51 protein-coding genes (1 of these 51 running past the window's edge) are annotated in these 57548 nt (G+C 62.5%); 21 read left to right on the top strand and 30 right to left on the bottom strand.

Annotated features, from left to right (window positions below):
• Positions 1 to 234: 234 nt before the first annotated feature.
• From P3T17_RS26835 to P3T17_RS26820, 4 genes are all read right to left on the bottom strand, one after another.
• A complete protein-coding gene (locus tag P3T17_RS26835; protein WP_429409487.1) occupies positions 235 to 1584 on the bottom strand; it encodes a c-type cytochrome in 1350 nt (449 codons plus the stop codon).
• Entirely contained in the window at positions 1581 to 2234 is a 654-nt protein-coding gene (locus P3T17_RS26830) for a (2Fe-2S)-binding protein (RefSeq protein WP_083611699.1), read from the bottom strand. Before P3T17_RS26830 ends, P3T17_RS26835 begins: the two co-directional genes overlap by 4 nt.
• A complete protein-coding gene (locus P3T17_RS26825) occupies positions 2231 to 5059 on the bottom strand; it encodes a xanthine dehydrogenase family protein molybdopterin-binding subunit (protein WP_429409486.1) in 2829 nt (942 codons plus the stop codon). The genes P3T17_RS26830 and P3T17_RS26825 overlap by 4 nt, the downstream gene beginning before the upstream one ends.
• A gap of 415 nt (positions 5060 to 5474) precedes the next feature.
• Entirely contained in the window at positions 5475 to 6230 is a 756-nt protein-coding gene (locus tag P3T17_RS26820) for a DeoR/GlpR family DNA-binding transcription regulator (RefSeq protein WP_429409485.1), read from the bottom strand.
• Between the two features lie 188 nt (positions 6231 to 6418).
• Here P3T17_RS26820 and P3T17_RS26815 point away from each other — a divergent pair, with 188 nt between their 5' ends.
• Complete coding sequence (locus tag P3T17_RS26815) at positions 6419 to 7006, top strand: NUDIX domain-containing protein (protein ID WP_429409484.1); 588 nt, start codon at positions 6419 to 6421, stop codon at positions 7004 to 7006.
• 70 nt (positions 7007 to 7076) lie between these two features.
• Here the strand turns inward: P3T17_RS26815 and P3T17_RS26810 are convergent, their stop codons facing one another.
• Positions 7077 to 8231, bottom strand: a complete 1155-nt coding sequence (locus P3T17_RS26810) for a porin (protein WP_429409483.1) — start codon at positions 8229 to 8231, stop codon at positions 7077 to 7079.
• Between the two features lie 444 nt (positions 8232 to 8675).
• Between P3T17_RS26810 and P3T17_RS26805 the strand changes: the two genes are divergently transcribed.
• A complete protein-coding gene (locus P3T17_RS26805) occupies positions 8676 to 9785 on the top strand; it encodes an OpgC domain-containing protein (protein WP_429409481.1) in 1110 nt (369 codons plus the stop codon).
• Between the two features lie 76 nt (positions 9786 to 9861).
• Here P3T17_RS26805 and P3T17_RS26800 read toward each other — a convergent pair whose 3' ends face one another.
• Entirely contained in the window at positions 9862 to 10950 is a 1089-nt protein-coding gene (locus P3T17_RS26800) for an AI-2E family transporter (protein WP_074268340.1), read from the bottom strand.
• A gap of 343 nt (positions 10951 to 11293) precedes the next feature.
• On the opposite strand from P3T17_RS26800, the gene P3T17_RS26795 reads away from it, so the two are divergent.
• A complete protein-coding gene (locus P3T17_RS26795) occupies positions 11294 to 11593 on the top strand; it encodes a DUF3331 domain-containing protein (protein ID WP_074268339.1) in 300 nt (99 codons plus the stop codon).
• An 84-nt stretch (positions 11594 to 11677) separates the two neighbouring features.
• Here the strand turns inward: P3T17_RS26795 and P3T17_RS26790 are convergent, their stop codons facing one another.
• Positions 11678 to 12103, bottom strand: coding sequence for a nuclear transport factor 2 family protein (locus P3T17_RS26790; RefSeq protein ID WP_429288765.1), 426 nt, complete (start codon positions 12101 to 12103; stop codon positions 11678 to 11680).
• A 38-nt stretch (positions 12104 to 12141) separates the two neighbouring features.
• Here P3T17_RS26790 and P3T17_RS26785 point away from each other — a divergent pair, with 38 nt between their 5' ends.
• Positions 12142 to 12327, top strand: a complete 186-nt coding sequence (locus P3T17_RS26785; RefSeq protein ID WP_429409480.1) for a hypothetical protein — start codon at positions 12142 to 12144, stop codon at positions 12325 to 12327.
• Positions 12328 to 12363: 36 nt separating this feature from the next.
• Here P3T17_RS26785 and P3T17_RS26780 read toward each other — a convergent pair whose 3' ends face one another.
• A complete protein-coding gene (locus P3T17_RS26780) occupies positions 12364 to 12636 on the bottom strand; it encodes a hypothetical protein (RefSeq protein ID WP_429409479.1) in 273 nt (90 codons plus the stop codon).
• 314 nt (positions 12637 to 12950) lie between these two features.
• Here P3T17_RS26780 and P3T17_RS26775 point away from each other — a divergent pair, with 314 nt between their 5' ends.
• From P3T17_RS26775 to P3T17_RS26765, 3 genes are read left to right on the top strand one after another with little or no spacing between them, the layout of a single operon-like run.
• Positions 12951 to 13535, top strand: coding sequence for a DUF2760 domain-containing protein (locus tag P3T17_RS26775; RefSeq protein ID WP_429409478.1), 585 nt, complete (start codon positions 12951 to 12953; stop codon positions 13533 to 13535).
• A complete protein-coding gene (locus P3T17_RS26770; RefSeq protein ID WP_074268336.1) occupies positions 13532 to 15379 on the top strand; it encodes an Hsp70 family protein in 1848 nt (615 codons plus the stop codon). Before P3T17_RS26775 ends, P3T17_RS26770 begins: the two co-directional genes overlap by 4 nt.
• A gap of 5 nt (positions 15380 to 15384) precedes the next feature.
• Positions 15385 to 18222, top strand: a complete 2838-nt coding sequence (locus P3T17_RS26765; protein ID WP_429409477.1) for an Hsp70 family protein — start codon at positions 15385 to 15387, stop codon at positions 18220 to 18222.
• A gap of 46 nt (positions 18223 to 18268) precedes the next feature.
• On the opposite strand, the gene P3T17_RS26760 is transcribed toward P3T17_RS26765, so the two are convergent.
• A complete protein-coding gene (locus tag P3T17_RS26760) occupies positions 18269 to 19204 on the bottom strand; it encodes a 2-hydroxyacid dehydrogenase (RefSeq protein WP_429409476.1) in 936 nt (311 codons plus the stop codon).
• A gap of 142 nt (positions 19205 to 19346) precedes the next feature.
• Here P3T17_RS26760 and P3T17_RS26755 point away from each other — a divergent pair, with 142 nt between their 5' ends.
• Positions 19347 to 20840: a diguanylate cyclase domain-containing protein gene (locus P3T17_RS26755; RefSeq protein ID WP_429409475.1), complete on the top strand. Its 1494-nt coding sequence runs from the start codon at positions 19347 to 19349 to the stop codon at positions 20838 to 20840.
• A 26-nt stretch (positions 20841 to 20866) separates the two neighbouring features.
• On the opposite strand, the gene P3T17_RS26750 is transcribed toward P3T17_RS26755, so the two are convergent.
• Positions 20867 to 21538 (bottom strand): response regulator transcription factor, encoded by a 672-nt coding sequence (locus P3T17_RS26750; RefSeq protein WP_429288759.1) that lies wholly within the window; start codon positions 21536 to 21538, stop codon positions 20867 to 20869.
• A complete protein-coding gene (locus P3T17_RS26745) occupies positions 21535 to 22944 on the bottom strand; it encodes a sensor histidine kinase (protein WP_429409474.1) in 1410 nt (469 codons plus the stop codon). Before P3T17_RS26745 ends, P3T17_RS26750 begins: the two co-directional genes overlap by 4 nt.
• Before the next feature lie 186 nt (positions 22945 to 23130).
• Here P3T17_RS26745 and P3T17_RS26740 point away from each other — a divergent pair, with 186 nt between their 5' ends.
• Together P3T17_RS26740 and P3T17_RS26735 are read left to right on the top strand one after the other, a co-directional pair.
• On the top strand, positions 23131 to 23304 hold the full coding sequence (locus tag P3T17_RS26740) for a hypothetical protein (RefSeq protein ID WP_429409473.1): 174 nt from the start codon (positions 23131 to 23133) through the stop codon (positions 23302 to 23304).
• Position 23305: 1 nt separating this feature from the next.
• Complete coding sequence (locus P3T17_RS26735; protein ID WP_429409472.1) at positions 23306 to 23542, top strand: hypothetical protein; 237 nt, start codon at positions 23306 to 23308, stop codon at positions 23540 to 23542.
• Here P3T17_RS26735 and P3T17_RS26730 read toward each other — a convergent pair.
• Positions 23510 to 24172 (bottom strand): MarC family protein, encoded by a 663-nt coding sequence (locus P3T17_RS26730; RefSeq protein WP_429409471.1) that lies wholly within the window; start codon positions 24170 to 24172, stop codon positions 23510 to 23512. The genes P3T17_RS26735 and P3T17_RS26730 overlap by 33 nt on opposite strands.
• 21 nt (positions 24173 to 24193) lie before the next feature.
• Positions 24194 to 25204, bottom strand: a complete 1011-nt coding sequence (locus tag P3T17_RS26725) for an alpha/beta hydrolase (RefSeq protein ID WP_429409470.1) — start codon at positions 25202 to 25204, stop codon at positions 24194 to 24196.
• Positions 25205 to 25478: 274 nt separating this feature from the next.
• On the opposite strand from P3T17_RS26725, the gene P3T17_RS26720 reads away from it, so the two are divergent.
• Both P3T17_RS26720 and P3T17_RS26715 read left to right on the top strand, forming a co-directional pair.
• Positions 25479 to 25664 carry a DUF3563 family protein gene (locus P3T17_RS26720; RefSeq protein WP_074268328.1) on the top strand — a complete coding sequence of 62 codons (186 nt, stop codon included), beginning with the start codon at positions 25479 to 25481 and terminating at the stop codon, positions 25662 to 25664.
• Between the two features lie 69 nt (positions 25665 to 25733).
• Complete coding sequence (locus P3T17_RS26715; protein ID WP_429409469.1) at positions 25734 to 26126, top strand: VOC family protein; 393 nt, start codon at positions 25734 to 25736, stop codon at positions 26124 to 26126.
• A 20-nt stretch (positions 26127 to 26146) separates the two neighbouring features.
• Here the strand turns inward: P3T17_RS26715 and P3T17_RS26710 are convergent, their stop codons facing one another.
• Complete coding sequence (locus P3T17_RS26710; protein WP_429409468.1) at positions 26147 to 27115, bottom strand: AraC family transcriptional regulator; 969 nt, start codon at positions 27113 to 27115, stop codon at positions 26147 to 26149.
• A 330-nt stretch (positions 27116 to 27445) separates the two neighbouring features.
• Between P3T17_RS26710 and P3T17_RS26705 the strand changes: the two genes are divergently transcribed.
• Together P3T17_RS26705 and P3T17_RS26700 are read left to right on the top strand one after the other, a co-directional pair.
• Positions 27446 to 28498, top strand: coding sequence for an NAD(P)-dependent alcohol dehydrogenase (locus tag P3T17_RS26705; RefSeq protein WP_429288753.1), 1053 nt, complete (start codon positions 27446 to 27448; stop codon positions 28496 to 28498).
• Between the two features lie 240 nt (positions 28499 to 28738).
• Positions 28739 to 29692 (top strand): LysR family transcriptional regulator, encoded by a 954-nt coding sequence (locus tag P3T17_RS26700; protein WP_074268323.1) that lies wholly within the window; start codon positions 28739 to 28741, stop codon positions 29690 to 29692.
• A 107-nt stretch (positions 29693 to 29799) separates the two neighbouring features.
• Here the strand turns inward: P3T17_RS26700 and P3T17_RS26695 are convergent, their stop codons facing one another.
• Entirely contained in the window at positions 29800 to 30771 is a 972-nt protein-coding gene (locus P3T17_RS26695; protein ID WP_429409467.1) for a hypothetical protein, read from the bottom strand.
• A 126-nt stretch (positions 30772 to 30897) separates the two neighbouring features.
• Here P3T17_RS26695 and P3T17_RS26690 point away from each other — a divergent pair, with 126 nt between their 5' ends.
• The 4 genes from P3T17_RS26690 (at position 30898) to P3T17_RS26675 (ending at position 37910) form a co-directional block, all read left to right on the top strand.
• Positions 30898 to 31740 (top strand): M15 family metallopeptidase, encoded by an 843-nt coding sequence (locus tag P3T17_RS26690; RefSeq protein WP_074268321.1) that lies wholly within the window; start codon positions 30898 to 30900, stop codon positions 31738 to 31740.
• A 230-nt stretch (positions 31741 to 31970) separates the two neighbouring features.
• The gene (gene tssM / locus P3T17_RS26685; protein WP_074268320.1) at positions 31971 to 35906 is read left to right on the top strand and encodes a type VI secretion system membrane subunit TssM; all 3936 of its coding nucleotides are present in this window, start codon (positions 31971 to 31973) and stop codon (positions 35904 to 35906) included.
• Complete coding sequence (tagF, locus tag P3T17_RS26680; RefSeq protein WP_074268319.1) at positions 35903 to 36895, top strand: type VI secretion system-associated protein TagF; 993 nt, start codon at positions 35903 to 35905, stop codon at positions 36893 to 36895. The genes tssM and tagF overlap by 4 nt, the downstream gene beginning before the upstream one ends.
• Before the next feature lie 31 nt (positions 36896 to 36926).
• A complete protein-coding gene (locus P3T17_RS26675) occupies positions 36927 to 37910 on the top strand; it encodes an OmpA family protein (protein WP_429409668.1) in 984 nt (327 codons plus the stop codon).
• A 120-nt stretch (positions 37911 to 38030) separates the two neighbouring features.
• Here the strand turns inward: P3T17_RS26675 and P3T17_RS26670 are convergent, their stop codons facing one another.
• The 15 genes from P3T17_RS26670 to P3T17_RS26600 form a co-directional block, all read right to left on the bottom strand.
• Positions 38031 to 38396, bottom strand: coding sequence for a response regulator (locus tag P3T17_RS26670; protein ID WP_074268318.1), 366 nt, complete (start codon positions 38394 to 38396; stop codon positions 38031 to 38033).
• 35 nt (positions 38397 to 38431) lie between these two features.
• Positions 38432 to 39388, bottom strand: coding sequence for a chemotaxis protein CheX (locus tag P3T17_RS26665; RefSeq protein ID WP_429409466.1), 957 nt, complete (start codon positions 39386 to 39388; stop codon positions 38432 to 38434).
• A 17-nt stretch (positions 39389 to 39405) separates the two neighbouring features.
• Positions 39406 to 39945, bottom strand: a complete 540-nt coding sequence (locus tag P3T17_RS26660) for a hypothetical protein (RefSeq protein WP_429288749.1) — start codon at positions 39943 to 39945, stop codon at positions 39406 to 39408.
• The gene (locus P3T17_RS26655) at positions 39942 to 40682 is read right to left on the bottom strand and encodes a methyl-accepting chemotaxis protein (RefSeq protein WP_429409465.1); all 741 of its coding nucleotides are present in this window, start codon (positions 40680 to 40682) and stop codon (positions 39942 to 39944) included. Before P3T17_RS26655 ends, P3T17_RS26660 begins: the two co-directional genes overlap by 4 nt.
• Positions 40683 to 40700: 18 nt before the next feature.
• Complete coding sequence (locus P3T17_RS26650; protein ID WP_429409464.1) at positions 40701 to 43097, bottom strand: Tar ligand binding domain-containing protein; 2397 nt, start codon at positions 43095 to 43097, stop codon at positions 40701 to 40703.
• A gap of 240 nt (positions 43098 to 43337) precedes the next feature.
• Positions 43338 to 43844: a hypothetical protein gene (locus P3T17_RS26645; RefSeq protein ID WP_429409463.1), complete on the bottom strand. Its 507-nt coding sequence runs from the start codon at positions 43842 to 43844 to the stop codon at positions 43338 to 43340.
• A 165-nt stretch (positions 43845 to 44009) separates the two neighbouring features.
• Positions 44010 to 45119 (bottom strand): type VI secretion system protein TssA, encoded by a 1110-nt coding sequence (gene tssA / locus P3T17_RS26640; RefSeq protein ID WP_074269414.1) that lies wholly within the window; start codon positions 45117 to 45119, stop codon positions 44010 to 44012.
• Between the two features lie 91 nt (positions 45120 to 45210).
• On the bottom strand, positions 45211 to 47889 hold the full coding sequence (gene tssH, locus P3T17_RS26635) for a type VI secretion system ATPase TssH (protein WP_429409462.1): 2679 nt from the start codon (positions 47887 to 47889) through the stop codon (positions 45211 to 45213).
• Between the two features lie 45 nt (positions 47890 to 47934).
• Entirely contained in the window at positions 47935 to 49020 is a 1086-nt protein-coding gene (gene tssG, locus P3T17_RS26630) for a type VI secretion system baseplate subunit TssG (RefSeq protein ID WP_429409461.1), read from the bottom strand.
• Positions 48984 to 50822, bottom strand: coding sequence for a type VI secretion system baseplate subunit TssF (tssF, locus tag P3T17_RS26625; protein ID WP_429409460.1), 1839 nt, complete (start codon positions 50820 to 50822; stop codon positions 48984 to 48986). The genes tssG and tssF overlap by 37 nt, the downstream gene beginning before the upstream one ends.
• 65 nt (positions 50823 to 50887) lie before the next feature.
• The gene (gene tssE, locus P3T17_RS26620) at positions 50888 to 51367 is read right to left on the bottom strand and encodes a type VI secretion system baseplate subunit TssE (protein WP_074268309.1); all 480 of its coding nucleotides are present in this window, start codon (positions 51365 to 51367) and stop codon (positions 50888 to 50890) included.
• A gap of 70 nt (positions 51368 to 51437) precedes the next feature.
• On the bottom strand, positions 51438 to 51977 hold the full coding sequence (locus P3T17_RS26615; RefSeq protein ID WP_074268308.1) for an Hcp family type VI secretion system effector: 540 nt from the start codon (positions 51975 to 51977) through the stop codon (positions 51438 to 51440).
• A gap of 72 nt (positions 51978 to 52049) precedes the next feature.
• Positions 52050 to 53540 carry a type VI secretion system contractile sheath large subunit gene (gene tssC, locus P3T17_RS26610; protein WP_429409458.1) on the bottom strand — a complete coding sequence of 497 codons (1491 nt, stop codon included), beginning with the start codon at positions 53538 to 53540 and terminating at the stop codon, positions 52050 to 52052.
• Positions 53541 to 53554: 14 nt separating this feature from the next.
• Positions 53555 to 54100, bottom strand: a complete 546-nt coding sequence (tssB, locus tag P3T17_RS26605) for a type VI secretion system contractile sheath small subunit (protein ID WP_074268306.1) — start codon at positions 54098 to 54100, stop codon at positions 53555 to 53557.
• A gap of 36 nt (positions 54101 to 54136) precedes the next feature.
• Positions 54137 to 54823: a tetratricopeptide repeat protein gene (locus tag P3T17_RS26600; protein WP_429288742.1), complete on the bottom strand. Its 687-nt coding sequence runs from the start codon at positions 54821 to 54823 to the stop codon at positions 54137 to 54139.
• A gap of 352 nt (positions 54824 to 55175) precedes the next feature.
• On the opposite strand from P3T17_RS26600, the gene tssJ reads away from it, so the two are divergent.
• The 3 genes from tssJ to icmH all read left to right on the top strand — a co-directional run.
• Entirely contained in the window at positions 55176 to 55793 is a 618-nt protein-coding gene (tssJ, locus tag P3T17_RS26595; RefSeq protein WP_074268304.1) for a type VI secretion system lipoprotein TssJ, read from the top strand.
• Between the two features lie 109 nt (positions 55794 to 55902).
• Positions 55903 to 57249 (top strand): type VI secretion system baseplate subunit TssK, encoded by a 1347-nt coding sequence (tssK, locus tag P3T17_RS26590; protein WP_074268303.1) that lies wholly within the window; start codon positions 55903 to 55905, stop codon positions 57247 to 57249.
• A protein-coding gene (icmH, locus tag P3T17_RS26585) for a type IVB secretion system protein IcmH/DotU (RefSeq protein WP_074268302.1) crosses the window boundary here: on the top strand, positions 57246 to 57548 show its beginning. It continues 477 nt past the right edge of the window; the window shows 303 of its 780 coding nt (coding positions 1-303); the start codon lies at positions 57246 to 57248; the stop codon falls past the right edge of the window. Before tssK ends, icmH begins: the two co-directional genes overlap by 4 nt.

Below are 57548 nucleotides of genomic sequence, written 5' to 3'. Positions count from 1 at the left end.
TACAAATCCTTACGACCCGTATTGCGGGATTTGGCCCCTGATATCGTTTTCTTTAACGGCAAATCGTCGGAAAACCTTGAATTTCGGCGCTGGGGCCGGAGGCGAAGCGGCTCGCCGGACAGCAAATTCGTGTAAGGAGTTGCGCAGAAAAACAGCGCATAAAGAAAACGGCCAGCCCTCTTCGAGGTGCTGGCCGTTTGCCTTCCAATCATCGGCGCCCGAGAGCGCTTTCGTTTAACGCAGCGCCTTCACGGCCGCCGCGGTAACGTCGCCGGGCTGTCCGCCCCACGTCGCGCGAAGATAACTCGTCAGTTGTGCGAGTTCCGCGTCGCTTAACTGCCCTGCGAACCCTGGCATCTCCTGCATGCGCTCAAGGCCGGGGAAGTCCTGCGCATCGATGCCGTCGAGCATCGCCACGATCAGGTTGTGCGGATCGCTTTGCCGTACCGTCGAATTGCCGTGCATCGGGACGGCGACGTGCGGTTTGCCCTGGCCATCGCGCCCATGGCAACCGGCACATACGGCGAGGTAGACATTGCGCCCGGCGGCCAGTTGCGCTGTGTCCGCAGATGCCGGTGATGGCGACGCTGGCGACTGCAGCGGTTGCGCCGCCGCTGGCGGGTCACCGAGCAGATACGTCGACATCGCGCGCAGATCGTCGGGTCTCAGATACTGGCTGCTCAGATGCACGACCGGATACATCTCGCTGAACGCGGAGCCTTGTGGGGCGATCCCGGTGGCGAAGAACGTCTGCAGATCAGTCGCGGTCCAGCCACGCGCAGCGAGTCCTTGCGGGGTGATGTCCGGCGCGGCCACGCGCCCCAGCGCCCCGCCGGCGAGCGGCAACGCGTTGTCGAGCTGACCGAACTTGCCGCGCGGCGTGTGGCATTCGGCGCAGTGGCCGAGCGCGCTCACCAGGTAACGTCCACGACTCCAGTCCACCAACGCCCCGGAAGAGACGGCCTTCGATGCATCCGGCAGCGCATCCTTCAGGAACAGCATGTCCCAGAAGCGCACAGCAAAACGCATGTTGAACGGAAACGACAGATCCGGTTGACGGTTCGGTACCGCTGCGGGTTTTTGCGCCATCAGCCACGCATACATCGCGTCGCTGTCGGCACGTGAGATCTGCCGGTACGACGTGTACGGCATCGCCGGGTACAACGGGCCATCCGGCGACATGCCGTCGTGCAACGCCCGGTAGAAATCGCCAGCGCTCCAGTTGCCGATGCCGTGCTCTCTGTCCGGTGTGATGTTCGTGCCGTAGAACGTGCCGAACGGCGAGGCGAGTTTCGGGCCGCCGGCAAACGGCGCGCCGTCAGCGCTCGTGTGACAGGCGGCGCAATCGGCCGCTTTCATCAGATAGCGGCCGCGCGCAAGCTGCTCTGTCGCGGCGCTTTCCAGGTCTGCTGGCGTGCTGGTCGCCGAAGCGGTCATCCGGGTAGCCGGGGTGTCGTCGTGGTGTTGGCCGCACGCTGTCAGCGCCGCTGCGCTCAACACCAGCACGACGCGGCGCAGCTGCAGCAGACGTAGCGGAGTCCGCGAGGTCTGCGCACTCTGCGGGGTCAAGGAAAGCATCGTCATGCGGCGTCCTTTACGAGTCCAGGCATCGTCAACACGACATCCTTCACCGCTTCGTAGTACCGCACGTAGCCCGTACAGCGGCAGATGTGATCGTTCAGCGCCTCGGTGATGGTTTGCTCCACCTGATCTCTCGCCACCGGCTGGCGCTTGAGACGCTCGATCAGCACTGTCGCCGCGTTCACGAAGCCCGGAGTACAGTAGCCGCACTGAAAACTGAAGTGCTCGAGAAACTTCTGCTGGATCGGCGACAAGGCCACCACCTCGCCCTGTTCGTTGCGCTGTGCGTGGCCTTCGATCGTGCGGATCGACTTGCCGTCGAAGAAATTCGCGCCTGTGATGCACGTGCGGATTTCTTCGCTCGTGCCATCCGGTTTGTCCAGAATCACCACGCAGGCGTGACAGACGCCTTGCCCACAGCCGAGCCGCGAACCGGTCAGGTGGAGATATTCGTGCAGCAGGTCGATCATCATCAGACCGGCCGGCACTTGCAGCGGGCCGACCTGTTGCCCGTTCACCGTCAGCGATACCGGTTGGGCGCGGAATTGAGTCAAAGGCCGCTCTACCACGTCGGCATTTGCGGCGGTCGAAGCAGCAGCAGAGCCCGCCGTTGCATCAGCTGCATGGCCGGAATTTTGATTAGGGGCCGTCATGCGAGCACCTCCTGAATTTTTTGCGGAGTGACCGGGAGGTCAGTAAAACGATGTCCGATAGCGTGCGCAATGCCGTTCACGATCGCGCCAACCACCGGGATCATCACCACTTCGGCGATACCCTTGGGCGGATCGCTTTCGGTCAACGGCGGCAGCACTTCACCGGTCTGGGTCCAGACAGCGACGTCCCTGGCACGCGGCAACCGATAGCGGTTGAAGTTCCACGTGCCGTTGCCGGGACCGTCTTCGTAGAGCGGCAGATATTCATGCAGCGCGTGACCGATGCCCATCGCGAGACCGCCCTGCAATTGACCCGATACGAGTTGCGGCGCAATCTGGTTGCCGCACTCCATGATCGAGTGATGGCTCAACAGTTCGACCTTGCCAGTCGCCTCATGCACCGCGAGCTCGACCAGCGTGCCGACCGCGCTGTAGTAAGTGACCGCGGCGTTGTTCCGCTGCACGGGCGGAATGAACACGCGCTTTCGATCAAGCACGCGATATTGATTCGGTGTGCTTTGCAGTCGTTTCTTATCGGTTCCGGCGTTGTCGCCGTAGCGCAGCGAAAGACCATCGATGGGGAGGCGCTCGACGCTGCCGTCGATGTCGAACTCCGCTTCGGCCCATTGCCAGCGATTGAATACGTGTACCGCCGCGCCCGTCACGAGCCCGAGTTCGTGTGCCTTCTTCGCGAGCTGTTCGAAAGTGAGCGCCTCGAGACCGGCCGCCGATAGCTTGCCGTCGACCCAGCGCGCGTCCTCGATGCGCACCACTAGCGGCGCGGCCTGACCGCCGCCGGGGCCTTGACGCCAGATCGCCATCGCCGCCGGCCACAGGCCGTGAGTGAATACGACGCGAGCGGCCTCGCGCGTGCTGTGCGTGAAATAGAACGCAGAGTTGGTCGCGCTCGACGGCGACGCATAACCCGGCGACCAGCGCGGATTGGCCGACAGCTTGTCCTGCTCCGCTTGCGACATGATGTACGGATCGCCGCTCGTGACGACCGGCAGATCGGGCCAGTCGGTGACGGCAACGCGCACCTCGGTGGCCGGCTTGCCGAGCCATTTGACGACAGCAATCGCCTGCGACGTGGACATGCCGGTGCCGATTTCGGCGGCGGTGTGATGCAGGCTGATCTTGCCGTCGGCAGTGAACTCGACTTTCGCCAGCGAGGTCTCCGCCCCCGTGCCGAAGTCCTTTTGCACGCAGGCAAAACCGACGCCGTAGCGCTGGCCCGGATGCGCCAGCTCGAATGAAAGCTTCTGCTCTGCCCGGTTCACCCATAGCGGATGCACCTGCGCCTTCTGCAGGACTTCGTCGACGCGGATCGCGCCGGCCGGCACCGCGCCCTGGCTGTTTTTCATGCCCGAACGCAACGCGTTCTTCAGGCGGAAGTCGATCGGATCGACACCAAGTTGTGCCGCGATCTCGTCGACCATCATCTCGGTGGCCGCCATGCTCTGCAGCGTGCCGTAGCCGCGTGCGGAACCGGCGTCAATGGCACGGGAAGCGACCGCGACAGCCGAAAGATCGTTCTTCGGAAAGTAGTAGATCGACTGCGCCGCGGTTGCGCCGACCATCGCCACAGACGGCGAGAAATTGCAGCGGCCGCCGCCGTTCGCTTCCATCGCGGCCTTGAACGACTGGAAGAGCCCGGTCTTTCTGTCCACGGCGATACGGTAGTGCATCTTGAAAGCGTGACGCTTCAGCGAAGTCTGGAACTGCTCGTAGCGATCGTTCGCCAGACGCACCGGACGGCCGGCCGCATACATCGCCGTGACGAGGCCGTAGAACGGCACGTTGAAGTGATCCTTCGAGCCGTAACCAACCGTGTAGCAAGGGTGCACGAACAGGTTCTTCACCGGAAACGCGCACTTCGCGACCATGCCGGCCGCACTCTCCACGACCTCGGATGGCGCTTGCGTCGGCACCACCATATGCAGCGATTGGCTCGCGCTGTCGTACCAGCAGTTCACGTTGTCGGGTTCGAGCGCGGCCGTGTCGATAGATTGCGTGTTGTACTCGCGCTCCATCACGAGCCAGTCCGCGGACGGACGATCGAGTTCCTGCTGGATCTGTCCCGCGTAGAACATGCCCTGCTCGTCGAGCTTGCCGTGCTCCTTGCCGTCAGGCCAGACCGGCTGGTGCTTACGCATCATGCTCGGAAACACCGGGGCGTCCTTCAGGCTAGAGAACGTGTCGTCGTCGTAAGGCGTCTTGCCGCCTACCCGCACGAAGCGGAACGTGCCCCACGGATCGCGCTCCAGCGGCCCAGTCTGCGCGCCATAACGGATGATCTCGTCGTGGAACTTGAGTTTGTCCTTGGCGAAGCGAAAGCGTGCGAAGTCGTGATAGATCAAGATCGCGACCGCCTGGCCGAGATAAGCTGGCGTCTTGCCTTGCGGCAGCAACATGTCGTCGCCATAGAACGCGGGGAAGATCAGGCCGTCGCGCGCCAGATCGTCGGCGGTGACGACGCGGTCCGGCTTCAGTTCGTCGCCGAGCAGCGTCAGGTCGAAGCCTTCGTAGAGGCGGTCGGCCTGGGTCGTGCGCAGGATGAAAGCGTGCGCCTGCTGCGCCGGCCAATGCGGCATGTCGGCCGCGCGGATGTCGCGTGCGAACACCTTCGCACCGGTCACCTTGGCGATGCCGTCGATGCGGAATTTGGCCTGCCCATTCGCCGCATCCCATTGAACCGGCGTGAGAATCTTTTCTTCGAATAACGCAGCAAATGCGCGGCTGCCGATCGGCGCGATATACACCGAGACTCCCGCGATAACGCTGGCCTTCAGAAAACTGCGACGCGAAAGGTCGAGTTTCCCCATGGACTTCTCCTTAAGTGATCGACGACGGCAACGCCACGCAAAAGACAGAGGCACGCACGGCGGAGCCACAGGCTGCGCAAGCCTGTGACGACACACCGTATTGGAGAATCAAGCGAATCCCGGACGCATGCATCCAGGCATACCGGCGACGTGCGGCGGCCAGAACATCGGCGCCGCCGCAGTCGATCTGATTAACCGTGAACTGTCATTGAACGTGCTGGTGATGCCAACTTCCCTTTCCCTGCCCTGTCACGGGCGAAGCGCGGGATTATGGCGCGGCTGGATAGCGAATGAGTCAAATTTTGTCCGCTATCTCTTAAATAACGGATTTGATATAGATGCCTTTACTTCGTTATCCTTATCTGCATGTCGATGCGCGTGCCGTCACAAAGTACATGGCAGCGCAAGGCCTGCATCAAGCCCGCACGATCGCGATCCCCAATGCCTCGAATGGAGCCGTGAGCGTCTCTGAGGTTTCCTTCTCGACCACCAGCGCATGCGCAGCGCTCGCTTCCGCGATCATGAAAGCGGACGCCGTGTTGAGTTTCTCCGCTGAAGCGAGCACGACGGTTTCCGCAGCACGCGCCGCCAGTGCGCGCTTGACATAGGCCTCTTCGAGATCGCCCGTACTTAGGCCGGCTTCAGGATGTACCCCCGTGACACCCATGAAATAGAGATCGGCGCGGATATGGCTCAGCGCCTCGATCGCGGCGGCACCGACATTGACCATCGAATGCCGGTACAGGCGTCCGCCGATCATGATCACCTCCACGTCGCGGTGATGAGCGAGTTCTACCGCTACGCCCGGACTATGCGTGACGATGGTCGCGCGCAGACCGAGCGGCAGATGGCGCACCAGTTGCACAGCCGTCGTCCCGCCGTCGACGATCACGATCTGGCCCGGCTCGATCATCTGCGCCGCGGCGCGGCCAATGGCTGCCTTCGACGCCGACTCGATGCCCTGTCGGCCGGCCAGGTCCGCCGCTGCCGGCGACGAGGGCAACGCCCCGCCATGCACACGCTGCAGGTAGCCGTCGGCGGCGAGTTCACGCAAATCGCGCCGGACGGTGTCTTCGGAGACACCAAATTCGTTGCTCAGGCTCTTGGCGATCACCTGGCCATCGCGTTTGAGCGCATCGAGAATCAGCTGTTTTCTTTGCGAAGTAAGCATGGAGCGGCGGTTCATCAATAGGAGACAAGGCGACGTTGGCTCGTGCCAACCGAGGGCGTCACGAAGAAGCAAAGCGCGGGGCATAGACAAGGAACCCGCACGTCATTGCACGAAAATTCTTGTTTTTGCACGAGATTGCACGATACCATGAAATCTCGCGGTTCGAACCGCGCTTTCAGGAAACCGCCATGAGCAAAACTGCCGACCGTGTACGGGTTGTCGAAGTCAAAGTGCTGTCCGACGACTGGTATGTGCTGAAGAAGACCACCTTCGACTACCAGCGCGCTGACGGAAGCTGGCAGCGTCAGAACCGCGAGACCTACGACCGCGGCAACGGCGCCACCATGCTGCTCCACGATCCGGTGCGCCGGACGGTGGTCCTCACGCGGCAGTTCCGCCTGCCGGTCTTCGTCAACGGTCATGACGGGATGATGATCGAGGCGCCAGGCGGGCTGCTGGAAGAGGCGTCGCCGGAGGAGCGCATCCGCGCCGAGGTCGAGGAGGAAACCGGCTACCGCGTGCATGCGGTGCGCAAGATATTCGAGGCGTACATGAGCCCTGGCTCGGTTACGGAGAAGCTGTTCTTCTTTGTCGGCGAGTACGATGCCGCCGCAAAGATCGGCGAAGGCGGCGGTGTTGTCAGCGAGGGCGAGGATATCGAAGTGCTAGAACTGCCGGTCGATGAGGCGCTGGCGATGATCGGGCGCGGCGAGATCGTCGATGGGAAGACGATTATGTTGCTGCAGTATGCGGCGTTGAATGGGTGGAGAGAGTGAGTCCCCGAAAAGTTGCATCGAATGCCGCCTGGCTTGAGATAACGGCCCAGGCACCCGCCACCCATCCCCCTTAAAACTGATGCCGTATCGCCGCCCGCACCGTCACCTGGTTCGATGACGAAGATACCCCCGCCGATCCCGGAATATATGCGTCGTCCAGCACGGTATCGGTCTTGTCGCCCGCCACCTTCTGGTACGCCGCCTGGAAATAGAAGTCCGTTCGCTTGGACAGGTTGTAGTCGGCCATCAGGCCGAACGTGTGATATCTCGGGTTCTCGTTGCCCGAGGTCGCGTCCATCGTGGCCGCCGTGTAGACGTATTGCACGCCGACGAAGAAGGCCGGCGTGAACTGGTATTTGCCATTGACCTCGAAGTTCTGGAACTTGAGCGCCGTCATCGTGCCGCCGTTCGGCGGCGTGATGGCGCCCACGTAGACCGAAGTGTCGGTTGCGGACGGCTGGCCGACGTTCGTGTTCGTATAGGCAAAGCCCACAGTCGCGCTGCCGAACGTGTAGTTGACGCCTCCGCCGAAAATACGCAGCCGCTCCGAGATGAAATTCGCGTCGTCGGTCGCAATGGACCCATCGGCCGTCAGGCCCGGATTGTTCGTCTCGAGATAAGCCGCGCCCACCAGCAGGCCACCATTCGTGTACTGGCCACCGAGACTATACGTACGGTTGTTGGCAAAGCCGGTTTCGTTGCTGAAGCTGTAGGTGCCGCCGAACTGCAGGCCCGCAAACGACGGGCTCGCGTACTTGACCGTGTTGTTCACGCGGAACGAGTTGTCGGTGTTGTCGTTGTCATAGGGGTGCGAGAGCAGATAGCCGCCCCAGTTGCCGTTGGCCGTGGTCGGCGCGAGATAGTCGACCACCGAGTCGTACTGCCGGCCGAACGTGAGGGTGCCGTAATTGGCCGACGTCAGGCCAACGAACGCCTGGCGGCCGAAGATGCGGCCGCCCTCCTGAAGGCCGCCGCTATTCACATCGAAACCGTTCTCGAGATCGAAGATCGCCTTCAGGCCGCTGCCGAGATCCTCCGAACCCTTCAAGCCCCAGCGGCTGCCCTGCGCATAGCCGCTCTCAAGCTGATAGGCCGATTTGTCGCCCGCGTTACTCGTGTAGTTGATGCCCTCGTCGATCACCCCGTACAGCGTAATGCTGCTCTGCGCGAAAGCAGGCAGCGCGAAGGCTGCCGTCACAGCCAGCGCAATCATGTTCTTTTTCATGAAGATCTCCCGGATCTCTTTCCATCAGCCAGCAGCTAGCCAACTTTGAGAAGGCTCTTCTTTTTTTAAGCAGCACTTACATTGAGCTTCAAGTTCACGAGTGATGAAAACGATGCTTGCACACCGATAGCGGGCCGTCCATCGGCACACGTTGAGCCATCGCAAATCGTTGCGAAATGCCCACGCGCAGGCATTCGCATATTGCGTAATTTGACAATTGGGGCTTGGTCGCGAACAGCGTTCGTCCGACGCCGGATCACCCCCAAACGCCGGGCTAGGGAACCCTTGGCCGGATGGCTAACGGCGCAGAAAACACCCGGTTTGCAGGCCGCTCTCGCACACCTTTTCGTAAGAACATGAAATAATTTCGAAAGAAACCGCCCCCGTTGGCAGAACAACAATCTCGGCCGCTGGTCCCGTTTAAAATCCCCTGCGCGGTATGCAATGCAAAAGTCATCCTCCCGTCTGCTCGAACTCGATTTCTTTCGCGGACTGGTCCTGCTGTTTATCGTGGTCGATCACATCGGCGGCAGCATCCTCTCGCGCGTCACGTTGCACGCCTACGCGCTGTGCGATGCAGCCGAGGTGTTCGTATTCCTCGGCGGCTTTGCCACCGCAACCGCTTACGCCACGCTCGCCCTGCGCCACACCGAGGCAGCCGCGCGCCACCGTTTTCTGCGGCGTTCGCTGGAGATCTATCGGGCCTTCCTCGTCACCGCCGGCTTTATGCTGCTGGTTAGCGCGGTTCTGATCGCCTTCAGCATCGACGCGCCCAATCTGACCTCCGACGATCTCGACGACTTTATCGATGCGCCGTTTATGGTCCTGCGTGACATCGTGCTGTTGCGGCGTCAGCCCTATCTGGCGTCGGTGCTGCCCATGTATGCGCTGTTCGCGCTGAGCGTGCCGCTGGTCCTGCCGCTCGCGCAGCGCCGGCCATGGTGGCTGCTGGCGGGGAGCCTCGCGCTTTGGGCTGCGGCGCCATCCGTGAATGCGTATCTGCCGGCAATCGAAGACGCTCAATGGAATTTCAATCCGCTCGCCTGGCAACTGCTTTTCGTGCTCGGCGTGCTGGCACGGGTGCAGCCCGTGTATCGGAAGATCAGCTCACACCGCGCGGGATGGTTCGTCAACGTGCTGGCATTTGGCGTCGTGCTGGCCGCGGCGTACTACAAGCTGTTTATCGAGCAAACGCCGCTCGACGGCAGTTTCAAGCAAAGCCTCTCATGGTTGCGTGCCGGCAATTTTCTGGCGATCGCATGGCTCGTCGCCTACCTGATCCAGCTCGGCTGGGTGCGCAAACTCGCGCAGTGGCTGCCGTGGGTCGGCATGATCGGACGCAAAGGGTTGATCTGCTTCGTGGCGGGCGCAGTCATTTCGCTCGTCGTCGATTCGCTGCTCTACGCAGCCACCGACGGGTATCTCGATATACCACTTGGGCTTTTGGCCGACGCAATCGCAGTCGGCGCGCTGTTCGCGGTTGCGCGCGTTTGCGAGCCGGTGAAACGGCTGGTGACGCGCTCGACTATCCGGCGCAGTGGAGTCGCCACATAAGCGGGCCGCCGCGGTTAATAGCGGCCGCCGATGTCCGGCCTGGCGGGTGACGACGGCCTCTGTGTTCGTCAGCGTGCTATCGCACCCAGTCCGTCCACAACACCATCAGCACGGTCATCAGCGCGGGACCGATAAACAGGCCCAGCAGCCCAAAAGTCTCCGCGCCGCCGAGAATCCCGAACAGCACCAGCAGGAACGGCAAGCGGGTCGAATTACCGATGATCACCGGCCGCACGAGGTGTTCTGCGATGAACACCACCACGAAGCCGAATACAGCAAGCCCGATCGCCCACGCCACCGATCCCTGCGCGAACAGCCACAGCGCCGCGCCGCAGAACACGAGCGGTGCGCAAAACGGCAGCATGGCCGCCACGGCCGTGACGAATCCGAGCAGGATAACGTGCGGCAGGCCAGCGATCTCATAGGCAAGGCCGAGCAGTGCGCCCTCGCCGATCCCCACCACTACGAGCCCGGCCACTGTGCCGCGCACAGCGGAGGCCATCCGTTCGAGAAGCTGCGCGCCGTTGCTGCCGAGGGCGCGGTGTGCCCCCTTGAGCAGCGCGCCGGACAGACGCGGCCCGGCCTGAAAGATCACAAACAGTGTGACCAGCATGAAAGCGAATACCATCAGGCCGTGTGCGGCTCGCGCGCCGAAATGGCGGCCGAAGGTCATGACGGCTTCGCCGTGCAGCCCTTTCATGGCGGGCGACTCGCGTAGCGGCTGGGTAAGGTTCGCCTGCCACCATTCTGTGATCTGCGGTGCGCCGAACGGCAGATGCTGGACGATGTCCGGCATCGCGATGCCGTTTTCCTGCACGTTCTTGATCCACTCGATCACATCGTGCGCTTCATGGCTGGCCTGCCCGATTCCCATTGCCACCGGCAACACGACCAGCAATGCAATCGCCACTGTCAGGACGGCGGAGATCAGCGTGGTGCGTCCGGACAGCCAGCTGTGGCTTTCGATTTTGCGTAGCACCGGCCACAGGGCGATGGCAATCACGCCGGCCCAGCCGACTGCCGGGAGGAAATCGCGGATGACCCACAAGGCCAGCAGCACCAGGGCGGCGTATAGCAGTGCGGTTGCCGCCTGCTGCATTTTCCGGCGGCTCGGCGGATCCAGTTCCGGGGGTGTTGGAGATGCTGCGGGTGGGCGTGTGGCCATGTAACCTCTGGGAGATGTGCGCGCGAGCCGACCGGAAAAACGCAAACCCGTTAAACTAGCCCCGGCTCTGCTCGTCAATGTTCACATCTTAAAGGAAGCGCTCGCGCCCTTCCGTCACATCGACTCCCCCGCTGTCCGTCGCGCTGCGATCAACACTGCGTTGCAAAAATTCGCTCTATAGAAAAAGCACGCTGTTAACTGCCCGCAAACCCGCGTCTTTTCGTATCCCCGCTGAAGTCAAGTGGCATTATTGCTAATTCAAGAACAGTGTTTCAACCGGCGCACAATGGCTCTAAGGCCCGCGCAGGAATACATTCGGCACACCACATATACGGAGCCGACGATGAAGACCATAGAGTCCTTGCCACTTGACGGTGCCAACGGCGTACGCATCGAGATTCTTGAGCGCTCTGATACCACGCTTGTAATTCGCTGGGTTGAGCCGGGTCGTTGTCATTACGGCGAGCAGCGGTGGCGGCGGCGGTCTGCTCATACTTCCGGCACTTGCGCTGTGTCAAGGCGGAAGATTCGGCGGGGTGATGCAGTGTTTAAGCCGGCTGAGCGGCCGGCGCCTTCTAATGCTGCCGCTATGATTTCTGTTGAGACTTTGTGTAGTTTGGTTGGGGAGTTGAAGGCGGCTTGAGGTTGGGCGTGCAACTATTGCACGTGGGTTGTTCTCGCTATTTCCCGGTGGTGTTTCGCGGCTTCGGGCTTTGTACGCGCCGGCTCAGTGTTTGTATCCCTGACGCGCCAGCAGTTTCCATACACCATCGCGTTTTTGCCAGACCATCAACTGTTCGAGCTCGACCTCGCCCACCTTGCCTCCGCTCTCCACCGTGCCCGAAAAGTGGTCGCGGACAATCGCGTCGTCTCCTGCTAGCGTAGTCTTCGTGTTGCTCAAGTCGATTCTTCGATACCGTGTCCCACCGCTCACTATCGTCTGGATGAAGACCGTCTGATCCTGTACGGCGCCATTCGAGTGGCCGTAGCTCAAGGCCTCCGATGTCACCGCTTTCATCTCATCCGCATTGCCAGCCAGCATCGCTGCGTTCAAACGCTGTACCGCGGCGCTGACGCCGGCTTCGTCCGCTGTCTCCGCTATCGCACTCATGCACGCAAGGCTCAGTAGTGCCAGGCAAATTATTCTTTTCATCAATGGATACTCCTCGAAGCACACGTGTCGATTTTTTCATGCACGATCCGCTTACCCTCATCATCATCGAAACTTCGCTAATCCACGCCTCGATGGTGCCGCCCACTATACCGAACCCCGCTCAGGCGTTCAAGAAAACGCTCGAGACACCTGGTGGCCATACGCGAGCAGCATACGAACTGGTTGCGGACGCAAGCTTTGCGCTAGTGGTGAGAGAACTATAGATTGAAACGGAGCACTCGTTCGGGATGCTCGCTTCGTCACAAGATAAGTGAAAGCGCGGCTTGGCGCGCTATCGGGTCGCTGTCGGCGAGGCGCGCCAGGCGCATCGCGAAGCCGTTGAAATGAAGTCCGCCTCGCGCGCCGATGAGCAGCGCGGGCGTGCTTCGCAATGAGGTACCGGCCAAACATCTACGACCGGTTGCGTCCGAGACCAGCGCGGCCCGGGGGTGAACTGCGGCGCCGACCGCCGCGTGACCCAGCCAGTTACGAATGCGCTCACATGATATCGGCGAACCCAGCAGATACTTCATGAGTAATTTCCCGATCTTGACGCAGCCCGCACTCCAGGTCGGTAAAATTTGCACTGCGTTGCAGCATGCAGAACGTCTCATTCCCACGTTCGAGGCCATTGCCCGGGCTAGTCTCACCCGGAAGGTAAAATGCGAGTCGAGGCCCCGATGGGCCATGCCCAATCCGGGCCGCCAATTCAACCGATGTGCGAGCCGGCCCATGCTGCTTAGCACATCGATGTCCGCAACCCGATAACCCGCGGCGACCCCGGCCAGATCCGGCGTTGCCCAAGGGCTGCTCGTCCTTTTGACAGAGCCCCTCAGGAGCCACTTTTATGACCGACTCGAACGTGTCTTTCCTCGGCAGGATTTCGCTGGCCGTCGGAACGTTCTTCAGCATTCTCGGCGACGGCGAGTTCGCCGCCCGCGTGCAGCGCCTGCGCAGCGGCGCGCCCGTCACAGCAGCACCACCGGCAGCACCGGTTGCAACGCCAGCACCTGCGCCCGCCCCGCAACCTGCGGTCCCCGCCCTGAAACAGGCAAGCCCGGACGCTGCCCTTCAGCTACTCGGCTTGCTGCAGCGCGATGCGCGCTTTATCGACTTCGTCGAAGAAGACGTGGCGGGTTACTCGGATGCGGACATCGGCGCCGCCGCCCGCGTCGTGCATGGAGGCTGCCGCACGGTGCTGCGCGAGCATTTCACGATCCGTCCCGTGCGCGAAGAGGCCGAAGGCAGCCGCGTGACGCTGCCCGAAGGGTTCGACGCCACCGCCGTCCGTCTGACCGGCAACGTGGTCGGCAAGGCGCCGTTTACCGGCAGCCTGAGCCATCGCGGCTGGCGCGTTCAGGACGTGCGGCTGCCGAAGCTCGCCGCGAGCCACGACACCTCTGTCATCGCGGCGGCTGAGGTGGAGCTATGAGCGATCCGCGCTATTCGATCGGCATCGATCTGGGCACAACCCATTGCGCCCTCTCGTACGTTGACTTCGCCACCAGCGACGGCGAAAAGACCACTCAGGAAATCCTGCCTGTCACGCAGCTCACCGCGCCGGCCACGATCGACAATCTGCCGCTGTTGCCTTCGTTCCTCTACCTGCCGCATCCGAGCGAACTGGCGCCGTTCGACCTCGGTTTGCCGTGGACTGGCGAGCGCGACTTCGCTGTCGGCGAAATGGCGCGCAGCCGCGGTGCCGGCACGCCGATCCGTCTCGTGTCGAGCGCGAAAAGCTGGCTGTGCCATCCGGGCGTCGACCGTCGCGCCGCGATTCTGCCCAACGATGCGCCCCCCGAAGTAACACGCGTGTCGCCGCTCGAAACCTCGATTCGCTACCTCGCACATCTGCGCGAAGCGTGGGACCATGCCCATCCCGACGCGCCTTTCAGCGAGCAGGAAATTACCGTCACGATTCCCGCGTCGTTCGATCCGGCCGCGCGCGAATTGACCGCCGAGGCTGCGCAGGCCGCGGGTTATGCAGGCATGACGCTGCTGGAAGAACCGCAGGCCGCGCTCTATAGCTGGATCCAGAAGAGCGGCGGCGAGTGGCGCAAGCAGGTCCGAGTGGGCGATATCATCCTCGTCGTCGACGTGGGCGGCGGCACTACCGACCTGTCGCTGATCGCGGTAGTCGAGCGTGCAGGCAACCTCGAACTGCATCGCGTCGCCGTGGGCGAACACATCCTCCTCGGCGGCGACAACATGGACCTCGCCCTCGCCCACGTGGTGGCGCGCAAACTGGCCGCCCAGGGGACGCAGCCTGACCCGTGGCAACTGCGCGCGCTGACCTACGCCTGCCGCGCGGCCAAGGAGACGCTCCTCACCGACGCCGCCACCGACGCTGTGCCGCTCGTTGTACCGAGTCGCGGCGCCAAGCTGATTGGCGGCTCGATCCGCACCGAACTGACCCGCACTGAACTGACGCAGACGATCCTGGATGGGTTTTTCCCGCTGGTCGAAAGCAGCGCGCGTCCGGTGAGCCGGGCCCGCGTCGGCCTCACGCAACTGGGCTTGCCGTACGCGCAGGACGCGGCCGTCACGCGTCACCTGGCGGCGTTCCTCGGCCGTCAGGTTGCGGCGCTCGCCGAACTCGACGGTCTGCAAAGCGCGCAGCCGGAAGGCGCGAGTTTCCTGCATCCCACCGCGGTGCTGTTCAACGGTGGCGTGTTCAAGTCGCCGTTGCTGGTCGAGCGCATTCTGCAGACGCTCAACGGCTGGCTTGCCGCGGAAGGCGCCGCGCCTGCGCGTCTGCTCGAAGGTGCGGATCTCGATCTCGCCGTTGCGCGCGGTGCGGCTTACTACGGCTACGTGAAGCGCGGCCAGGGCGTGCGGATTCGCGGCGGCATCGCGCGGGCTTTCTATATCGCGGTCGAATCCGCCATGCCCGCCGTGCCGGGACTCGAACCGCCGGTGCAGGCGCTGTGCGTCGCGCCGTTCGGCATGGAAGAAGGCACCGAGGCGGAATTGCCGGCGCAGGAGTTTGGGCTCGTCGTCGGCGAGCCAGTGCACTTCCGCTTCTTCGGTTCGTCCGTGCGGCGTCACGACCAGGTGGGTACGCTGCTCGACTACTGGTCGCCGGAGGAATTGCAGGAGCTGGACGAGATTCAGGCCACGTTGCCGCCCGAAGGCCGCAGCCCCGGCGAGATCGTGCCGGTGAAACTGCATGCGCGCGTCACTGAAGCCGGCACGCTCGAACTGGAAGCCATCCCGCGCGGCACGGGCGAGCGTTGGAAAGTCGAGTTCGATGTACGTGGCAACGCCAACGTTTGAACGCGATGCAGCAGTACCTCGTCGGGATCGATCTGGGCACCAGCAACACGGTCGTCGCGTATGTCGAGGCGGGGTCCGGGGACATTCGCGTCTTCGAGATCGAACAGCTCGTCGGTCCCGGTGAGGTAGCGGCACGACCGCTGCTGCCGTCGGTGCGTTATCACGCTGCGCGCGGCGAACTGAGCGACGGCGATCTGCAGTTGCCGTGGTCCGCTGCTGCGCCGGATGCTGCAAAGGCTGCGAATATCGCGCATGCCGCGAACAGGCACACTCTCAGCGCGAACAGCGCGGAAACGCATCGCGCCGTGATCGGCCGCCTCGCGCGCAGCCTCGGCGCTCAGGTGCCGGGGCGCCTCGTCGCAAGCGCGAAAAGCTGGCTGTCGCATGCGTCGGTGGATCGCACAGCAGCGATTCTTCCGTGGGGCGCCGGCGACGACATCGATAAGGTGTCGCCCGTCACCGCCAGCGCCAGCTATCTGGCCCACGTGCGCTCCGCGTGGAATCATCGCTTTCCACATACGCCTCTCGAACAGCAGGACGTGGTGCTCACTGTGCCCGCCTCGTTCGACGACGGTGCTCGCGCGCTGACGCTCGAAGCAGCCCGCATGGCGCATCTGCCGAAGCTGCGTCTGCTGGAAGAACCGCAAGCAGCCTTCTACGACTGGCTGTTCCGGCACCGCAGCTCGCTTGGCACTGAACTCGCCGAAACGCGGCTCGTACTGATCTGCGACGTGGGTGGTGGCACGACCGACTTCACCCTGATCAAGGTGCAGATGCAGGACGGTCAGCCCCAACTCACGCGCGTCGGCGTGGGCAACCACCTGATGCTCGGCGGCGACAACATGGACCTCGCACTGGCGCATCTCGCCGAGAGCCGGCTGTCGACGCCACAATCGCGGCTATCGGCGGCGAGCCTCTCGCAGCTCGTCGAGCGCTGCCGCGCCGCGAAAGAGCAACTTCTGGGGCCCGCGGCGCCAGACTCTGCATCGATCACGTTGCTGGGTACGGGTTCGAAGCTGATCGGCGGCGCGCGTACGGTGGAGATCACGCGCGCGGAAGTCGAGCAGATGGTCGTAGATGGCTTTTTCCCAGCCGTTTCCGCAGATGCGCGGCCGGGGCGCCCGCGCGGCGCCATCGTCGAATTCGGCTTGCCTTACGCGAGCGACCCGGCAATCACGCGGCACGTCGCGGCGTTTCTGGGCCGGCTCGCGACACAGTCGCGAGAAGCGTTGGGTTCGTCAGGGACCGCTGACGAAAGCGAAAACGCATTGCCCGTGCCCGACACGTTGCTGCTCAACGGCGGCGTATTCCGCGCCGAGGCGCTTACCGAACGCCTCGCCGCCACGCTGGGCACCTGGCGCGGCAAACCTCTGCAGGTCCTCCACAACGACAACCCCGACGTAGCCGTGGCACGCGGCGCGGTAGCTTACGCACTCGCCCGTGCAGGCCAGGCGCCGCGGATCGGCGGCGGCTCGCCACGCAGCTACTTCCTGGTTCTGGAGGAAGACGCGCAAATGCTGCGCGGGGTGTGCGTACTGCCGCGCGGCACCGAAGAAAGCCGCGAGATTCACCTCGCCGACCGCACCTTCGCACTACGGCTCGGACATCCTGTGCAATTTCATCTGGTGTCCTCTGTATCGGACACCGCGTGGCAACCGGGTGACCTGGCGGAACTGCCCCTCGGCGAATTCGTGCGCCTGCCGCCTATCGCCACGGTCGTCGCCCCACGCGGCTCGGGCGACGCGGCAGAAACACCGGTCCAGCTCGCCGCTTCGCTCACCGAAGTAGGCACGCTGGAAATGCACTGTATCGATGCCAGCGACGCCACACAGCGCTGGCTGCTCGAGTTCCAGCTGCGCCGCGGCGAAGCCAAAGTCACCGTATCCGGCGAAGCGCCGCACCCTGCCCTGCCCAAAGCGCTCGAACTGATCGATCGCGCCTTCGGCTCGCGCTCGCAGAAAGTCGATTCCAAGGAGGTCAAGCGCACACGGGCCGAACTGGAACAGGTCCTCGGTCCACGTGCAAGCTGGAACAGTGCGCTGCTGCGTGAACTGTTCAACGCGCTGTGGGAACGCGCAAAACGCCGGCGCCGCTCGGCGGATCACGAGCGTCTCTGGCTCAATCTGGCCGGGTATTGCGTGCGTCCCGGCTTCGGCTATCCGCTCGACGAGTGGCGTGTCGAACAACTGTGGTCGCTCTTCGACGACGGCATTCAGTACATCAACGACAGCCAGGTCTGGTCGGAGTGGTGGACGCTGTGGCGCCGCGCAGCGGGCGGCCTGGGCGAGAGCGAACAGCTCGATGTGCTCGACGCGGTGGCCTTCATGCAGGCCGCCGGCACGGCGCGCTCCAAACTACCGTTCGATCCGGCGAAGTCCGGTTACGCCGATATGGTGCGCCTCGAAGCGTCGCTCGAACGCGTGCCTGCGGAACGCAAGATCGAACTCGGTGCGCGACTGATCGAGCGACTCGCGAAGCCGTCCGAGAATCATCAGGGATGGTGGGCCGTCGGCCGTATCGGTGCGCGTCGGCCTTTCTATGGCAGCGCGCATAGCGTCGTTCCGCCCGACATTGCAGAGCAATGGCTCGAGACGATTCTCGCGCTCGACTGGCGGAAGGTCGAACCGGCCGCATTCGCTGCCGTACAGATCGCTCGCATGACGGGTGACCGGTCGCGCGATCTGTCTGCAGAAATCCGCGCGAGCGTCATCAAACGACTCGAAACCGCGCACGCGCCGGCCATCTGGATCACGATGGTCCGCGAGACGGTCGAACTCGACGAAGCCGATGAGGGACGCGTCTTCGGCGAGTCGCTGCCGCCGGGGCTCAAGCTGATTGGCTGAACGGCGGCGCGTATCGAGGGCCGCCGCTCACTCATCACTCCATAGCTCAGATCGGCGTCAACACCTTCTCGCCCGCGAAATGCCTCGCCGCGTTGTCCAGAAAGTTCTGCAGCGACGCCGCGATCGCCTCCGGCGACCTGCCGCCCACATGCGGCGTCAGCACGACGTTGCGTAGTCCGATCAATGCTTTTGGCGGATCGGGCTCGCCTTCATAGACATCGAGGCCGGCTCCTGCGATTGTTCGGGCGCTCAACGCCTCGGCCAACGCCGCCGTATCGACGACACTGCCGCGCGAGACGTTCACGAGGAAACCGTCCGGCCCCAACGCCTCGAGCACGGCCTTGTCGATCAGATGCCGCGTGCCCGGCCCACCTACCGTCGTGACGACGAGGAAGTCGCACCACTGTGCGAGCGCCGTGACACTATCGAAGTAGCGGATCGGCTCGCTTTCACGCGGCTTACGGTTGTGATACCCCAGTTCCATATCGAACCCTGCCCCGCGCTTCGCCACCTTGCTGCCGATATGGCCCAGCCCGAGCACGCCCAGCCGCTTGCCCGACACACCTGGATGCATTGGCAGCGTGTCGCGCCAGACGCCCTGGCGGGTCGCCTGATCGAGCTGCGGCACATCGCGCACTACTGCGAGCAGCAGCGCGAAAGCGTGATCGGCGACGCACGCGGCGTTGGTCCCCGCGCCATTGGCCACGACAATATTGCGGCTGCGTGCATGGTCGATAGCAATGTTCTCGTAGCCGGCGCCGAGCGCGCTGATGAATTCCAGCCTGGGCATCCGGTCGATTTCTTCAGCTGTCAGGCCCGTGGTGCCGTTGGTCAGGACTGCGCGCACCTTCTCGCCGTGCGCGGCAATCGCTTCCGTACGCGTGCCCTCATCGGGGGCATAGATGACCTCATAAGCAGACTTGACGCCAGCAAGACTGGCGTCCTTCAGAAGAATCAAAACCAGCAGGTAAGGTTTTGTCATGGCCTGAAACGGTTGTTTGAGGGGGAACTGCGACGCGGGAAAGTGTAACAAGGCTCCTGAAGGCGTGCTGGCGGGCGCTTGCTACATGCTTCTCTGCCCGAGTTCCCCTTAAAATAGCGGCACTCTCGAATACGGATTGCTCATGCTGGATACCCTTGGTGCTGAAGACACGCCGCGCGGCGACGCGCAGCCGAGCGACGACTCGGAAATGTTCGAGCTGGCGCCTATTTCGCTCTGGCTGGAAGACTTCAGCGAGGTGCGGGCACTGTTCGACGCCTGGCGCTCCGAAGGCGTGACCGATCTGCGTGCCCATTTCCGCGATCATCCCGAGCGGGTGGCGCAATGCGCGCACAGCATCCGTGTCATCAAGGTCAACCGCAAGACGCTGACCATGTTCGAAGCGGACAGCCTCGCCACGCTTACCAGCAATCTCGGCACCGTGTTTCGCGACGACATGCTGAAGACCCACCTCGAAGAGCTCTGCCAGTTGTGGACGGGCGCACCAGGCTTCACGAGCCAGACCGTCAATTACACGCTCGGTGGCCGGCGGCTCGACGTGCTGCTCAAAGGCGCCGTCCTGCCCGGCCACGAAGAACGCTGGGACCGCGTGCTGGTATCGCTCGAGGACGTCACCGAACTGGAAGGCGCCCGTCATCGTCTTTCGCACGCCGAAGAATATGCGCGCGGACTGTTCGAAGAATCGCCGGTGTCGCTCTGGGTCGAGGATTTCAGCGCGGTTAAACGTTTGCTGAACGAAGCACGTGCAGCAGGTATCGCGGATTTTCGGGTGTTCACAGACGTCCATCCCGAGTTCGTCGAACGCTGCATGCAGGAAATCCACGTGCTCGACGTGAACCGGCACACGCTCGCCATGTTCGCGGCACCGGACAAGCAGACCCTGCTATCGAGGCTGCCGGATGTGTTTCGTGACGACATGCGCCCGCATTTCCGCGAGCAGTTGATCGACCTGTGGGACGGCAAGCTGTTCCAGCAACGCGAGGTTCTCAATTACTCGCTGGATGGCAGCGAGGTGCACGTCCTCCTGCAATTCTCGGTGCTGCCCGGTCATGAGCGCGATTGGGATCTGGTGCTGGTCGCCCTCACCGATATCACCGCGCGCAAGAAAGCCGAAGCGTATCTGGAGTTTCTCGGCAAGCACGACGTGCTGACCAAGCTGCGTAACCGCTCGTTCTATGTCGACGAGCTGAACCGGCTCGAGCGCAAAGGCCCGTTCCCTGTCACCGTCATCATGGCGGATCTGAACGGCCTAAAGCGGATCAACGATCAACTGGGCCACGCTGCCGGCGACGCACTTCTGCGACGCGCCGGCGAAGTACTGGCAAAAGCGCTGGAAACGCCGTTTCACGCAGCGCGGATCGGCGGCGACGAATTCGCGATTCTGATGCCCAATACCGACGAGCGTGGTGGCGCCGCGATGATCGACACGATCCGCCAACTGGTGGAAATGAACAATCAGTTCTACCCAGGTTCGGTGTTGAGCTTCTCGATGGCAGCGGCAACCTGTCATCACGGTGAACGGCTGGAGGCCGTCGTGCAGCGGGCGGACCTGCTCATGTACGACGAAAAACGCGCGTTTTACGCCAGCCAGATCCAGGCTGGTTCGAGCGAGGACTGAGGCAAAGACAAAGACTTAGAAGCCGGCTAGGCGCCCGCCTTGCCCAGCATGACGGTCCAGCCGAGGCCGCGCACGTTGCGGATCACGTCTTGCCCGAACTTTTTTCGCACCGAGTGGATCAGCACGTCGACGGCATTGCTCTCGACCTCCTTGCCCCATCCGTACAGCTTGTCTTCGATCTGGGCGCGCGAGAAGATCGTGCCGGGGTGTTCCAGCAAGGCATGCATCAGCGCGAATTCGCGTGCGGAGAGTGCGCCGACCTTGTCGCCGAACGTAAGCGTGCGCTGGTCGAGATTAAGGCTGATGGTGTCGTCACCGAGCCGCGATACGGCATACCCCGCCTTGCGGCGGAGCACGGCGCGAATTCTCGCCAGTAGTTCGCCCACTTCGAAGGGCTTGAGCAGATAGTCGTCCGCACCAATATCCAGACCTTCGATTCGCGAGTCGAGGTCGTCGCGTGCGGTCAGAATCAGGACCGGCACGGGATTGCCGCTGGCTCGCGCCGAGCGCAGCAGTTCGATTCCCGACAGCCCGGGCAAACCCAGATCGAGCAGTACGACGGTATATTCGGCCGCGTCCATTGCCGCGCGCCCGGCGATGCCGTCGCGCACCCAGTCGACGCTATAGTCCGCGTCCTTGAGTGCGCGCATCAGGCTTTGCCCGATCTGCAGATCGTCTTCAACCAGAAGGACTCTCATACGTCTCTCCCATGCAGGTAGCGGGTCGCCCCCGTTGCTTGAGCCAGCTTGCCCGTCGTTGTTCCAGCACCGTGGCCGGAGGCTCCCGTGCACATCTCTGCCAGCGGAAAACTGACCGCAGCAACGATTCCCGAGCGGCCATCGCTGCGGTTGCGAATCTGTGCATCGCCGCCGTATTTTTGGGTGATCGACCTGACGATCGACAGCCCGAGACCGGTGCCTTCGATATCCAGATTGGCCCGAAAGAAGCGGTCGAACACACGCGGCAACAACTCCGGCGCGATGCCCGGTCCTGTATCCGTTACTTCGACCCACAGCATAGTGCCTTCCGTGCGCATCCGCAGATCTATCGTGCCGCCATCCGGCGTGTAACGGATCGCATTGCTCACCAGATTTTTGACGGCGATGGCGATATCCGCAGCGGACGCCGCGACCCTGTCCTGCACCATCTCTTCTGCGCCAATATCTATCCCGCGCGCCGCGGCGATCGGCAACACATCGGAGACCGCCTGGACCACGATCTCCGAAACATCGGTCGGCTCGATTGTGCTGCCGGACAAAGGTGCATCCGCCCGCGCGAGCCGCAATAGTTGTGCGATCAACGCACTGCTTCTGCCGATCCCGCTTCGCAATTCGTTGAAGCGCTCCTGATTGCCGGGGACGATATGCGGCTGCAGGTTATCGGCCTGCAACTGCAACGCGGTGAGCGGGGTACGCAGTTCATGCGCGGCATCCGCAATGAACTTCCGTTCCGCTTCGATCGATTGTGCGAGACGCCCGATCATCCGGTTGATCGAGTCGACGAAGGGCTGCAGCTCGCTCGGCACGCCCGCCGATGGCAACGGCCTCAGGCGCGACGCGTCGATCTCCTGCACCTCGTTGCCGAGCTGGTTCATCTTGCGGAACGACACTCGCACGATCAGCAGCACCGCGCCGAGCACCAGCGGCAGCAGCACGAGCGTCGGCCACAAGGTCGTCAGCGCCGCTTCGCGTTCCAGCTCTTCGCGTACGGATGAGCGTTGCGCAACCTGGATCAGGCTTCCGGCGTCGCGCAACGTGTAGATTCGCCAGCGCTCGCCGTTGACGTCATCCGAACTCAAACCTGCGGCGGCGTCCTGCGGCAGCTGCAACGATGGATCGGTCGAACGCAGCGGTACCTCGGCACCCGGCTTGCGGATCGTGATCACGATATCGCGGCTGGGCTGCGAACCACGCGCGGGTGTCGCCGGAATCGAGTCCGCCAGTCCATTGCGCATGCGCACGGCGACCTGCTCGAGCCGCAGATCGAGGAGCGCACTCATCCCCGAGCGGCACAACTGATAGGAACTGATGCCTTGCGCGATCGCCGCGGCGCTGACCAGCAGGCCGAGCGCGATCGCAAGGTTATTTCTCAGAGAAGATTTCATTTGACTTCGCCAGCGGCAAGCCAGCCCGTTCATTACCGTCACCGGCGCATTTAAGTGCGTACCGGGGAGATCTCGCGCCGGACGGCACAAGCTCGGGTATCACGCTCATTCTCGCCTCATTTTCATCCACGAAGATAGGTCATCCGAATCAACGATTCGCCTGATCCGACCGAGAGGATGTTCATCATGTTTCCGCTTTTCAACCACCCTGCCACCGCAAGCGCCACTTATGCCGAAGCTGCGGTTCAGCCCGTTAAACCGGTCCGCGCGCCCGAAAACGACGCAACGGCCACCGAACAACCCGCTACGTACGACGAATTGTTGCCCTATCTGATGCTCGCCATGGCCAGTGGCGTTTGAGATGGCCGCCTCGTTGATCAATCAGGCTAGCGAATCCGATCCACTTACACCTGCAGAGGACATCATGGTTGCACTGTTCGAATGGCTGTTCGACATCTCACTGGCCGTGGCCGGCGCTGCGGCGACCGGCTCGATTTTCCTGATTCTGGTCGAAGTCGCCAAAGTAGGCCTCCGGCGTTTTGTCCAACGCCGCGCATCCGGCCGATCAATGCAGATGCAACGAGTTGATCAGGTCTGATAACCCGAGCCACAAGATCTGCACACCGATACAAAAAATCGCGAAGGCAAACAGTCGCATCGCGACCTGCGTACCCGACGGACCCAGCAGCCGCTCGACGTTGCCGGCAAAGCGCACGCACAGGTAAATGCTGACGCAAAGCAGTCCCAAAGCGACACCCACCCCAATGAAATGGACTGGCTGCAAGCCCTCTCGCGGCGAGCCGGTACCCAGGGCAATCGCAACGGAAATCGAACCGGGACCGACGGTCACGGGCAAAGTCAGCGGATAAAAAGCCTTTACACGTAGTGTCGGGTCGCTTCCGGTCATGGGATCCGGTTGTGCCTCTTCAGTCTCGTCCCCGGACGACTGCAACAGATTCCAGCCGGCCATTGCAATGATGAGCCCACCAGCGACGCGCAACACCGCAATGGAAATCCCGAGAAACGACAACAGGTAGGCCCCGATCGATAGCGACGCCAGCAGGATCACGAAGCTGTTAATCGCGATGCGTCGCGCCAGTTCCGCGCGCTGCGCCGGCGACGCATGCGGCACCATGCTCAGGATGATGAACGCCGCCGCCGGCGGATTGATGATGGGAAAGAGCGCGGCGACGATCACCAGGATGGTTCGAGTCAGTTCGTGAAGCATGGTGGGCGTCCGGTGGGCAGGTTAGGTGCTCGTATCGTGGACGGATTTTACCCAACAGCCGCGCATAAACACGGCTGCCTGTGCCAGAGCGGTTCGCGCTTCGGGCACGAACGGCGAAAAGCAATGCCACGCGTGCGGCATCGCATGCCATTCTGCGAACTCCACCCACGTCCCTTCGCGTTGCAGTTTGGCGGCGAGTTCGTGTGCGTCCGCGTTCAAACCCTCGGAATCGCTGGTCTGAATGTGGACCGGCGGCAACCCATGCAGTTTTGCGCGCGCGGGCGACGCCAGGGTCTCGAACAGTCTTGCGTTCTGCAGATACATCTTTGCGGCCATTTCCATGGCGGTGCGATTCATCGACAACACGTTGTGCTTCGCACGCCAGATCGTCGTCAGATCGGCCCACGGCGACAGCAGTACTGCACCGGCGGGCAACGGTTCACCCGCGTCGCGCAACGCTACCAGCGCAGCCAACGCTAGCCCGCCTCCGGCCGAATCGCCGGCAAACACGATCGAACCCGGCGAAATGCCGCGCGCGAGCAGCGTGCGATACGCATGCAGGGTATCTTCCAGCGCAGCAGGAAATGGATGTTCAGGCGCGAGACTGTAGTCCAGCGCAAATACGGCTGAGCCAGATGCATGCGCCAGCTCGCGGGTGACGGCTCGATGCGTCGCAGGCGAGCCGAAATAATACGCACCACCATGCAGAAACAGCACGACAGTCTCTGTATGAGCCGCGGCGGCCGTCTCCGGTCTGATCCACTCGCCCTCCAGATGAAAGTCGGGATGCCGGCGCGTCCTCGGGTAAAGCAGCCTCGCCGCGAAACGGGCTGGCCACGTGTATCGATGTGCACGCTGCCGGAGGGCATGGACGTCAGGTGCGGGGCGTTGGCTGGAACCGAAGCGCAACGCCATTACGAGGGGAATCGCGCGGCGCACCCAGGCGGCCTGCCAGCTCTCGGCGCGGCGAGGATTGGCTTCGCTCTGGACGCGTTGCGAGGACGTGATCGGTTGGTAATCCGGAACATTCATGATGACTCCATCGGCAGTGGATTCGTGTGACGGCATTGTGGCGAGACAAACTGAGCCACGAATTACGAACCTGCCTGCGACACGCGTCGCACCCTCGGCCTCCCATTTGAGCCCTGCTGCCGCTCATTTTCGGCTCATTCTTCGCGTCTACGATCGGGTCTATCGACAAGCGGTGCTGTGATTCCAGACGAATCCGGACCGCGCGCCGCAACCCCGGCGACGAACTGGATCGGAATCCGAAACGTCGCACTCACGTTAAAGACTGGAGCCCATCATGTTTGCCAACCTTGCAAAGCGACTCAGCGCGTTGTTTGTCCACACCCAAGAGCAACAACGCGACACGTATCTGGCGTCATCAGCCGATTTTGTCGATCTCGAACACCGCATGCACGTCGTCGAAACGAGCCATCATCCGTTCACGCTGTATTCGTCCAGCACACCGCAAGAGTGGAAAGCGTGATTCAATACCTGCCGTGGCGTACCACGTCACGCAGGCCAATCACATGTCTACACGAGAGGAGCGAACGGGATGTTGTCTCACGTATTCGTCGGCATTACCGACTTCGAACGCGCCTTTGGTTTCTACGCCCCGTTGCTGGACTCGCTGGGCCTCAAGCTCAAATTCCGCGACGAACAACGCGGCTGGGCCGGCTGGATGCGGGCAGACCAGCCCCGGCCGCTATTCGTGATCAGCCGTCCCTATGACGGCAATCCGGCCAGCCACGGCAATGGTCAGATGCTCGCGCTACTGGCGCCGGCGCGCACCAATGTCGACCGCGCGCATGCCATTGCCCTCGCCCAGGGCGGTTCGTGCGAAGGGCCACCCGGCTTGCGGCCGCAGTATCACGAGCACTATTACGGCGCCTACTTTCGCGATCCGGACGGCAACAAGCTTTGTGTGTGCCGCCACGAACCGGAATAAGACGCGCCGCCCCGCTGCGCTCAGACCGCCGTCACATACCTCTCCGGCGTCGGCATCACGCGTGGCGGCGGCGATTCCATCACTCCGCGCATGCGTTTCACTTCATCCACTGGACTCAGGCCGAACAGACGCTTGAACTCGCGGCTGAACTGCGACGCGCTTTCATAGCCGACCCGCGCCGCCGCCGCGCCCGCGTTCAAACCGTCCTGCACCATCAGGAGGCGTGCGTGATGCAGCCGCGTGGTCTTGACATACTGCATCGGCGAGGTCGCCGTCACGCCCTTGAACTGCGCGTGAAATACCGCGAGGCTCATGCCTGCTTCACGCGCCAGCGTATCGACGTCGAGTTCGCCCTGATAATCCGCATGAATGCGCCGCAAAGCCTTGGCGATGCGCCCGAAGTGATGCTGATGCGTGAGCGCCGCGCGGATCGCGTCACCCTGCTCGCCAGTCAGCACGCGGTAGCAAATCTCGCGCATGATGGCAGGCGCCAGAATTCGCGCGTCGAGCGGTGAAGCGAGCGCTTCGAGCAGACGCTGCACCGCATTGCTCATGACCGGATCCAGAGGCGTCGAATAGATGCCGCGCGGTTCGGTGTGCGCCGTGCCGTGGGTTTCGTTCAAGGCCATCAGCAATTCCGCCACCACCGTCAGGTCCACCCGCACCGAGATGCCGAGGAACGGCTCCTCCGGACTCGCCTCCGTCTCGCACTCGAACGGCAGCGGCACGGACAGCACCAGATATTGCTGCGCGTCGTATAAATACGTCTTCTCACCCAGATAGCCGCGTTTGCGCCCCTGGCAGACGATCACGATGCTCGGCTCGTAGAGTACCGGCATGCGCGGCATCGGCCGGTTCGCGCGCATGAACTTCACGCCGTCCAGGCATGAAGGCGTGAAGCCGACAGACGGCGCCAGAACATCGAAGAGCTCGACCATGCGCTGCTGGGCCGGACTAATGGCCGCGCGGGGCGTTTGAGTCGTTTGCATGACAGTGCCTATTGATTCAGCAGAGAATAAGGCTTGAAATTTAGCATCAAACGGCCTATAGCGCTCGCGCTCCAGAGAATTAGGCAAACCTTCGAGATATTCAGGTATTCCCCAGGTGCTTCCCGCCGCCTACGATGGGAACCCTGCCGGATCACCCATTTGCCCACGCTGCACTCGCAGATAACCCGCCAGCCGCGACGACCTGCGGCAACCCGCTGGCCCCTGTGGAAGCCGATGTGATCCGGTTCAATTCGAGGTTCAGCCGCTTCAGCGACCGCGTGTCGCTACCGCCGGCGCCTTGTGCAACCCCATCCATTTGCAGGAGCACTCATGACCACGACTTACGCCTATGCTGCGAGCGACGCGCAATCGAAGCTCGCCCCATTCGAATTTCAGCGCCGGGAATTGCGCGAGCATGACGTGCAGATGGAAGTCCTGTTTTGCGGCGTGTGCCATTCGGATCTGCATCAGGCCCGCAACGAGTGGAAGAACTCGATTTATCCGGTCGTGCCGGGTCACGAGATCGTCGGCCGGGTGACCGCTGTCGGTCCCGACGTCACGCGTCACAAGGTCGGTGACCTCGTCGGCGTAGGCTGCCTCGTCGACTCGTGCCGTACCTGCCCGAGTTGCGAGGAAGGACTCGAACAGTATTGCGAAAACGGCTGGGTCGGTACGTACAACGGTGCGGACCGCATCACCGGCGACATCACGCTGGGCGGCTATTCAACCCAACTGGTCGTGGACGAAGACTTCGTGCTGAGCGTGCCGAAAAATCTCGACCCGGCCGGCACGGCGCCGCTGTTGTGCGCAGGTATCACCCTCTACTCGCCGCTGCGCACATGGGGTGCGGGTCCCGGCAAGAAGGTCGGCATTGTCGGCCTCGGCGGGCTCGGCCACATGGGCGTCAAGCTCGCGCATGCGATGGGTGCCCACGTGGTGCTGTTCACGACCTCGCAGTCGAAGGTCGAAGACGCGAAACGTCTTGGTGCAGACGAAGTGGTGATTTCGAAAAACCCGGAAGAGATGGAAGCGCATGTGAACAGCTTCGATCTCATCGTCAACACCGTGGCAGCCCAGCATGACCTGAACCCGTTCCTGAACCTGCTGCGCCGCGACGGCACGATGGCTCTGGTCGGTGCGCCGGAACACGATCACCCGTCGCCGCAGGTGTTCAACCTGATCATGAAGCGCCGGCGTCTGGCGGGTTCGCTGATTGGCGGGATTGCTGAAACCCAGGAAATGCTCGATTTCTGCGGAGAGCACGGCATTACATCGGATATCGAAGTGATTCCGATGCAACAGATTAACGATGCGTATGAGCGGATGTTGAAGAGCGATGTGAAGTATCGTTTTGTGATCGATCTCGATTCGCTCCGGAAGTAACTGCCGGTCGTCCTGTTTCACGTTTTACCCCGGTAGTTCCACAGGTCGTCACGCAGGCGGGTTCAACACCCGTCGCGCGTGACGCACAGGCCGCGCCACTCGCGGCGGCCTGCCCTGCTCCCGCCTCGCATTGTCTGCCGACGCGCCTCCCCCACGGACGAGGCACGTTGGCTGTACGTCCTTAGTCCGGATTGTCCCGCGTGTTTGCTGTTTGTTTACTGTTTGAACAGGAGATTGCCCGTGATTGACCGTATTCAGGCGATGCGCACTTTTATCCGTATCGTCGATACCAATAGTTTCACGCGTGCCGCGGAATCGCTGGATATGCCGCGCGCCACGGCAACAACGCTGGTTCAGAATCTCGAAGCGCTGCTCGGCACCGCACTGCTGGTGCGCACTACGCGGCGGCTCAGCCTGACCCCCGAAGGTGCTGCGTACTACGAACGTTGCATGCAGATCCTCGCCGACATCGACGAAATGGAAGCGAGCCTGCGTCATTCGACCGATCAGCTGAGCGGCCGTCTGCGTGTCGAAATGCCAGGCGCGCTGGCCACTGCGCTGGTCTTGCCAGCACTCGACGATTTTCACGAGCGCTATCCGAACATCGATCTCGCGATTGGCGTCAGCAATCGCACAGTCGATCTGGTTGGCGAAGCGGTGGATTGCAGCATCCAGCTCGGCGAGTTACCCGATTCCGGGTTGGTGGCGCGACGCCTGGGCACGCTCGAACACGTGACCTGCGCGAGCCCCGACTACCTCGAGCGCTACGGCGTACCCGCCGATCTCGACGATCTCGCGCATCACGTCGCCGTCAACTGCATGGGTCATAACGGCCGCGCAGTGAACTTCGACTTCGAGGTTGGCGATAGCGCGCTGAACGTGAAGGTGGACGGCTTCGTCAAGGTCAACGACGAACAGGCCTATCTGGCCTGCGGCCTGCAAGGGCTCGGGCTGATCCAGCCGGCCCGCATCGCAGCGCAGCCATACCTCGATTCAGGGCGCTTGCGCGAGGTTCTGCCGCAATGGAAGCCGGTGCCGATGTCGGTGTCAGTGGCTTATGTGAAGAGCCGGCGCGTCTCACCCCGTGTACGGGCCTTTGTCGACTGGCTGGCCGTGCTGTTCGAGCAGGCTGAGCACGTCGATCAGGACATGTCGCGGGTACGACAGCTGTTGCGCGGATTGCATCCGGCTTGAGGACCTGGGTGCTTCCCTGAAAAATGCACATGGCCCCAAGGCTCTCGTCGAGCCTTGGGGCCATGTTCTATGTATCAGGTTTTACAGCGAAGTCTCGCTGCGAGGTTCTACTGCTGCGGCTTCGCCGGCGCCGCTCCTGGGCAGGCAGGATCCTTGCCCCAGTGGCCGTCGCAGACGCGCCAGCGGCACAACTGGTCTTCGAAGAAGCCGCGTGTGCCGCACTCCTTCACACGCTCCGCAAGCTGCGGGTCGCCGGTCGATGCGCTGACCTTGGTCGTCGCGCCATTCACGCCGGGTTTCGTGGCCGCCGGTTTGGTGCGCGCAACGAGTGCCGCCAGCAGATCGGCATCCGGATCGTCCTTCGCTACCGTGGTGTTATGGGCGGGATGCTGCTTGTCTTTTTTCTCCTGCGCCACCGCAACCGCACTCGCGTGATGATTGCTCGCCACGTCGTGTTCGTGCTTTGCGTGCGCTGCGACCGTTTCGCGTTCGTGACGCGGCGCCGCGTGATTTGCCGCTGTCGCAGCCGGCTTCGCGCCCCTGGCGGCCTCCGCGGGCGGAGCCGATGTTTCGCTCGCTTCCGCACCATTCGCAAGCGCCCGTGACAGACGGTTGCTATCGTCCACGCCGCTGGCGGCTGAAGCTGCCGCATCCGCAGAAAGTTTGGAATCCTTGCTATCGCTGTCATCGGCGACGATGGTCGCCGCTTGCGAGGCAGAGGCCGCCTCCGCAGGCACAGCCTTCGCGCTCACCTGCGCGCCACTGGCCGTGCTGGCGATGCTGGCGCCGGCAGGCGCCGCAGCCGTCTGGGTAGCCGCAGGCGCAGGCGATGCAGCTACCTGCGGATGTTCGCCATGGCTACGCTGCTGCAGGTGCCACGCACCCCAACTACCGGCAGCGATCACCAGCAACGCGACCAGCACGGCAGGCGCTTTGGAACGGCGAGGCTTGTCTGTGGGCGGTTCGACGCGGCCTTCGAGGTTCGCGAGAATCCGCGAACCATTGGCTTGCGAGCCTTTTGCCGTGTCGGCAAGCAGGCTAGGCGGGGCTTTGGAATTCGAGCTGTCCGGCGCACTCATTCACTGTCTCATTGAATCCTGGTTTATTTCGCCGTGATAATACCGTTTCGGCTCGACTTCGAGCAGGCCTGATTCTAAGAGCAAGCATTACAAAATACAATTGTTTCCAAATTTCCGGGGATTCCATTGATTGCCGTCGTTCTCGTCGCTTATTTCGCCATCGCGGTGCTGATCGCAGCCATGCTGCTATTGCCATCAGTGCGATCTTCAATATTTAACATTGTGCGTGATTTACAAGGCCGATTTATGCGCAATGCATCTTATAGCGCTGCGCGTGCACGCGGCCAATTAACTCGCTCGGCAAAATTTTCGCAATCGACAGCAATCGATATGCAAAATTTACTGGTGAAGCGACGCTTGCTGATTTTAACGACCGCAGGTATTCTTGCGACGCCGCCATTGGTCGCGATCGCACTGCGCGGTCGTCAATTATTTCAGTATGACGACACCGTACGCGTTCCCGACGAGAAAATTGCCGCGCTCCTTAACGGCGAACAGCTCGTCCCGCCACCAGCATTGCCGCCAGAGGTTTTTGCAACACAGGAAGTGGAGCAGGTTCGCCCAGCGCTACAGGATGCCAGTCGCGACTGGAATTTGCTCGATGCCGACTTTAGAACCCGTTTATTGCTCGTCTACAAAATCATGCACGAGCAATACGGTTATGAAATGGCTTTACTGGAAGGCTATCGCAGCCCGGAGCGGCAAAACCGTCTGGCGCAAATGGGAGGAAACGTTACCAATGCTGCCGCATTTCAGAGCTATCACCAATACGGGCTAGCCGCGGACAATGCATTTTTACGTGACGGCAAGCTTGTCATTTCAGAAAAAGATCCCTGGGCCATGCGAGGCTATCAGTTATACGGACAGACCGCGGAACAATGCGGTCTGGTATGGGGAGGCCGGTGGAAATTGATGGATCTGGGGCACGTCGAATATCACAAACCCGGCTTCGTACTCGGGCGGCATTAAGTGGCATCAAGCGGCAAATAATGGGGTTGGGCATGGGGCGTTCATTTATTCTTCTCGGCGAAAAGACCGATCCACGTGGCACGGTGATTACCGCGTCAGGCACGTCGCAAACCCGCGCCGCGCCGCCCCTCATGCAACACGCATCGCCACCACACTAGCCGACGCCCGCCCATGCGCTCCGCTGATCGTCCTACCGCACGCTACCCATAACATCCAGACCTGACCGGCCTATGCAACGCATCTTCAAAGTGCTGACCCACTCTCGCACGCTCTCGATCATCGGGTTGCTCGCGCTCGCTGCCGTGCTGTTCATCGCCGCCGACACCTTCCAGATCGATCCGTTGTGGCCGGCCGTCGCGCTGGGCGCCGTGCTGGCGCTGCTGTTCGTGGTGTGGCTGTGGCGCCGGCTCGCGGCGCGGCGCGCCAACCGCAAGCTCGGCGACATGCTCGAGCAGCAGGCGGAGAAGCAGACCGAGGGCGGTCCGGCGGCGACGCCCGCCCGTCAGGCGGAACTCGACGCGCTGCGCACGCGCCTCGTGGATGCCGTGAAAACCATCAAGACCTCGAAGATCGGTCAGGTCTCGGGCGGCGCAGCGCTGTACGAATTGCCGTGGTACATCGTGATCGGCAATCCGGCGGCCGGCAAAAGCAGCGCCGTGCTGAACTCGGGCCTGCAGTTCCCGTTCGCCGACAAGAACAACGCCGTCATCCACGGGATTGGCGGCACCCGGAACTGCGACTGGTTCTTCACCACTGAAGGCATTCTGCTCGACACGGCAGGCCGCTATTCAGTGCATGAGGAAGACCGCACGGAATGGCTGGGCTTTCTGAGCCTGCTCAAGCGCCATCGTCCGAAGGCGCCGATCAACGGCATCATCGTGACGGCAAGCATTGCCGAGCTGACCAGCAGCCGCCCCGAATTCGCCATCAACCTGGCAAAAAATCTGCGCCAGCGCGTGCAGGAACTGACCGAGAAGCTCGAGGTGTTCGCGCCGGTGTACGTGATGTTCACGAAGACCGACCTGATCACGGGCTTCACCGAATTCTTCAGCGGCAGCGAGCGCCAGGAGTACGACCGTGTGTGGGGCGCAACGCTGCCCTACGAGCCGGACGAGAAGCGCGATGTCGTGGCGCAGTTCGACGAGCGCTTCGAGGAGCTGTACGACGGCCTGAAAGAGATCAGCGTCGCGCAGATGTCGATCAGCCGCGGCAACAAACTCTCGCCGGGGCAACTGAGCTTTCCGCTCGAATTCTCCACGATCAAGCCCGCGTTGCGCTCGTTCCTTGCCACGCTGTTCGAAACCAATCCGTTCCAGTACAAGCCGATTTTCCGCGGCTTCTACTTCACGAGCGCGCTGCAGGAAGGCGAAACCAACAGCGCCGCGGCACAGCGTATCGCGACCCGCTTCGGGCTCGATTCAGGCAGCATCCCCAAACCGAGCAGCGCGTTTTCGAAGAACGGCTTTTTCCTGCGCGACCTGTTCTCCAAGGTCATTTTTGCCGACCGGCAAACGGTCAAGCAGTTTGCCAGCCCCGCCAAGACGCGTATGCGTTATGGGACATTCTTCGCCTTCGTTGCCGTGCTCGCGCTGGCGCTGGGAGGCTGGACATGGTCGACGGTCAACAACCAGCAGCTCGCCTCGAACGTACAGGCCGACCTCGACAACGTGGTGCGTCTGCAGCAGAACCGCAACGACCTGCAATCGCGCCTCGAGGCCATGGATATTCTGGAGGACCGCATCGACCAGCTCGAACAGTTCCGCCGCGACCGGCCGCTGGAAGTTTCGCTCGGTCTCTACCAGGGCGACCGTCTCGAGCAGCATCTGTTGACGGAGTACTACAACGGCGTGCGGCAGATCATGCTGAACCCGGTGGCGCAGAACCTCGAAGGCTTCCTGAAAGACGTCAACACGCATCCGGAGCAGCTCTCGCCGATGACGCGCACGCCGGACTCCGGTGCGGTGCCCGTGTCGTCGCACGCCTCCGCCATGGTGGCGACGAGCCAGGGCGGCCTGTATAGCGACGCCTCCCCCACCAACGTGGAAGACGCCTACAACGCGCTCAAGACCTACCTGATGCTCGGCGACAAGCGCCACGTCGAAACGGCCCACCTGACCGATCAGGTGGCGCGCTTCTGGCGTGGCTGGCTCGAAACCAACCGGGGCAACATGCCGCGCGACGAGATGATTCGCAGCGCCGAACGCATGATTACCTTCTACCTGTCGCGCGTGTCGGACGACGACTGGCCGATGATCGACCAGAATCTTTCGCTCGTCGACCAGACGCGCGAGAACCTGCGCCGTGTGGTGCGCGGCATGCCGGCCCGCCAGCGCGTGTACGAAGAGATCAAGGCACGCGCCTCGACCCGCTTCGCGCCGATGACGATCGCCCGCATTGTGGGCGACAACAACACCAGCCTGATTGCCGGCAGCTATGCAATCCCCGGTACGTTCACGCGCGATGCATGGTTCCAGTACGTGCAGCCGGCGATCCGTGACGCCGCGACCAAGGAACTGCAGGCGAAGGACTGGGTGCTCAATACCTCGGCGCATGACGACCTGACGCTCGAAGGCAGTCCGGAGCAGATCCAGAAAGCGCTGGTGGCGATGTACAAGACCGAGTACGCGATGCACTGGGAGAAGTTCATGCAGGGCATCGCGGTGCAGAACTTCGGCACCTTCAACCAGGCCGTGGAGGCAATGAACCGCCTGGGCGACCCGCAGGACTCGCCGATCCGCAAGGTGCTCGACACCGCTTACGACCAGACTTCGTGGGACAACCCGTCGCTCTTCAGCGCTGGCGTGAAGGGCGCGCAAACCGGCGTCACGAGCTGGTTCAAGCAGCTGTTCAACCGTGGGACGTCGTCGCCGGTGGGCCAGATCAACGCGAACATCGACATCAACGGCAACCCGGTTGAATTGCCGATGGGGCCGATTGGCCAGGAGTTCTCGGCACTCGGCCGGATCGTGGTCAAGCAGGACAACGGTTCGATGCTGCAGGGCTATATGGACACGCTGTCCAAGGTTCGCACCCGCTTTAACGTGATCAAGAACCAGGGCGATCCGGGACCGGGTGCGCGTCAGTTGATGCAGCAGACGCTCGACGGCAACGGCTCCGAACTGGCCGATTCGCTGAAGTATGTGGACGAACAGATGCTGACGGGCCTGACCGATTCGCAACGCAGGTCGCTGCGTCCGCTGCTGGTGCGTCCGTTGATGCAGGCGTTCGCGGTGGTGATCCAGCCGGCTAGCGTCGAAGTGAACAAGGTGTGGAATGCGCAGGTGTATCAGCCGTTCCAGAGCTCGCTCGCGAACAAGTATCCGTTTGCTGGCGACGCCAAGGTGGAAGCCGGCGCGGATGAAATCGCCCAGGTGTTCGGTCCCGATGGCTCGGTCGCGAAGTTTGTCGGCACGACGCTTGGGCCGCTCGCAGTGCGCCGCGGCGACACGCTCACGGCCCGCACATGGGGCGACATGGGTCTCGCGCTGACGCCTGACTTCACGAGCGGCTTCGCGCGCTGGGTCGCCCCGCTCTCCGGCGGCGCTGCCAGCGGCGCGGCTCAAGGCAGTGGCGCGGCCGGACCGCAGACCGTGTTCCAGATCCTGCCGCAGCCGAGCACCGGCACGACGGAGTACACGTTGGCGATCGATGGCCAGCAGCTGCGCTACCGCAACACGCCGCCGCAGTGGACCAACTTCGTCTGGCCGAATCCGTCCGGCTCGCCAGGGGCGACGCTGTCCGCGACCACCTTCGACGGCCGCACGATCCAGTTCGTCAACGAGCCGGGACGCTACGGTCTGGAGAAGCTGATCAACTCGGCGCAGCGCAAACGCCAGCCGGACGGCACGTTCGATCTGTCGTGGACGCAGGGCAACGTGACCGTGGCGGTGAGCATGCGCATCATCAGCACCTCGCAGCCGTCGAGCGGCAGTGGCGACGCGCCACAGCAGCAAAGCCTGCGCGGCCTGCATCTGCCGTCCTCGGTGGCGGATGTGAGCGCGGCGGCGAATTCGGTCAACGCCACACAGACCGGCGCGTCCGGAGCCGCCGGCCCGGCAGGAGGCGGCAGTTCGCCCGCGCCGGCCTCGGCGAACGGTTCCGCCGCGCTGCAAGCGAACCCGAATGCCGCTGTGACTGCGAACTCGAATACAGGGGGTGCGCAATGACGCAAACCGTACAGGCGCAAATCGCCTACTTCGGCAAGATTCCGTCGCGCGGCGACTTCGTCAAGAGCGCGCATAACCCGCAATTGCTGCAAACGCTGGACCGCTGGATCGCCGAAGCGATGGAGCTGCTCACCGACGATCCGCGCTGGAAGATCGTCTACGAAGGCGCCAAGCCGTTGCACTTCGCCTTCCTCGGCTCGCGCAGCAAGCTGGCGATTGCCGGACACATGATGGCGAGCCACGACCAGTCGTCGCGTCGCTTTCCGTTTCTTGCCGCAACCGCGCTCGAAGTTGAAAAGCCGCTGACGTTCCTGGCCCGCAGCCCGCTCGCGTTTGCGCGGCTGTGGTCGCGGGTGGCAGCGCAGATGCGGCCGCTATTGAGCCCGAGCGAGCCTGCCGGCGCATTGCAGGCGCTGGGCGAGACGCAGGTGCCGATCGAGGTGGGCGGTGGCCCGGACAATCCGCACGACGGCACCTTCAACGATTTCGTCGAGCATCAGACCCTCGCCGGCCTCGAACAGATGCTGCTGGCAAGCGGCCATCCGGTGCGGCTGCGCGGCGCGATGCTGGCGCTCGGCTCGCTGCTGCGGCCGGTGATGAACAGCGGCTCGTCGCATCTCGAACGTGGGCTGACGCTGCCGCTGCCGAACGATCCGTTCTATCGCAGCCTCGTGGCCGCGTTCTGGCTCGAACTGATCGCGCCGTTTGTCTCGCGCGCCGATTTCGAACTGGCGATTTTCATCGGCACGCTGGCGCAGCGCGAGCGGCTCGTGATCGGCTTTAACGGCGCCTCGGCGAAGACGCTGCATAGCGTGGTCGACCCGCAGGCTTACGCCGCACATAACATCGATATCGACGACCCCGAGTGGATCGACGATCACGCACAAAACGACCATGGGATCAGCAAGCTCGTCAGTTACCTCGACCAACCGCAACTGTCGCTGCGCGTCAGCATCGACACGTTCCGTGAAGCCTTCGCCGGGGAGTAAGACGATGCCAGCCAAAACCGATCTTTCGACGATGTCGCCGGCGCGCTTCCTGAGCCACGCGCGCGCGGTTCACGTTGCTGCTGTACTGGCAGCGCTGCTCGGCGGAATGTTCAGCAGCGCGGGGGCCTTTGCCGATAGCTCGGGGCCGGCGAGCGTGACACCGGTCGATAACAGCGGCACCCAGATCCGTACGACAGTCCTGCCGGCGCAGTCCTCGGCCGGCGGCGCGGCACCAGGCGCAGGCGGGACGAGCACGGGTGCAGGTACCGGTGCGGTCCGTCAGATGCCCGCGCCTGCCAACGCCACGCCGGGTCAGGTGGTGGTGGGTGGCAAGGTGCCGGACGAAGCCACCAAGGCGGCCGTGTTGCAGCGCCTGCGCGACACCTATGGCGCGGCCAACGTGGTCGATCAGATCGAAGTGGGCGATGTCGCTACGCCGCCCAACTGGACCGCCAATGTGCAGAAGCTGATCGGGCCGCAGTTGAAGCAGATCAGCAAGGGCCAGTTGAAGATCGACGGCACGCAGGTGGATGTGAAGGGCGAAGTGAGCAACGAATCGCAACGTCAGCAGCTGGCGAGCGATATGGCCAATTCGCTGAACCCGACTTACACCATCAAGAACGGGCTGCGCGTGAGCGCTTCGCAGCAAGGGCTGCTCGACCAGACGCTGGCTAACCGGACCATCGAGTTCGAAACCGGTAGCGCGACGCTCACGCCGCAAGGCAAGGCCATTCTCGATCAGATGGCCGCGGTGCTGGCGAAGATGACCAATAACACCGTGGATATCATTGGGCACACGGATAACGCGGGGAACCGGACGTCGAATATCGCCTTGAGCCAGGCACGCGCAGACGCGGTCAAGGGATATCTCGTGTCGAAGGGAATCGCGCCGCAGCAGCTGTCCACCACCGGCGTTGGACCGGATCAGCCGATTGCGTCCAATGATACGAACGATGGACGGGCGAGAAACCGGCGCATCGAGTTCCGGGCAGGGTTGGGCGGCGGCGGTGCGTAATGCCGCGGCACGCCCCGCTATCCCCCACTGACCCCGCCTCGTCCAGACAGTCGTAGTATTTCAGCCCGCTCCATGAGCGGGCGCCTGACGCACTGGCGATAAAGAAACTCGACAGACCGCTCAGCCCGCGAGCTTACGGAACGTCTCGAGAACCACTTCGCCCTTGAACGGCTTGACGATCCAACCCTTCACGCCCGCTGCCTTGCCACGCTCCTTCATCGCCGGGCTGCTTTCCGTCGTCAGCATGATCACGTTGACGGTCTGATTCGCGAGTTCGCCGCGGATCTTCTCGACCATCGTCAGGCCGTCCATGTTCGGCATGTTCACGTCGCTGATCACAAGCCGGGTTCCCGGGCTCGTGCGCAGCTTCGCGAGGCCGTCCTTACCGTCGACAGCCGTGTCCACGTCGAGGCCATTCTTTCTCAGGAAGCCCGCCACTTCGTCGCGCACGGTGCTCGAATCGTCCACCACCAGAATTTTTGCCATGATGTTTCCCTCTTAAATCGTTGACAGACAATTTGTCAAAACAGATCCAGCTCGCCAGCCGCAACGAGCGCGTCGACATCGTCGGCGCCCTCCTCGAAATCTTCCGGCGACCAGCTCAGGTTGAAAATGAAACGCTGATCGAACACGACAGAGCGGCCCGACGCCTCGTCAACCACGTGGTACTTGAAGCACAGTTGCGGGTTGGTCGTGCCGAACGAGATGTAGCGCTGTTTGTGATTGATGATGAGCGGCACCTGGACCTGGCTGCGCGCGGCCTGCGCGTTGCCGAGATAACGGTCCTTGAACGCACCCCAGATCAGGTTCGTCAGTTCCCCCAGCACGCTGTTGAGATCGCGAAAATCCGGAACGCTATCGCTCGTCTGCGTGCGGCCGAGCAGTTCGAGCAGCGGCTGCTCGTCGGTCTGGACCATCATGTAGCCGCGGCACCAGTCGCTCTCGAGCGCGATCAGGCTGAACACCTCGCCGTAGATGATCTGGTCGCGCACGAGGCACGGGGTGTCCCATGTCACTTTCAGATCACGGAACAGGTTCGCCAGTTTGAACTCGGTGATCTCGGTAATGCCGCGCACGAGCGCGTTCGGATAGTCCAGAACGAACAGGTACTCGTCGATCGCGAGGCGCAGCGGCGCCATATCGCTCGCGACGTACGCGGCGCACACGACTTCGCGTAGCGCGTGCGGCAGATCGTCGAGCGTCGCGTGCTCGTCGCGGCGCAGGATGATCGGCAACTCCGGGCGCAGCGCATCGATGCGCGTCGCGATTGCCGCGCACTCAGCGGGCGATCCACCGTAGTTCTCTGCCAGCAGGATCGCGCCAAGATCGATGTTCGAGCGCAGCACCGCCGACAGGCGATGCGTCCTTACCGTCAAACCAACCAGGTTGTTCTCGTCGCAGAAGCGCTTGATCGCCTCTGTATGCGCCGGGCAGTCGTCGAGCACGAGTACCTTGCTGACCGGCTTGTTCATGTCCATGCTGCCTTCCTCACACATCAAAAAAGTTCGAGCTCGCCGACGCTCTCGGCAAGTTCCGTGACCTCGGCGACGGTCGCGACGAAGTCGAGCGGCGCGTCGGCGCACACGCACACCGTCGCGCCGAGTTGCACGGCGCCGTTGACCGTCACGCGATACGACACCAGGAAATCAGGCTTCAACTGATCCAGATACGACACGCAGTGACCGCTCAGCACGTACGGCGTCGACATCCCGAGATCCGGAAAATAGCCGACAAGCTGCTGGTTCATTGCGCCACAGCACAGGTTGCAGATTTCGAGCAGCCTTTCCTCGAGCGTCGCCTCGCCACTGCCGAGGTAGTAGTCGCGCGTCGCGTCGTCGTTGTCGAAATGCAGGACCAGCAGGAGCCTGAAAGAAATCGATGAAATCGTCAGCACGATGAGCTCGCCGTCCACCGCGCCGTCATGCGGCGTCCCGTGCACGATGTCGCATGCGTCGCCTGCGCCGACCGTCAGGCGCAGACGCGCGGCCTGGCGGAAGATCCGCTCGATGCTGTCCTTCGCTTGCTCGGTAATCACGTCGCCGCCTGCTCGAGCTGGGTTTGAAGCTGGTTCGCGAGCGCCGCGACGCTGCCGAGCGAAGCGACGATCATCTTGCCGCCTGCCTGAATGTCCTGGAACGTCGCGGTCGTGATCAGGTCGTTGCGATGCAGGCTGTCCCGATAGCTCTTCGACAGATCCTGCGAGCGCGACGCGAGCGTGCGCACCTCGCTCGCGACGACCGAGAAGCCGCGTCCGGCAGCGCCTGCACGCGCCGCCTCGATCGACGCGTTCAGCGAGACGATCAGCACGTGCGCGACGATCGACGACAGCTCCTGATTCTTGCTGTGCATCTCCTGATTCTGCTCCATCAGCGAGATCATCTGCTCGTGCCAGCGCTCGAACGTCACGGCGAGTTCCCTGAGCCGAATCGCTTCCCCTGCGATAGATGCGGCCTGCCGCCCCCATTCCTCCTTGAACTGGAGCACGGCGGCGCGCGCCGCGCGTGCATCGTCCTCGCTCGCCGACCGCTGGGCGAGGTCATCGCGCAGCCCCGCAACCAGCGACTCGTACTCGCGCTTTTCCTGTTCGGCCCGCTCCTGATGCCGAGCGTCGGCTTGCGCGAGTGCGGCCGTGTGGTCCGCCTCGGCTTCAGCGCGCAGTTGCGCGAGCGCCTGCGCACCGCGGCGCCGCTCGCGCCATGCAACCGCTACCGCGAGCGCCGCCAGCAGGCCGAGCGCCAATCCGGCAATCAGGATTCCATATCGTTCGACCACTGCCCTTCTCCAAGTCGTTCAAGCGGACAACGCGTCGATCTGCAACGGCTTCTCTTCTTTCCTGTCCGTCGCACCCGCGCTGTGCACGGCGCAGCGCTCGGGCAGGCAGACCACGATCTCGAACAGGCGATAGTCGGCGCCGCGCCGGTCGTCCGTGAAGCGCAGCTCGATGCTGCCGTTCTCGCGCTTCAGGAAATCCCGTACTGCGTCCATGCCGACACCGCGCCCGGACACTTCCGTGATCCGTTCAGCGGTCGAGAAGCCCGGATGAAAGATGAAATCGGCGACCAGCTCGTCGCTCAGTTGCGCGTCGTCGTCGAGCCAGCCGCGTGCGCTCGCGATGCCCCGAATCCGCCCGAGCGCGAGGCCGCGGCCGTCGTCGCTCATGGTGATCTGCAGCGCGCCCCGGGCGACGCCGGCTTCGATGACGATCGTGCCGGCCGCAGGCTTGCCCTGCTCGGCGCGGACGGCGGCGGTCTCGATGCCGTGATCGACCGAGTTGCGCACCAGGTGCATGAAGACGTTCTTCAGCGTGCTGCTCACCTGCCTGTTCACGCGGTAGCCGTCGTCGTCGATACGTACGACGGGCGGCTCCTTGCCGAGTTCACGTGCAAGCGACGGCAGCGATTCGAGCACGCCCGAGAGCGTGTCCTCGATCGTTTCGGTGCCGAGGATGCGCAAGCTGCGGTGCACCGAATCGCGCATCGTCTGCAGGCTGCGAACGTCGACCGGGTCGGCGGCCTCCAGAATGCGCAGGCTCTCCTGGATATGCCCCTGGTCCACCATCAGATAGTGCTCGGCGCTGCCGCGACGTCCGCCGTCCTTGCGGCCCAGGCTCACATCGTTGATCGTCCTGTAACGCTCGATCGCTTCCTTCACGCGTTCGAGGTCCGCGATCAGCACTTCCTGATTCCACTCTTCGCTGACATCGTTGCGGCGCAGCGCGTCGTAGCGCCGCTCGGTTTCGTGCACGATGCTCGTCAGGTGCTGCAGGCTGTAGGTTCGGGCGTTGCCCTTGATGGTGTGCACGTTGCGGAACAGTTCGGCGAGCGCCTCGCTGTCGGCCTGCGTGTGCTGGCGGATGATCCGCTCGTTTTCGTTGACGAAACCCGTCGCGCTGTCGACGAAGTTATGGAACTTCTCCTCGTTGACCGCGAGAATCTCGCCAATCATCTCGAGCCGGCGCTTCTGCTCGCCCGTCTCGGCGGCAAGCTGGCGCAGCTCGGTCACGTCGCGCACGCACAGCATGAGACGCATGACGGTGTCGTTCTCGTCGGTGATCGCCGACCAGCTCAGGTCGAGCGTCTTCACGCGGCCGTCGGCCATCGTCTTCGCGACCTCGTTCACAAGCAGGTGCTGGTTGAAGGTGAAGTTGATCGCGTCCTCGCCGATGCAGGCCTGAATCGTGGCGTCGACCTGCGAGCGCACATCGGAGTTCAGATCGGTGTTGTCGAACACCAGATCCATGACCGGACGCCCGGCGATGTCCTTCGTCTCGAAGATCGCCTCGAGGTAGGCCGAGTATTCGGCGTGCACCAACGCGCCGCCGACGACGGTCAACATCCCCTGCTGAATGTTCTGCAGCATCGCCTGGATGTCCGCGGTTTTCTGCTTGAGCAGCGCGGAGCTTTGCTGGATCTTCTCGATCATCTCGTTGAACGCGACGATCGAGCGCCCGATCTCGTCCATCCGTCCCACCGGAACGCGGCGGGTGAAGTCCTGATTCGATGCGATCTCGCTCATCATCGATTGCATGCGGGTGAGCGGGCGTCCAATTACTGAGGCCAGCACGGCGCGGGCAAGCAGGCCAATGCCGAGCGCAGCCAGTGCGATCAGCGCCGCACCGACCATCAGGCGATGAAACTGCGCCTGCGCCTGTTCGAAACGCGCCTGCTGGTGATCCACCTGCAACGCTTCGAGCGCGTTCATCGCCTGCGCGTAGCGGGCGTTGAGCGGGTCGGCCTCGCCGCGGGTCGTGTGGAATTTGTAGTAGTCGTTCTGCGAGAGCTGCTGGAACTCGGGCTCAAGTGCCTGCTTGATGAGGGCCGCGCGGGCTGCCTGCACCGCATCGGCGGCGCGCGACTCTTCAGCGTTACGCGGCTTTGCAAGGTACGCCGCCCAGTTGTCGTCGCTCGCCTTGAGCACGGCGCGCGCTTTTACCAGCAAGTCGTCGCTTGCGCGTCCCATCGAAAACAGTGTCTCGTAGTTGCCTAGCGCCAGCTGCACCTGCAGCATCAGCTCGGAACTCGTCTTCAGATGGGTGATCGCTACCGTATCGGTCGCATATGTCTGCTTAAGCGCATCGTTGCTCTGCTTGAGACCGAGCACGGCGACCAGCATCGTGGCGATCAACGCGAGCGTGTAGCCCGCGATCGTGAGCGTGAGCCCATTCTGTATCGTTAAGCGTTTGAACATAGCATTACGCGCGCAACCTCGCATTATGCGAAACAGCACACGCTCTCCTCCCGTAGTGGTGATGTGATACGCCTATGGACGGTTCTCTGCCGGAATTTTCGTTGTCCATTGCCACGATATCGGCTTCGCTTCGCGAAGCTTTAGGGCCTGGCGAAGAGGTAAAGCTCAAAGCCGTCGCCTGCATCCCTAAGAAACATCATCTGCACTACTTAACTACTTAAAACCATCTGCGGTGCTCGACTACTTGAATACCATCGACGCCGAAAACGGCGCCTTATCCGGTTCAGCCCGATACTTGTCCTGGATCGCACTCACGCAGTTCGTGAACTGGGTGCGAAATGCGACGGGGTTGTCGCTTGGCGGGGAAAGACCATCGGAGGTCACGCTCCATCCATCTGCGGTGCGGACGGCGTCGAGATCGAAGGAGGCTGTGGTGTCGCTGCCGAGAGTGACCGCCTCGCGCTTTTCGCCACCGGGCAAACGGAGAATCGCTTCGCAACCCTGCAGCAGCCGCACAGCAGCGTGAGCAGCCGAGCTGCCGAGAGGTGCTGCGTCGTCAGGCACGGTGTGGTACATGCGCAGCGACTGGAACTGGGCCGGCATCCCGGCTACGACGAATTGCACGTCCGACTGTGAAATACCATCGCTGCATCCAGTCAGGACTCCGAGCAGCACGGCCACCTTGAACCGCACAAAAATGCGCTCAGGCAACGCCCGGCCCTTCGATGCAGCAGTTGCAGATGTCATCGCGCCTCTTTCCAGTTTCTTTCTACGCCGTAAGGCATCAGGAAAGCGACGCTCCCCCGGCTAGCTCATATATCGGCAAGCCGGGGCGATTTCTTTAGGTTGGGGATCTGGAGGATGCGACGGGCTACCCTTTCACCGCCTTTCACAGGCAGTCCGCCGGAAAACTCACTTGCCTTCTTCAGGCTTCACGCCTAGCAGTTCACGGATATGCGCCAGCGACCCGTCGTCCTTGACCACCGTGGACAGCCATTGATGCAACGGCATCTCCGCCCACTCCGCCGCCTTGTCCGCCAGATACGCAGCCGGGCTATGCGGCTCGGTGCTCCGGAAAAACCGCGCCACCGCCCGCAACTGCGCGACGGCCTGCGCGCGATTCTGAATCCCAGCGATGCTCGCTTGCGAGTTCGTCGATACGGTCGTCAACACGGGTTCCTCCCGTTGCGTTGCGGTCTTGAAACTGGGCTCGGCACGCTCGACGGTCTCCGGTTTCTGCGCTTTGGCCGCGCTCTCGGCCGTCACACCCACTTCACGCGCAAAGCGCTCGGCGAGCCGGTACACCCCTTCATACGCGTCTTTCGCCTGACGAAAGCTCGGCGCGGAATCGCCTGCTCGGCGGTCCAGCTCCTGCTCGAGCGCCAGCATGGCCGCTTCAAAGGCCGCCAGATCGGCCAGCAGCCCGGCGTAGAACGGCACCGGCGTGGCCCGCTTCGATGCCTCGATCTGCTCGACGGACGGCTTGCCCCGGGCGATGTCGTCAGCGTGATCCGGATCGCGCTTGACCGCCTGAGCGACGTGGGTCGCCACCTCCCAATCCACCGTGCTGTAGAGATCCGCCGGTGCCGCGGTCAGCGGCATCGCGCGCAGTAGCTCAGCCGTGCGGCCCACCAGCCACGCCACGTTGCCGAGGCGGTATTCGGTATCGTCCCCTTCGGGCAGCGGATGCAGATGATCCCAATAACGCTCGGACAACCCCGTAATCAGCCGGTAGCCGTCGGTCAGGCCGGTGATGCCTTCCTCGAGCGCCAGGCCCTCGGTGAGCCACACCGCCAGCCGTAAATCTTTGGTCTGCGTCTTCAGCAGGCTCGTGCTGCGCTCGACGACAAACGGCCAGTTCGCTTCCTTGATCTCCGTCACCCACTCGCCCTGATCGAGCGAGGGGTCGTCGAAGCGGCGCGCGTTCTGGATCGCGTCGAAATCGGCTGAGAACAACAGGTCGTCGCCGCAGGGCGAAGTTTCGCTGACCGGTTCCAGCAGCGTGGTGATGTTAGCGGGCATGAGCATGACAGAAAGCCGTAACGTAAGTGCCTGGGTTCAGGCGTTAAAACAGGAAGACCCGTGCGACGACATTGACACGCGCGCGCACGCTTCAGGCGACCGTATATTCGAATTCACCGGCCTCGCTCGCCCGCACCGCGATGCGCTCAAGCGACGTGCCGTCCGCGATGCGCTCGAGCACCTGTTGCGCCACTTCGGGCAACAACGTGCCGTTCAGGATGTGGTCCACGTTGCGCGCGCCGGAATCGACTTCGGTACAGCGCGCCAATACGGCATCCACGAGCGATTCGTCCCACTCGAAGGTCGCCTTGTGATTCGCTTCGATGCGCCGGCGAATCCGCTCGAGCTTCAGTTCGATGATCTCCACCAGCACGTCGTCGGAAATCGGATAGTACGGCACCACCTTCATGCGGCCGAGAAAGGCCGGCTTGAAGGTCTTGTACAGTTGCGGGCGCAACGTCTCGGCGAGTTCATCGGCGCCCGGCAGTTCTTCCGCGCTCTTGTTCAGACACGCCTGCATCACCGCCTGCGAACCGACGTTCGAGGTGAGGATGATGAGAGTATTGCGGAAGTCGATCTCGCGGCCTTCCGCGTCATCCATCGTGCCTTTGTCGAACACCTGGAAGAACATTTCCAGCACGTCCGGGTGGGCCTTTTCCACTTCGTCGAGAAGCACCACCGAATAGGGATTGCGACGCACCGCCTCGGTTAGCACGCCGCCTTCGCCATACCCGACGTAACCCGGCGGCGAGCCTTTGAGACCAGAGACGCTATGCGCCTCCTGATACTCGCTCATGTTGATCGTGACCATCTTGCGTTCGCCGCCATACAGGATGTCGGCCAGCGCCAGCGCCGTTTCGGTCTTGCCGACACCCGAAGGGCCGACGAACATGAACACGCCGCGCGGCTTGTTCGGATCTTCGAGGTTCGCGCTGGCGGTCCGCACGCGCTGGGCGATCGCTTCCAGCGCGTGGTCCTGGCCGATCACGCGAGCGCCCAGCAGCGGTTGCAGGTTCAGCACGGTTTGAATCTCGTCCTTGACCATGCGTCCCAACGGAATGCCGGTCCACGACGCGACGATCTCTGCGACAACGTGGCCGTCGACCTGCAGCGGCACCATCGGCTGGCCGCCTTGCAGCGCACGCAGTTCGCTCACGCGCGCCGCGAGCGTCTCACGCGCACTCGCGGCTTTCCCGGCCTGCTCCGCGTCCGCGCTACCGCCGCGTGTTGCATCGATTTGCGCCCGCAGTTCGCCAATCTCCGACACCAGTGCGCGCTCCTTGTCGTAGCGCGCTTCACCGGCGGCCAGCGCGGTTACGTCCGCTTCCCGCAGGCTGCGCAGTTCCAAAAGACGCTCGTCGTGCACCGCGCCACTCGCGACTTCCCGTTCGAGCGCGTTCACTTCCGCATCGATTCTCTCGATCCGCTTTTTCGTGTCGTCGATCGTTGCGGGTGTCGAGCTATGCGCCAAGGCGACTTTGGCGCAGGCCGTATCGAGCACACTGATCGCCTTGTCCGGCAACTGACGGCCGCTGATATAGCGATGCGACAGGCGCACCGCTTCGGTAATCGCATCGTCGAGCACGCGCACGTTGAAGTGCTTTTCCATCAAACCCGCCATGCCGCGCAGCATGGACGCCGCAAGCGTCTCGTTCGGCTCCTCGATCTTCACGACCTGGAAGCGCCTTGCCAATGCCGCATCTTTCTCGAAGTACTTTTTGTATTCGCTCCACGTGGTGGCCGCAATCGTGCGCAGTTCGCCGCGTGCGAGCGCCGGCTTCAGCAGGTTCGCCGCATCGTTCTGTCCGGCCTGACCGCCCGCGCCGATGATCGTATGCGCTTCGTCGATAAAGAGGATGATCGGATGCGCGCTTTTCTTGACCTCGTCGATCACGTTTTTCAGGCGATTTTCGAATTCACCTTTGACGCTCGCGCCGGCCTGCAGCAGCCCCATGTCCAGCACGTGCAGCGCGACGCCTTTCAGCGGCGCGGGCACGTCGTCAGCGGCAATACGCAATGCGAGGCCTTCCACCACGGCGGTTTTGCCAACCCCCGCTTCACCCGTCATGATCGGATTGTTCTGGCGGCGGCGCATCAGAATGTCGATCGTCTGGCGAATTTCGGCTTCACGGCCGATCACCGGATCGATATGGCCATCGCGGGCGCGTTGCGTCAGGTTGGTCGTATAAGTGTCGAGCGCGGGCGTCTTTGAAGGGCCGCCGCTTTGCGCCGGTTGCAGGCTGGCATCACGGTCATCGCCATCGGCATCGTCGGACGCCGCAGGATTGCGCTCTGCCTCGCACGAACCAACCGTCAGTTCATCGAGCTTATGCTTGAGATCGGTCACACGCACGTCGCGAAACAACGGCGACATACGCTGCGCAAACTGCGCGAGATCCGGTGCGCTCAGCAGCGCGAGCAGCAGATGGCCGGAGCGGATCCGGCCGATCTGCGCATCGAGCGATGCCAGCAGCCACGCCTGCTCGAACAGCGCGATCAGATGCACGGAAAACACCGGCGTGCGCGCGTTGCCCGTCTTCAGGCGCTGCAACTCGCGTTCGAGATCGGCGCGCAACGCATGCGCGTCGATACGGCTCGCGCGCAGCACCAGCGTCGCATCGCTCGCCGGCTCGTCGAGCAAGGCCAGAAACAGATGCTCGAGGTCCACCTCGTAGTGACCGCGCGACAGGCAATTGCTCGCCGCCCGCTCAGTGGCCTGGCGGCAGGTCGGATTCAGTTTCGCGATCAGCGTCTTGAGGGGCGTGCTCATGTCGTGCGGTCCAGGTTCTGTTGATAGCGTAGCGCGTTGCGATGTTCAGTGGATGACGTGCAATTCATAGCGGGCGTCGGAGCGGTCGCGGTCGGCGTCGTGTGTGCAGAGAAACGCGTCCCAGCCGAGCCGTCCACCGTGGCCCAGCTGAATCGAGCCGACCTCGGCGCGCCGCAACACCAGCGAGACCTCGTATTCAAGCGTCACGCCGGCCAGCAGCGTCAGCATCCGTTCCAGTGCGATGGCGCGTTCGGCGCCCGGCAGGAAGGCTTCATAGTCTTTTTTTGCGAGCGGGCCGATCACCAACCGCGCACGCATGTCGCGCTGCCAGACCCGTTCGCCTGCCAGCGCGGTGGCGCCGAGCGTCGCGTTGACGCTGCCCAGCACCGTCAATTGATCCGGCGGCACGTCGTACCATTTGCCGACAAACTGATCGACGCGCACCGGTACCTGAAAGTATTCGGACAACGTCCGCTGCAAGTACGCCGCCGACACCGGCCGGTGCCGCGCCGCAAGCGCATAGCCTGCAATCGCCTCGTCGAACAGCGCACCGTCGCCCTCCTGCAGAGTGCTGCGGCTCTCTGCATCGGCGACACCGGCAAGCGCCAGCAGCAACGGCAGATAGCGCTCGTCGCGGTCCAGTTCGTAATGAAACGGCAGCCGGTATTTCTTCCATGCCGAGTAGAACAGCGCGGTGGCCCGATTCGAAAAGACATCGAAGAACTCGCGCGCCGCACGGTCGCGCCTGAGTTGCTCGCGCGCAATGATCTGCTCGGTATAGTGCAGCGGCAATGCGCCCTGCCCGCCAAGCAGCCCGAAGAACGCCGGCGTGATATCGACTCGGCCAAGCTTGCCGTCTTCGACGGCGGCGGTACGCTGCGGCTTGTCCTTCAGCGCCGTGCCTTCATCGTCATAGGACTGCGCGCTGTGAATCTCGCTCGGCGGAAAGCCCAGCGAAAGCGTATTGCGAAACGCCAGACGCTGCGCCACGATCTCGCCGGGCCGTGTTGAGTTCTCCCTGGCAAACCACTTCTCGAGAATCCGCACTGCCTGAAAAAACTGGAAGCGATGCGGTTCGTCGAGCAGTTGCTCGATTACGCCAGGATCGATTCGCCGCTGCGGGGTTTGCATCGCAGAATCTCCTCGCCAGTGCGCTTCGACACGACGACCAGTTGCACAAAGCTGTTCAGATGCACGTACAGCCCAAAAAACGTGTCGATCACACGCACGAACGACGCGAGGCTCGTGCCCACAAAATGGTCCTCGTCGATGGTCAGGCGAATTTCCATGCCGCGCACGAAGGTAGCGAACGGCTTGCCCGGCAGCCATTGCACGGCCGCGCGCTGCTCGATGCCGACCAGTCCGTCGATATGCCGCGCCGAGACCGCCGTGCGCCGCATGTCGTACAGCACCAGCATTTCCTTGAGCGCAGAGAGGCCATTGCTCGCAAGCGAGACGTGATTGAGCGCCAGGTGCGAGATCAGCCGCCAGTGCGCGGCACGGCCACGCTCGAAACGCACGCTCGGCGTGGGGCGGCGCAGCATCGAAATGTTGCCGGTCAACGAACCGCCCTCGAGAAACAGGTCGCCGCCTTCGATGCCCATCGCCAGTCCGGCCGGCAGATCGCGATTGGTGCAGGTCAGCTCGATACTCAGCGTATCGGTTTGCGCCTCGGCTGGTTCGAAATCGATATCGACAATCGAAATCTCGGTTTCGTAGCCCGGGCTCTTCTCCGCCACCCAGTCGTTGCGGCGCGCGAACCAGTAATGCCCGGCGCGTTGCCGTTCGCCGTGATGCAGCGAGTAGAACGGCCGGAATTCGATCACCGATTCCTGGTTCGCCTGCTGCCGGACCAGCTTCACCGAATCGATTGAATACACCTCGTAGGCAAACGCCCGGCGCGCTTCGGCGATCACCGGATACGAGATCGACTGATGAGTCAGACGGATCGGTTCACCGTGCTGCTTGAACAGGTTGACGACCGGCGTGCAGAACAGGCGGAAGTGCTGCGTCGCGAGCGTCTCGAGCAGCCGCGCGACATGCGAGTCGCTGCGCACGTCTTTCAGCACGACGTGCAGCGTCAGACGGCTGCAGCGGCCGCTGGCGCGCGTCATTGCCGCCAGATCGAAATCGACGAAATTGAATTTGTCGGGAAACGCAAAGTACTCGGTCAGCAACCGGTACGCCGGATGCGACTTGGCGGGGTAGTCGATCAACGCATCTTCTTCGTCGAAGCCGGCTTGTGCGAGCGGCGAGGTGCGCATCGCGGTCCACACGCCGCGGCGGTCAGCCTCGACATAGGTGGCCATTGCATTGACGAACAGGCAGTCGGTCAGACCCGCGATAAACGATTGCTCGCCATGCAGATGCGCGCGCAGCGTGGACAGCTTCAGCGCACCGAGATCCAGTTGCGGCGCGGTCGACTCGAGCGTGATCGAGACAATCGCCGACGCGTTGGCTGGCAACACAGTCGCGCTCGGCGCCATCGCGATGGACGTGTACTTCGCCTCCGAGATGCGAATCGGCGCCAGCGTCACATCGTAAGCGGTGCGAAAGCGGCACTGTACGCCGCGGATCGTGCGCGATTTGAGTTCGGTGCCCCGCTCGATCGTGACCGGTTCGGTCAGATTGCTGAGTGCAGCGGAGGTGCCCAACTGGGCTATCGAACACGAGGGAAACGGCCGCAGATAGTGCGGATAAAGCACTTCGAGCAGTGCTTCAGTGAATTCGGGGTAGTCGTCGTCGAGCTTCTTGTTGATGCGGGCGCCCAGCAGCGCGAACGATTCGATCATCCGCTCGACGTGTGGGTCTTCGCAGTGCTCGCCGGACATCGCGAGGCGCGCGGCGATCTTCGGGTAACGATCTGCGAAATCGTTCGAGTAGCGCCGCAGGAATGCCAGTTCGCGCTCGTAATATGGCAGCAATTCTTCCATCAACCTGTCCCCGGACCTGATACACCCGCGCCGCCGTTGCGCGTAACGGCAGCCAGCATGCGGTATTAAAGCTTCGCGCGTGCGCGCGATACGGAATACTGCAACGTCGAAGGCTGCAGCATCGCATCAAAACTCACCGGTTCTTCTGCCGGATGTACGACCAGTAACGCCTGAATGGCAAAATACAGCGCGTTGGTCGATTGTTCGTTCAGTTCTAGCGTGACTGCCACCTGCTTCAGTCGCGGCTCGTGCCGCGCAATGGCCTGCTGAATCGATTTGCAGATGAACGTCCGGTCGTAGTGACTCGCGAGACTCAGGCCCGCGAAGTCGTTCAGACCGTACGTCAAGACCGATTTCTGACACTCGGGCAGCGCCGCCAGTTCGTGTTCGGTCAAGGCGATCCGGGTGTTCAGGATGGCCTCGACGTCACGTGCGACAGTCGCCTTCAGCTCGTCCAGCGACAATTGCCGCATCGCCGGGGAAGCCGGCAAATGCGGTTCGTCGTCGAACAGCTTGTCGAGGAAACTCGGTTCGAATCGTTTCATCAGCTGCCGAAGAAGCGGTGCAAAACGCAGTGTGGCGCCCGCAGGTCAAGTACGGACGCCGCACCGCCCATCAAACTGCGTACGTCTTGTCGTTCTTCGTCAGGCTCCACGCGCCTTGCGCGTTGCCGCCCTGGTTGCCGCCGATCTTCTGCTGGGTGTACTTCCACTGCACCGCAGCGTATTTCAGCGTGAACTGCTCGTTCGGCAACGACACGCCCGGTGCGTCGCTCGTACCCGTCGTCGCGGTCGGCGAACCGACAGCCGGCGCCACGCTCGAGATGATCACGTACTTGAGCTTGACTTCCAGATACTTGATCCGGTTGCCTTCGCCATCCGAACGCATGAAGTCGACCGTCACTTCGTCGAACGTCGTACCGCCCGATGCGTGTTGGTAGATCAGCGGGCTGACCACGTCGATATCTTTCGTGAAGACCATATCGCCGTGCTCGCAGCGCTCGGCCGTATGGCCGCCAGCGGTAGAGGCCGTTGCCGAACGCGGTTGCGTGATGGAGTGACTCCAGGAGTCGATCTCGATCCAGCCCTGATGGTCCTTATCGGCAGACTCGCCCTTGATCGCAGGATTGCCGAATTTTAAATAGATGTCCTTCATAACTCATCGACTCCCCAAAGAGGTGGTTTTTACAGTCAACCCGGGCGGCCAGCCCGGGCATGTTGACTTCATTTATGAATTTGCCGGCTTCGGCAGGTCAGCCACAAGCCGCAAAGAGATCGAAAGCTCATCCAGCTGGAAGTGCGGGCGCAGGAACGCGACCGAACGATACGAACCGGGTTTGCCAGGAATCTCCGAGACCTGTATGGATGCCTCACGCAGCGGAAACTGCGCTTTCTGCTCCTGAGTCGCGTTGTCGTCGAGCAAGACGTACTGCGAGATCCAACGGTTCAGGAATACTTCGACGTTCTGTGCCGAGGCGAAACTGCCAATCTTGTCGCGCATCATCGCCTTCAGGTAGTGCGCCACGCGCGATACCGAGAAGATGTACTGCAGCTGCGCGGACAGCACGGCGTTCGCGTTGGCGCTATCGGTGCTGTACTTCTTGGCTTTCTGCACCGACTGGGCAGCAAAGAACGCGGCGTAATCCGAGTTCTTGCAGTGCACGAGCGGAATGAAGCCCAGATCGCTCAGTTCCTTTTCGCGACGGTCGGTGATCGCGATTTCGGTCGGGCACTTCAGTGCCACTTCACCGTCGTCGGTCTTGAAGGTATGGGTGGGCAGGTCTTCGACCAGACCGCCGCCTTCCACGCCGCGAATCGCTGCGCACCAGCCGAAGTCGTCGAATGCGGCCGTCAGGCGTGCAGCGAAAGCCCACGCCGCGTTACACCACAGATACTTGCTGTGATCGGTGCCGTCCACGTCTTCGACGAAGTTGAAGCCTTCGGCGGTCGCGCCATCTTTCGGATTGAACGGCAGGCGGCCCAGAAAGCGCGGCAGCGTCAGACCGACATAACGTGAGTCTTCCGAATCTCGGAACGACTTCCACTTGGCATATTCGACCGTGTCGAACACCTTGCCGAGATCGCGCGGCTTGCCGAGGTCGGCGAAAGATTCGAGACCCAGCAGTTCCGGCGAGGCCGATGCGATAAACGGTGCGTGCGCGGCCGCGGCGACGTGCGCCATCTGCTCGATGAAGTACACGTCTTCCGGCTGACGCGTCACCTCGAAATCCCCGATGATCGTGCCGAACGGCGCGCCGCCGAAAGTGCCGAACTCTTCTTCGTAGACCTTCTTGAAGAGCGCGCTCTGGTCGAATTCAATCGCATTCTTGAAGTCACGCACCAGATCGCGCTTGGGAGCATGCAGCGCCTTGATCTTGACCGTCGAGCCGGTGTTGCTTTCCTTGCACAGATAGTCGAGACCGCGCCATGTGCCTTCGAGGCGCTGGAACTCGGGTGCATGCATCACCGCGCTCAGTTGCGCGGAGATCAGCCGGTCGAGCTCCGCCACGCGGGCGTCGATGGTGGCCGAGAGGTTGTCCGACACGATCACCGTGCCGTCGAGCACCTGGTGCACGAGTTCGCCGATCAGGTCTTTCGCACGCGCGTGTTCCGAATCGGACTTCGCCACCTTGCTCTTTTCGACGATCTCGTCGAGCAGCGAGGTCTCAGCGCCGTCGTGCGCGCTGGCGAGTTGGGCTGCTGCCGTTTGCTGGTTCATCTCACACCCCGTACTTATTCGCCCTGCTGGTCTTTACCCGGCGCATCGCCGTGCTCTTCTGCTTCGCCCTGGCTTTTTGCGAGGGCCTGCAGTTGCTGCGTGTTCGACAGCACCTCGCTCAGCAGGTCTTCGAGCTTGTCGTTGCCCGCGAGCTTGTTGCGCAGGTCGGCCAGCTTCGAACGTGCGTCGAGCAGACGGCGCAACGGCTCGATCTGCGAGACCACTTCGTCCGGGCTGAAGTCGGCCATCGAGCGGAACCGCAGGTCCACCGCAAAGCGTCCGCCGGCCTCACTCAGGCGGTTTTCCACCTGAAATGCCGCACGCGGCTCGATGCCTTTCATCACATCGTCAAAATTGTCGCGGTCGATATTGACGAACTTGCGATCGCGCAACTTGGGTTGCTCGACTTCGGATTGCCCCGCCAGATCGGCAACCACGCCGACGACGAAGGGCAGCTCCTTGATCTCGATTGCATCGCCACGCTCAACCTCATAAGTCAATTGAACGCGCGGCGGCCGGACTTTTTGCAAGCGCTTTTGAATACTTTCTTTCTTCGCCATCGTCGGCTCCCTGAAGCAGGTGGTCTTGCGGGTGAATTAGCGAAGCGCGCTGAACGGGTCGGACGCGCCACCGCTTTGTGCCGCTCTCGCGGGCGCAGCCGGTGCTGCAGGCGCCGGAGCAGACAGCGCCGGCGTGGCCGGTGCAGCCGGCGCCGCCGCCGTGGTGGCCGCGCCGCCGCTGGCGGCCTCCGGCTTTTTGGCGACGCGCCTCACGTACTTCTTCTTGACCACCGGCTTGTCGCTGTCGTCCGGCGGGAACAACGTGGCTTCGCCCAGCGTGTCGCGCAGTTCCTTGGCGAGCGCCTGGGCATCGGTCTTGGCATCGCCTGCGAGCGACGCATCCTGGCGCAACTCGCCCAGCGATTGCGTGGCGACGCGCAGGCCTGCCACAGCCAGCACGCTCTTCGCCTGACGGTCGGTCTGGTCGCGCTGCAAGGCTTCCTGTGCGTCGACGATGGCCTGACCGTAATGTCCCTGTGTGAACTGGATCTGCGCCATGCGCGACCACGGTTCTTCGCGCGTCGGATCGGATTTGGCCAATTGCTGGTAAAGCGCCATGGCCTTGTCCTGGTCACCTGACTTGGCGACGGTATCGGCGTCTGCCAGCGACTTGTTGAAAGCCTCCGGCGTGGTCGCGACGTTGTTGCTCTGGCTTGCACATCCGGCGATCACGCCACATGCCAACACCACCCCTGATAGTTTTACAAAGAGACGCTCTTTCATCGCTTTTTCACCGGCGTGCGAGTTTTTTAATTCAACGAGAAACTGGAGTTTTGCTTTGCTTCAAGTGCGCGGGTATAGTACAGGTCAATTTTTGATAATTCAACTTTCGTGTGACAAAGCATTGCACGAAAAAACCGAGAGCGCATCACATAAGCATCACATAAGGACCGGATAAGAAATAGTTTCCGGGCGTAAAGCCCGTTATTCTCGAGGACGGAAAGTTTTTCCGCCCATTCGGACGGGGTAGTAGCGCCATTCGATGCATTACGCATAGAACAGGCGCACTCCCCCGATTGGTTTAGCTGAGTAGCGATTCGACCGGGGGCGATCGGCACAGAACCGATCGGTGTAAATGAATTTGCGTTTTATTCGTTATGCATCGTTACTGGCGATGAGCGCGATACTTCTTGCGGGTTGTGCGGCCGCCGTGCCGATGCTCGGGTCGGCCGCTTCCGCCGCCCTGCAGATGACCGGCCTCGGCAAGCCCGATGTACCGGACGCCCAGAAGCCGCCGCGCGACCTCGGCCTGACGCTGTACGCCGCGCAGAATCTGAACGCCGCCAACGACCAGAAGCCGTTGGCGCTGGTGGTGCGCCTCTATGTACTGAAAGATCCCACCTCGTTCCAGCAGGCGCCATTCAATGCGTTCACCGATCCCGACAAGGAAAAAAGCACGTTGGGCGGCGATTTGCTGAGTGTGAGAGAAGTCACCCTGATTCCGGGGCAGCACTACACCGTAACCGAGAAAGTCTCGCGCGAAGCGCAGGCATTCGGTATCGTCGCGCTATTCCGCGACCCGGCAATACAGCGTTGGAAATTCGCCTTCGATCCGGCAAAGTCCGAGAAGTCTGGCATTATGATCGGTCTGCATAACTGTGCAATGACCGTGACCAACGGCACTGTGATCCCACCTGAACAGGGATTCCCGGTTCAATCGCTGAATATGCTCTCTTCGGTGAGTTGTGGCTAAAAATGCATTTGAATGGCAATTTAACCGTATTTGACGATTTAACAATTGCAGGGCCGGATACAATTATCATCGGGCATGCAACCCGCTTGACGCATATAACAGGTTTGAGATGAGTTATTCCGCAAAGGTGCTCTGGGGGGAAGGCCTGTTTCTGAGGCCTCAGCATTTTCAGCGTCAGGACGCCTATCATGAGGCGCGCCTGTTCGAATCGCTTCAGGCCATCCAGCCTTACAACTGGGGCGTGCGCTCGGTGAAGTTCGACCGCGACGCACTCGGCAGCAATGTGCTGCGCGTGAGCGAACTGTCGCTCGTGTTTCCAGACGGCGCGTTGTACTCCGCACCGCAGGCCGACGATCTGCCGCCACCTATCGCGCTTGACACGCTGCCCGACGGCATCAACGAGTTTACGTTCTATCTGGCGCTGCATCCGCTGCGTGAAACCGGTGCGAACTACTCGCCCGATCGCAACACGGGATTTGTCTCGCGCTATGTCAGCGAGCAGTCGTCGGTCGCCGATCACTTCACTGACGCTGCCGAAGCCGACATCACGTTCCTGAAAACCAGCGTCAAGCTGATCGCTCATAGTGAGCCGCGCGATCAGCTGCTTTCGGTGCCGCTCGCGCGCGTTCGCCGCACCGCCACCTCCGGCTTCGAGTTCGACGACAGCTTCGTGCCGCCCTCGCTCGCCATCGAGGCCTCGCCGATCCTGCATCAGCGCCTGCGCCAGCTGATCGACGCGCTGCAGGCCAAGGTGAATGCGCTGTATGGCTTCCATCGAGAGCCGACCAAGAACATCATCGAATTCCGCTCTGGCGATATTGCGTCGTTCTGGCTACTGCATACGGCCAACGCGGCGTTTGCATCGCTTGCCCATCTGTACCAGCACGCCGCGTTGCATCCGGAACGGCTGTTCCAGGAACTGCTGCGCCTTGCCGGCCAATTGATGACGTTCTCGAAGGGCTATGCGCTCGCCGACCTGCCCGCGTATCGCCACGATGATCCGGGCCCCGGCTTTGCACGCCTCGATACGATGCTGCGCGATCTGCTGGAGACGGTGATCTCCACGCGCTACTTCGCGATCGCGCTCGACGAAGTGCGGCCGTCGTTCCACGTGGGCCGGCTCGACTCGGGCAAGATCGACGAAAAGACGATGTTCTATATTGCCGTCTCGGCGAACATGCCCACCGTCGAACTGGTGGAAGCGGTGCCGGCCCGTTTCAAGGTCGGCGCACCGGACGACGTCGACAAGCTGGTGCTCTCGGCCATGCCCGGCGTGCGCCTCGTCTACACGCCGCAGGTGCCGCCCGCCATTCCGGTGCGGCCCGGCGCCTGCTACTTCTCGTTCGAACCGCGCGGCGCGCTCTATGACCGCATGCTGCAGGCCCAGTCGGCGATGATCTACACGCCGTCAGGAATCAACGACCTTAACCTCGAACTGATCGCCGTCACATCATGAGCTACGCGCCCTCCCTGTTTGGCGACAGCACGCCGTCTGTCACGCCCGCCCCCACCGTCGAGCCCACCTACCAGGTCCGCTCGCTGCTCGATCTGCTGTACGACGGCTTCTTCATGCTGTTCCTGCTGAAGAACGGTCGTGAACCTGGCGACGCCAACGAGTTCAGCCAGCGCATCCAGCACTTTCTGGCGGATTTCGAGCGCGGTGCGAAAAAGCTGAACGCGTCGGCGGACGATGTATATGCGTCGAAGTTTGCGTTCTGCGCGGCGGTCGACGAATCGGTGCTGTCGTCGTCGTTC

The sequence above is a fragment of the Paraburkholderia sp. GAS82 genome (assembly GCF_050436285.1).
GTDB classification, from domain to species: Bacteria; Pseudomonadota; Gammaproteobacteria; order Burkholderiales; family Burkholderiaceae; genus Paraburkholderia; species Paraburkholderia phenazinium_B.
This window is presented reverse-complemented; position numbering and strand designations above follow the sequence as displayed.

Coding starts and splice junctions, on each gene's coding strand:
- P3T17_RS26835 (WP_429409487.1), bottom strand. CDS start 1,584: ATGACGATGCTTTCCTTGACCCCGCAGAGTGCGCAGACCTCGCGGACT.
- P3T17_RS26830 (WP_083611699.1), bottom strand. CDS start 2,234: ATGACGGCCCCTAATCAAAATTCCGGCCATGCAGCTGATGCAACGGCG.
- P3T17_RS26825 (WP_429409486.1), bottom strand. CDS start 5,059: ATGGGGAAACTCGACCTTTCGCGTCGCAGTTTTCTGAAGGCCAGCGTT.
- P3T17_RS26820 (WP_429409485.1), bottom strand. CDS start 6,230: ATGCTTACTTCGCAAAGAAAACAGCTGATTCTCGATGCGCTCAAACGC.
- P3T17_RS26815 (WP_429409484.1), top strand. CDS start 6,419: ATGAGCAAAACTGCCGACCGTGTACGGGTTGTCGAAGTCAAAGTGCTG.
- P3T17_RS26810 (WP_429409483.1), bottom strand. CDS start 8,231: ATGAAAAAGAACATGATTGCGCTGGCTGTGACGGCAGCCTTCGCGCTG.
- P3T17_RS26805 (WP_429409481.1), top strand. CDS start 8,676: ATGCAAAAGTCATCCTCCCGTCTGCTCGAACTCGATTTCTTTCGCGGA.
- P3T17_RS26800 (WP_074268340.1), bottom strand. CDS start 10,950: ATGGCCACACGCCCACCCGCAGCATCTCCAACACCCCCGGAACTGGAT.
- P3T17_RS26795 (WP_074268339.1), top strand. CDS start 11,294: ATGAAGACCATAGAGTCCTTGCCACTTGACGGTGCCAACGGCGTACGC.
- P3T17_RS26790 (WP_429288765.1), bottom strand. CDS start 12,103: ATGAAAAGAATAATTTGCCTGGCACTACTGAGCCTTGCGTGCATGAGT.
- P3T17_RS26785 (WP_429409480.1), top strand. CDS start 12,142: ATGCACGATCCGCTTACCCTCATCATCATCGAAACTTCGCTAATCCAC.
- P3T17_RS26780 (WP_429409479.1), bottom strand. CDS start 12,636: ATGAAGTATCTGCTGGGTTCGCCGATATCATGTGAGCGCATTCGTAAC.
- P3T17_RS26775 (WP_429409478.1), top strand. CDS start 12,951: ATGACCGACTCGAACGTGTCTTTCCTCGGCAGGATTTCGCTGGCCGTC.
- P3T17_RS26770 (WP_074268336.1), top strand. CDS start 13,532: ATGAGCGATCCGCGCTATTCGATCGGCATCGATCTGGGCACAACCCAT.
- P3T17_RS26765 (WP_429409477.1), top strand. CDS start 15,385: ATGCAGCAGTACCTCGTCGGGATCGATCTGGGCACCAGCAACACGGTC.
- P3T17_RS26760 (WP_429409476.1), bottom strand. CDS start 19,204: ATGACAAAACCTTACCTGCTGGTTTTGATTCTTCTGAAGGACGCCAGT.
- P3T17_RS26755 (WP_429409475.1), top strand. CDS start 19,347: ATGCTGGATACCCTTGGTGCTGAAGACACGCCGCGCGGCGACGCGCAG.
- P3T17_RS26750 (WP_429288759.1), bottom strand. CDS start 21,538: ATGAGAGTCCTTCTGGTTGAAGACGATCTGCAGATCGGGCAAAGCCTG.
- P3T17_RS26745 (WP_429409474.1), bottom strand. CDS start 22,944: ATGAAATCTTCTCTGAGAAATAACCTTGCGATCGCGCTCGGCCTGCTG.
- P3T17_RS26740 (WP_429409473.1), top strand. CDS start 23,131: ATGTTTCCGCTTTTCAACCACCCTGCCACCGCAAGCGCCACTTATGCC.
- P3T17_RS26735 (WP_429409472.1), top strand. CDS start 23,306: ATGGCCGCCTCGTTGATCAATCAGGCTAGCGAATCCGATCCACTTACA.
- P3T17_RS26730 (WP_429409471.1), bottom strand. CDS start 24,172: ATGCTTCACGAACTGACTCGAACCATCCTGGTGATCGTCGCCGCGCTC.
- P3T17_RS26725 (WP_429409470.1), bottom strand. CDS start 25,204: ATGAATGTTCCGGATTACCAACCGATCACGTCCTCGCAACGCGTCCAG.
- P3T17_RS26720 (WP_074268328.1), top strand. CDS start 25,479: ATGTTTGCCAACCTTGCAAAGCGACTCAGCGCGTTGTTTGTCCACACC.
- P3T17_RS26715 (WP_429409469.1), top strand. CDS start 25,734: ATGTTGTCTCACGTATTCGTCGGCATTACCGACTTCGAACGCGCCTTT.
- P3T17_RS26710 (WP_429409468.1), bottom strand. CDS start 27,115: ATGCAAACGACTCAAACGCCCCGCGCGGCCATTAGTCCGGCCCAGCAG.
- P3T17_RS26705 (WP_429288753.1), top strand. CDS start 27,446: ATGACCACGACTTACGCCTATGCTGCGAGCGACGCGCAATCGAAGCTC.
- P3T17_RS26695 (WP_429409467.1), bottom strand. CDS start 30,771: ATGAGTGCGCCGGACAGCTCGAATTCCAAAGCCCCGCCTAGCCTGCTT.
- tssM (WP_074268320.1), top strand. CDS start 31,971: ATGCAACGCATCTTCAAAGTGCTGACCCACTCTCGCACGCTCTCGATC.
- tagF (WP_074268319.1), top strand. CDS start 35,903: ATGACGCAAACCGTACAGGCGCAAATCGCCTACTTCGGCAAGATTCCG.
- P3T17_RS26675 (WP_429409668.1), top strand. CDS start 36,927: ATGTCGCCGGCGCGCTTCCTGAGCCACGCGCGCGCGGTTCACGTTGCT.
- P3T17_RS26670 (WP_074268318.1), bottom strand. CDS start 38,396: ATGGCAAAAATTCTGGTGGTGGACGATTCGAGCACCGTGCGCGACGAA.
- P3T17_RS26665 (WP_429409466.1), bottom strand. CDS start 39,388: ATGGACATGAACAAGCCGGTCAGCAAGGTACTCGTGCTCGACGACTGC.
- P3T17_RS26650 (WP_429409464.1), bottom strand. CDS start 43,097: ATGTTCAAACGCTTAACGATACAGAATGGGCTCACGCTCACGATCGCG.
- P3T17_RS26645 (WP_429409463.1), bottom strand. CDS start 43,844: ATGACATCTGCAACTGCTGCATCGAAGGGCCGGGCGTTGCCTGAGCGC.
- tssA (WP_074269414.1), bottom strand. CDS start 45,119: ATGCCCGCTAACATCACCACGCTGCTGGAACCGGTCAGCGAAACTTCG.
- tssH (WP_429409462.1), bottom strand. CDS start 47,889: ATGAGCACGCCCCTCAAGACGCTGATCGCGAAACTGAATCCGACCTGC.
- tssG (WP_429409461.1), bottom strand. CDS start 49,020: ATGCAAACCCCGCAGCGGCGAATCGATCCTGGCGTAATCGAGCAACTG.
- tssF (WP_429409460.1), bottom strand. CDS start 50,822: ATGGAAGAATTGCTGCCATATTACGAGCGCGAACTGGCATTCCTGCGG.
- tssE (WP_074268309.1), bottom strand. CDS start 51,367: ATGAAACGATTCGAACCGAGTTTCCTCGACAAGCTGTTCGACGACGAA.
- P3T17_RS26615 (WP_074268308.1), bottom strand. CDS start 51,977: ATGAAGGACATCTATTTAAAATTCGGCAATCCTGCGATCAAGGGCGAG.
- tssC (WP_429409458.1), bottom strand. CDS start 53,540: ATGAACCAGCAAACGGCAGCAGCCCAACTCGCCAGCGCGCACGACGGC.
- tssB (WP_074268306.1), bottom strand. CDS start 54,100: ATGGCGAAGAAAGAAAGTATTCAAAAGCGCTTGCAAAAAGTCCGGCCG.
- P3T17_RS26600 (WP_429288742.1), bottom strand. CDS start 54,823: ATGAAAGAGCGTCTCTTTGTAAAACTATCAGGGGTGGTGTTGGCATGT.
- tssJ (WP_074268304.1), top strand. CDS start 55,176: ATGAATTTGCGTTTTATTCGTTATGCATCGTTACTGGCGATGAGCGCG.
- tssK (WP_074268303.1), top strand. CDS start 55,903: ATGAGTTATTCCGCAAAGGTGCTCTGGGGGGAAGGCCTGTTTCTGAGG.